The 57,671-nt window shown below is 33.6% G+C and carries 57 protein-coding genes, 1 tRNA gene and 1 pseudogene (1 of these 59 running past the window's edge); 27 read left to right on the top strand and 32 right to left on the bottom strand.

What is annotated here, in order from left to right; translation table 11 throughout:
• The 3 genes in view from ACYQ5R_RS08790 to ACYQ5R_RS08780 are tightly spaced (each overlapping or abutting the next) and all read left to right on the top strand, a layout consistent with a single transcriptional unit that may run on beyond the window.
• Nucleotides 1-527 carry the final stretch of a cryptochrome/deoxyribodipyrimidine photo-lyase family protein gene (locus ACYQ5R_RS08790; RefSeq protein WP_460190563.1) on the top strand. It extends 964 nt beyond the left edge of the window, so the window shows 527 of its 1,491 coding nt (coding positions 965-1,491); its start codon lies off the left edge, out of view; it ends in the stop codon at nucleotides 525-527.
• Nucleotides 527-949: a hypothetical protein gene (locus ACYQ5R_RS08785; protein ID WP_460190562.1), complete on the top strand. Its 423-nt coding sequence runs from the start codon at nucleotides 527-529 to the stop codon at nucleotides 947-949. The genes ACYQ5R_RS08790 and ACYQ5R_RS08785 overlap by 1 nt, the downstream gene beginning before the upstream one ends.
• Nucleotides 939-1,205 (top strand): TIGR03643 family protein, encoded by a 267-nt coding sequence (locus tag ACYQ5R_RS08780; RefSeq protein ID WP_460190561.1) that lies wholly within the window; start codon nucleotides 939-941, stop codon nucleotides 1,203-1,205. Before ACYQ5R_RS08785 ends, ACYQ5R_RS08780 begins: the two co-directional genes overlap by 11 nt.
• A gap of 2 nt (nucleotides 1,206-1,207) precedes the next feature.
• On the opposite strand, the gene ACYQ5R_RS08775 is transcribed toward ACYQ5R_RS08780, so the two are convergent.
• The gene (locus tag ACYQ5R_RS08775) at nucleotides 1,208-1,951 is read right to left on the bottom strand and encodes an XRE family transcriptional regulator (RefSeq protein WP_460190560.1); all 744 of its coding nucleotides are present in this window, start codon (nucleotides 1,949-1,951) and stop codon (nucleotides 1,208-1,210) included.
• A 75-nt stretch (nucleotides 1,952-2,026) separates the two neighbouring features.
• On the opposite strand from ACYQ5R_RS08775, the gene dinB reads away from it, so the two are divergent.
• Together dinB and ACYQ5R_RS08765 are read left to right on the top strand one after the other, a co-directional pair.
• Nucleotides 2,027-3,241: a DNA polymerase IV gene (gene dinB, locus ACYQ5R_RS08770; RefSeq protein ID WP_460190559.1), complete on the top strand. Its 1,215-nt coding sequence runs from the start codon at nucleotides 2,027-2,029 to the stop codon at nucleotides 3,239-3,241.
• 8 nt (nucleotides 3,242-3,249) lie between these two features.
• Complete coding sequence (locus ACYQ5R_RS08765) at nucleotides 3,250-6,261, top strand: DNA polymerase III subunit alpha (protein ID WP_460190558.1); 3,012 nt, start codon at nucleotides 3,250-3,252, stop codon at nucleotides 6,259-6,261.
• 14 nt (nucleotides 6,262-6,275) lie between these two features.
• On the opposite strand, the gene ACYQ5R_RS08760 is transcribed toward ACYQ5R_RS08765, so the two are convergent.
• From ACYQ5R_RS08760 to ACYQ5R_RS08745, 4 genes are all read right to left on the bottom strand, one after another.
• Nucleotides 6,276-6,707 carry a GNAT family N-acetyltransferase gene (locus ACYQ5R_RS08760; protein ID WP_460190557.1) on the bottom strand — a complete coding sequence of 144 codons (432 nt, stop codon included), beginning with the start codon at nucleotides 6,705-6,707 and terminating at the stop codon, nucleotides 6,276-6,278.
• Between the two features lie 106 nt (nucleotides 6,708-6,813).
• A complete protein-coding gene (gene arsB / locus ACYQ5R_RS08755; RefSeq protein WP_460190556.1) occupies nucleotides 6,814-7,848 on the bottom strand; it encodes an ACR3 family arsenite efflux transporter in 1,035 nt (344 codons plus the stop codon).
• Nucleotides 7,849-7,854: 6 nt separating this feature from the next.
• The gene (locus ACYQ5R_RS08750) at nucleotides 7,855-8,463 is read right to left on the bottom strand and encodes an arsenate-mycothiol transferase ArsC (RefSeq protein WP_460190555.1); all 609 of its coding nucleotides are present in this window, start codon (nucleotides 8,461-8,463) and stop codon (nucleotides 7,855-7,857) included.
• An 84-nt stretch (nucleotides 8,464-8,547) separates the two neighbouring features.
• Nucleotides 8,548-9,033, bottom strand: a complete 486-nt coding sequence (locus ACYQ5R_RS08745) for a GyrI-like domain-containing protein (protein ID WP_460190554.1) — start codon at nucleotides 9,031-9,033, stop codon at nucleotides 8,548-8,550.
• Nucleotides 9,034-9,143: 110 nt separating this feature from the next.
• Between ACYQ5R_RS08745 and ACYQ5R_RS08740 the strand changes: the two genes are divergently transcribed.
• Nucleotides 9,144-9,575 (top strand): hypothetical protein, encoded by a 432-nt coding sequence (locus ACYQ5R_RS08740; protein ID WP_460190553.1) that lies wholly within the window; start codon nucleotides 9,144-9,146, stop codon nucleotides 9,573-9,575.
• 24 nt (nucleotides 9,576-9,599) lie between these two features.
• On the opposite strand, the gene ACYQ5R_RS08735 is transcribed toward ACYQ5R_RS08740, so the two are convergent.
• The 5 genes and pseudogenes from ACYQ5R_RS08735 to ACYQ5R_RS08715 all read right to left on the bottom strand — a co-directional run bounded on the left by ACYQ5R_RS08735 (nucleotide 9,600) and on the right by ACYQ5R_RS08715 (nucleotide 14,673).
• Nucleotides 9,600-10,367 carry a sulfite exporter TauE/SafE family protein gene (locus ACYQ5R_RS08735; RefSeq protein WP_460190552.1) on the bottom strand — a complete coding sequence of 256 codons (768 nt, stop codon included), beginning with the start codon at nucleotides 10,365-10,367 and terminating at the stop codon, nucleotides 9,600-9,602.
• Entirely contained in the window at nucleotides 10,368-12,341 is a 1,974-nt protein-coding gene (locus ACYQ5R_RS08730) for an alpha-ketoacid dehydrogenase subunit alpha/beta (RefSeq protein ID WP_460190996.1), read from the bottom strand. It abuts the gene before it with no gap.
• A gap of 137 nt (nucleotides 12,342-12,478) precedes the next feature.
• A complete protein-coding gene (locus ACYQ5R_RS08725; protein ID WP_460190551.1) occupies nucleotides 12,479-13,090 on the bottom strand; it encodes a carbonic anhydrase family protein in 612 nt (203 codons plus the stop codon).
• Nucleotides 13,091-13,103: 13 nt separating this feature from the next.
• A pseudogene (locus ACYQ5R_RS08720) lies at nucleotides 13,104-14,342 on the bottom strand (SulP family inorganic anion transporter).
• 73 nt (nucleotides 14,343-14,415) lie between these two features.
• A complete protein-coding gene (locus ACYQ5R_RS08715; RefSeq protein ID WP_460190550.1) occupies nucleotides 14,416-14,673 on the bottom strand; it encodes a hypothetical protein in 258 nt (85 codons plus the stop codon).
• 416 nt (nucleotides 14,674-15,089) lie between these two features.
• On the opposite strand from ACYQ5R_RS08715, the gene ACYQ5R_RS08710 reads away from it, so the two are divergent.
• The 6 genes from ACYQ5R_RS08710 (at nucleotide 15,090) to ACYQ5R_RS08685 (ending at nucleotide 19,482) form a co-directional block, all read left to right on the top strand.
• A complete protein-coding gene (locus ACYQ5R_RS08710) occupies nucleotides 15,090-15,890 on the top strand; it encodes a Cof-type HAD-IIB family hydrolase (protein ID WP_460190549.1) in 801 nt (266 codons plus the stop codon).
• A gap of 1 nt (nucleotide 15,891) precedes the next feature.
• On the top strand, nucleotides 15,892-16,050 hold the full coding sequence (locus ACYQ5R_RS08705) for a hypothetical protein (RefSeq protein ID WP_460190548.1): 159 nt from the start codon (nucleotides 15,892-15,894) through the stop codon (nucleotides 16,048-16,050).
• Nucleotides 16,051-16,053: 3 nt separating this feature from the next.
• On the top strand, nucleotides 16,054-16,914 hold the full coding sequence (gene rlmF / locus ACYQ5R_RS08700; RefSeq protein WP_460190547.1) for a 23S rRNA (adenine(1618)-N(6))-methyltransferase RlmF: 861 nt from the start codon (nucleotides 16,054-16,056) through the stop codon (nucleotides 16,912-16,914).
• Between the two features lie 135 nt (nucleotides 16,915-17,049).
• Nucleotides 17,050-17,454 (top strand): DUF1573 domain-containing protein, encoded by a 405-nt coding sequence (locus tag ACYQ5R_RS08695; protein ID WP_460190546.1) that lies wholly within the window; start codon nucleotides 17,050-17,052, stop codon nucleotides 17,452-17,454.
• A 66-nt stretch (nucleotides 17,455-17,520) separates the two neighbouring features.
• Nucleotides 17,521-18,558 carry a helix-turn-helix domain-containing protein gene (locus ACYQ5R_RS08690; protein WP_460190545.1) on the top strand — a complete coding sequence of 346 codons (1,038 nt, stop codon included), beginning with the start codon at nucleotides 17,521-17,523 and terminating at the stop codon, nucleotides 18,556-18,558.
• Nucleotides 18,559-18,741: 183 nt separating this feature from the next.
• Nucleotides 18,742-19,482 (top strand): hypothetical protein, encoded by a 741-nt coding sequence (locus tag ACYQ5R_RS08685; protein WP_460190544.1) that lies wholly within the window; start codon nucleotides 18,742-18,744, stop codon nucleotides 19,480-19,482.
• A gap of 98 nt (nucleotides 19,483-19,580) precedes the next feature.
• On the opposite strand, the gene ACYQ5R_RS08680 is transcribed toward ACYQ5R_RS08685, so the two are convergent.
• The gene (locus tag ACYQ5R_RS08680) at nucleotides 19,581-19,817 is read right to left on the bottom strand and encodes a group III truncated hemoglobin (RefSeq protein WP_460190543.1); all 237 of its coding nucleotides are present in this window, start codon (nucleotides 19,815-19,817) and stop codon (nucleotides 19,581-19,583) included.
• Nucleotides 19,818-20,011: 194 nt separating this feature from the next.
• Here ACYQ5R_RS08680 and ACYQ5R_RS08675 point away from each other — a divergent pair, with 194 nt between their 5' ends.
• Nucleotides 20,012-20,383: a VOC family protein gene (locus ACYQ5R_RS08675; protein ID WP_460190542.1), complete on the top strand. Its 372-nt coding sequence runs from the start codon at nucleotides 20,012-20,014 to the stop codon at nucleotides 20,381-20,383.
• On the opposite strand, the gene ACYQ5R_RS08670 is transcribed toward ACYQ5R_RS08675, so the two are convergent.
• The 4 genes from ACYQ5R_RS08670 to ACYQ5R_RS08655 form a co-directional block, all read right to left on the bottom strand.
• A complete protein-coding gene (locus ACYQ5R_RS08670) occupies nucleotides 20,384-21,127 on the bottom strand; it encodes a LytR/AlgR family response regulator transcription factor (protein ID WP_460190541.1) in 744 nt (247 codons plus the stop codon). It lies immediately after the preceding gene.
• Between the two features lies 1 nt (nucleotide 21,128).
• Nucleotides 21,129-23,900 carry a sensor histidine kinase gene (locus ACYQ5R_RS08665; RefSeq protein WP_460190540.1) on the bottom strand — a complete coding sequence of 924 codons (2,772 nt, stop codon included), beginning with the start codon at nucleotides 23,898-23,900 and terminating at the stop codon, nucleotides 21,129-21,131.
• Between the two features lie 202 nt (nucleotides 23,901-24,102).
• Nucleotides 24,103-25,176 (bottom strand): hypothetical protein, encoded by a 1,074-nt coding sequence (locus ACYQ5R_RS08660; protein ID WP_460190539.1) that lies wholly within the window; start codon nucleotides 25,174-25,176, stop codon nucleotides 24,103-24,105.
• 158 nt (nucleotides 25,177-25,334) lie between these two features.
• Nucleotides 25,335-26,483 (bottom strand): cysteine desulfurase family protein, encoded by a 1,149-nt coding sequence (locus ACYQ5R_RS08655; RefSeq protein WP_460190538.1) that lies wholly within the window; start codon nucleotides 26,481-26,483, stop codon nucleotides 25,335-25,337.
• A gap of 84 nt (nucleotides 26,484-26,567) precedes the next feature.
• Here ACYQ5R_RS08655 and ACYQ5R_RS08650 point away from each other — a divergent pair, with 84 nt between their 5' ends.
• Nucleotides 26,568-27,074, top strand: a complete 507-nt coding sequence (locus ACYQ5R_RS08650) for a hypothetical protein (protein ID WP_460190537.1) — start codon at nucleotides 26,568-26,570, stop codon at nucleotides 27,072-27,074.
• Here the strand turns inward: ACYQ5R_RS08650 and ACYQ5R_RS08645 are convergent.
• Entirely contained in the window at nucleotides 27,071-27,613 is a 543-nt protein-coding gene (locus ACYQ5R_RS08645) for a Smr/MutS family protein (protein WP_460190536.1), read from the bottom strand. The two genes, ACYQ5R_RS08650 and ACYQ5R_RS08645, sit on opposite strands and share 4 nt — an antisense overlap.
• A 76-nt stretch (nucleotides 27,614-27,689) precedes the next feature.
• On the opposite strand from ACYQ5R_RS08645, the gene ACYQ5R_RS08640 reads away from it, so the two are divergent.
• From ACYQ5R_RS08640 to ACYQ5R_RS08630, 3 genes are all read left to right on the top strand, one after another.
• Complete coding sequence (locus ACYQ5R_RS08640) at nucleotides 27,690-28,142, top strand: arsenate-mycothiol transferase ArsC (protein ID WP_460190535.1); 453 nt, start codon at nucleotides 27,690-27,692, stop codon at nucleotides 28,140-28,142.
• Between the two features lie 227 nt (nucleotides 28,143-28,369).
• Nucleotides 28,370-28,639 carry a CD225/dispanin family protein gene (locus ACYQ5R_RS08635; protein ID WP_460190534.1) on the top strand — a complete coding sequence of 90 codons (270 nt, stop codon included), beginning with the start codon at nucleotides 28,370-28,372 and terminating at the stop codon, nucleotides 28,637-28,639.
• Between the two features lie 28 nt (nucleotides 28,640-28,667).
• Nucleotides 28,668-29,036, top strand: coding sequence for a DUF2752 domain-containing protein (locus ACYQ5R_RS08630; protein WP_460190533.1), 369 nt, complete (start codon nucleotides 28,668-28,670; stop codon nucleotides 29,034-29,036).
• Here ACYQ5R_RS08630 and ppk2 (ACYQ5R_RS08625) read toward each other — a convergent pair.
• From ppk2 (ACYQ5R_RS08625) to ACYQ5R_RS08585, 9 genes are all read right to left on the bottom strand, one after another.
• Entirely contained in the window at nucleotides 29,033-29,821 is a 789-nt protein-coding gene (gene ppk2 / locus ACYQ5R_RS08625; RefSeq protein ID WP_460190532.1) for a polyphosphate kinase 2, read from the bottom strand. The two genes, ACYQ5R_RS08630 and ppk2 (ACYQ5R_RS08625), sit on opposite strands and share 4 nt — an antisense overlap.
• On the bottom strand, nucleotides 29,821-30,693 hold the full coding sequence (gene ppk2, locus ACYQ5R_RS08620) for a polyphosphate kinase 2 (RefSeq protein ID WP_460190531.1): 873 nt from the start codon (nucleotides 30,691-30,693) through the stop codon (nucleotides 29,821-29,823). The genes ppk2 (ACYQ5R_RS08625) and ppk2 (ACYQ5R_RS08620) overlap by 1 nt, the downstream gene beginning before the upstream one ends.
• Nucleotides 30,694-30,998: 305 nt before the next feature.
• Nucleotides 30,999-31,541, bottom strand: coding sequence for a hypothetical protein (locus tag ACYQ5R_RS08615; RefSeq protein WP_460190530.1), 543 nt, complete (start codon nucleotides 31,539-31,541; stop codon nucleotides 30,999-31,001).
• A 113-nt stretch (nucleotides 31,542-31,654) separates the two neighbouring features.
• Complete coding sequence (locus ACYQ5R_RS08610) at nucleotides 31,655-33,139, bottom strand: alpha/beta hydrolase (protein ID WP_460190529.1); 1,485 nt, start codon at nucleotides 33,137-33,139, stop codon at nucleotides 31,655-31,657.
• Nucleotides 33,140-33,301: 162 nt separating this feature from the next.
• Nucleotides 33,302-34,546, bottom strand: a complete 1,245-nt coding sequence (locus tag ACYQ5R_RS08605; RefSeq protein WP_460190528.1) for an aminotransferase class I/II-fold pyridoxal phosphate-dependent enzyme — start codon at nucleotides 34,544-34,546, stop codon at nucleotides 33,302-33,304.
• Between the two features lie 127 nt (nucleotides 34,547-34,673).
• A complete protein-coding gene (locus tag ACYQ5R_RS08600) occupies nucleotides 34,674-35,711 on the bottom strand; it encodes a PLP-dependent cysteine synthase family protein (protein ID WP_460190527.1) in 1,038 nt (345 codons plus the stop codon).
• 51 nt (nucleotides 35,712-35,762) lie between these two features.
• Entirely contained in the window at nucleotides 35,763-37,820 is a 2,058-nt protein-coding gene (locus tag ACYQ5R_RS08595) for a S9 family peptidase (protein WP_460190526.1), read from the bottom strand.
• 110 nt (nucleotides 37,821-37,930) lie between these two features.
• Nucleotides 37,931-39,043, bottom strand: coding sequence for a YncE family protein (locus ACYQ5R_RS08590; protein WP_460190525.1), 1,113 nt, complete (start codon nucleotides 39,041-39,043; stop codon nucleotides 37,931-37,933).
• 17 nt (nucleotides 39,044-39,060) lie between these two features.
• On the bottom strand, nucleotides 39,061-40,488 hold the full coding sequence (locus ACYQ5R_RS08585; RefSeq protein ID WP_460190524.1) for an ATP-dependent DNA helicase: 1,428 nt from the start codon (nucleotides 40,486-40,488) through the stop codon (nucleotides 39,061-39,063).
• Between the two features lie 107 nt (nucleotides 40,489-40,595).
• Between ACYQ5R_RS08585 and ACYQ5R_RS08580 the strand changes: the two genes are divergently transcribed.
• The 3 genes from ACYQ5R_RS08580 to ACYQ5R_RS08570 are packed head-to-tail and all read left to right on the top strand — an operon-like array spanning nucleotide 40,596 to nucleotide 42,690.
• On the top strand, nucleotides 40,596-41,324 hold the full coding sequence (locus ACYQ5R_RS08580) for a hypothetical protein (RefSeq protein WP_460190523.1): 729 nt from the start codon (nucleotides 40,596-40,598) through the stop codon (nucleotides 41,322-41,324).
• Nucleotides 41,285-42,148: a DUF3822 family protein gene (locus ACYQ5R_RS08575; protein WP_460190995.1), complete on the top strand. Its 864-nt coding sequence runs from the start codon at nucleotides 41,285-41,287 to the stop codon at nucleotides 42,146-42,148. Before ACYQ5R_RS08580 ends, ACYQ5R_RS08575 begins: the two co-directional genes overlap by 40 nt.
• Nucleotides 42,139-42,690, top strand: coding sequence for an RsmD family RNA methyltransferase (locus ACYQ5R_RS08570; RefSeq protein ID WP_460190522.1), 552 nt, complete (start codon nucleotides 42,139-42,141; stop codon nucleotides 42,688-42,690). Before ACYQ5R_RS08575 ends, ACYQ5R_RS08570 begins: the two co-directional genes overlap by 10 nt.
• A gap of 1 nt (nucleotide 42,691) precedes the next feature.
• On the opposite strand, the gene ACYQ5R_RS08565 is transcribed toward ACYQ5R_RS08570, so the two are convergent.
• The 5 genes from ACYQ5R_RS08565 to ACYQ5R_RS08545 form a co-directional block, all read right to left on the bottom strand.
• On the bottom strand, nucleotides 42,692-43,645 hold the full coding sequence (locus tag ACYQ5R_RS08565; protein ID WP_460190521.1) for an AAA family ATPase: 954 nt from the start codon (nucleotides 43,643-43,645) through the stop codon (nucleotides 42,692-42,694).
• 3 nt (nucleotides 43,646-43,648) lie between these two features.
• Nucleotides 43,649-45,028: a peptidylprolyl isomerase gene (locus ACYQ5R_RS08560; protein ID WP_460190520.1), complete on the bottom strand. Its 1,380-nt coding sequence runs from the start codon at nucleotides 45,026-45,028 to the stop codon at nucleotides 43,649-43,651.
• Nucleotides 45,015-45,866 carry a peptidyl-prolyl cis-trans isomerase gene (locus ACYQ5R_RS08555; protein WP_460190519.1) on the bottom strand — a complete coding sequence of 284 codons (852 nt, stop codon included), beginning with the start codon at nucleotides 45,864-45,866 and terminating at the stop codon, nucleotides 45,015-45,017. Before ACYQ5R_RS08555 ends, ACYQ5R_RS08560 begins: the two co-directional genes overlap by 14 nt.
• Entirely contained in the window at nucleotides 45,867-47,726 is a 1,860-nt protein-coding gene (locus tag ACYQ5R_RS08550) for a peptidylprolyl isomerase (RefSeq protein WP_460190518.1), read from the bottom strand.
• Nucleotides 47,727-47,832: 106 nt separating this feature from the next.
• The gene (locus ACYQ5R_RS08545) at nucleotides 47,833-48,114 is read right to left on the bottom strand and encodes a DUF493 family protein (protein ID WP_460190517.1); all 282 of its coding nucleotides are present in this window, start codon (nucleotides 48,112-48,114) and stop codon (nucleotides 47,833-47,835) included.
• A gap of 120 nt (nucleotides 48,115-48,234) precedes the next feature.
• Between ACYQ5R_RS08545 and ACYQ5R_RS08540 the strand changes: the two genes are divergently transcribed.
• The 5 genes from ACYQ5R_RS08540 to ACYQ5R_RS08520 all read left to right on the top strand — a co-directional run bounded on the left by ACYQ5R_RS08540 (nucleotide 48,235) and on the right by ACYQ5R_RS08520 (nucleotide 52,736).
• Nucleotides 48,235-48,768, top strand: coding sequence for an AAA family ATPase (locus ACYQ5R_RS08540; protein ID WP_460190516.1), 534 nt, complete (start codon nucleotides 48,235-48,237; stop codon nucleotides 48,766-48,768).
• A 5-nt stretch (nucleotides 48,769-48,773) separates the two neighbouring features.
• The gene (locus ACYQ5R_RS08535; RefSeq protein WP_460190515.1) at nucleotides 48,774-50,669 is read left to right on the top strand and encodes a RecQ family ATP-dependent DNA helicase; all 1,896 of its coding nucleotides are present in this window, start codon (nucleotides 48,774-48,776) and stop codon (nucleotides 50,667-50,669) included.
• Nucleotide 50,670: 1 nt separating this feature from the next.
• Nucleotides 50,671-51,618 (top strand): methionyl-tRNA formyltransferase, encoded by a 948-nt coding sequence (gene fmt, locus ACYQ5R_RS08530; RefSeq protein WP_460190514.1) that lies wholly within the window; start codon nucleotides 50,671-50,673, stop codon nucleotides 51,616-51,618.
• 190 nt (nucleotides 51,619-51,808) lie between these two features.
• On the top strand, nucleotides 51,809-52,081 hold the full coding sequence (locus tag ACYQ5R_RS08525; RefSeq protein WP_460190513.1) for an HU family DNA-binding protein: 273 nt from the start codon (nucleotides 51,809-51,811) through the stop codon (nucleotides 52,079-52,081).
• A gap of 100 nt (nucleotides 52,082-52,181) precedes the next feature.
• On the top strand, nucleotides 52,182-52,736 hold the full coding sequence (locus ACYQ5R_RS08520) for a YqgE/AlgH family protein (protein ID WP_460190512.1): 555 nt from the start codon (nucleotides 52,182-52,184) through the stop codon (nucleotides 52,734-52,736).
• Here ACYQ5R_RS08520 and ACYQ5R_RS08515 read toward each other — a convergent pair.
• Nucleotides 52,728-53,555 (bottom strand): aminotransferase class IV, encoded by an 828-nt coding sequence (locus ACYQ5R_RS08515; RefSeq protein ID WP_460190511.1) that lies wholly within the window; start codon nucleotides 53,553-53,555, stop codon nucleotides 52,728-52,730. The genes ACYQ5R_RS08520 and ACYQ5R_RS08515 overlap by 9 nt on opposite strands.
• 80 nt (nucleotides 53,556-53,635) lie before the next feature.
• A complete protein-coding gene (locus ACYQ5R_RS08510) occupies nucleotides 53,636-54,019 on the bottom strand; it encodes an START-like domain-containing protein (RefSeq protein WP_460190510.1) in 384 nt (127 codons plus the stop codon).
• A gap of 129 nt (nucleotides 54,020-54,148) precedes the next feature.
• Here ACYQ5R_RS08510 and ACYQ5R_RS08505 point away from each other — a divergent pair.
• Together ACYQ5R_RS08505 and ACYQ5R_RS08500 are read left to right on the top strand one after the other, a co-directional pair.
• Nucleotides 54,149-54,222, top strand: a tRNA-Met gene (locus tag ACYQ5R_RS08505).
• A 989-nt stretch (nucleotides 54,223-55,211) separates the two neighbouring features.
• A partial coding sequence (locus tag ACYQ5R_RS08500) for a PKD domain-containing protein (RefSeq protein ID WP_460190509.1) occupies nucleotides 55,212-57,671 on the top strand: 2,460 nt, incomplete at its 3' end.

Below are 57,671 nucleotides of genomic sequence, written 5' to 3'. Positions count from 1 at the left end.
TCGATGCAGCCATGCGTTGTCTTATCGAAACTGGGTATATTAATTTTAGAATGCGCGCAATGCTCATATCATTTTTTACCCATATTTTGTGGCAACCTTGGCAAGCAGCTACACACCATTTATCAAGAAACTTTTTAGACTTTGAGCCTGGTATTCACTTTCCCCAACTACAAATGCAAGCAGGTGAAACTGGAATCAATAATTTAAGAATATACAATCCTATTAAAAATGGAAAAGATCATGATCCTGATGTAATTTTTATAAAAAAATGGGTTCCGGAAATTGCTCATTTACCAATTGCATTTGTACACGAACCATATTTAATGACTGCCTTAGATCAAAAATTCAACAATTGTATTTTGGGAGAAGATTACCCATTACCCATTGTAGATATAAACGATAATAGAAAAAAGGCTCTTACGATATTATGGAACTTTAAAAAAGATCCTGATGTGAAAAAAGAAAATATCCGAATCCTAAAAAAACATACCATAAAAAATAGAGGTCGAATGCTAAAAAATAACTGATGATTTTTAATACAACATATCACAATGAAGAATTTCAAGAGCTCTCAAATGAACTCTTGGGAAAACGATTTTCGCTAATTCAAAAAATTATGATGAATGGTGTTGGTTCTGGGAGATTTATAATACAGGAGTTAAGTGAAAAATTACGCCCTCAGCAAATCCAATTTTCAGAACTTAACTACGCCAATCTAGAACTGCGTCCAAACGGGATACTCGTTCATTTTACAAATAGGCTGGAACGATATGCTTGGATTATTCCTTACTATAAACTTGTGGTATTTAGTGATGTATTTTTTAGCATACATGCAGATGGTCATTTTATCAAAATTAGAAAAAACAAAAACTACGAAGAAAACAAAAGCTTTGTTCATAAAATGTTATATTTCAAAAATAAGGTTGTAAATCAATTATATGACAGATAGAACCATTGACCGAATAATAGAAATGGCTTGGGAAGATCGCACAACATTTGACGCTATTGAATTTCAATTTGGATTAAAAGAGCAATCTGTAATTGAATTAATGCGAAAACAACTAAAACCAAAGAGTTTTAAACGATGGCGTAAACGTGTTCAAGGGCGTGCTACAAAACACAGTGCCAAAAGAGCTTTTGTTAAAGGGCGGTTTAAATGTTCGCGTCAAAACACAATTTCCAATAATAAAATCTCTAAGCGTTAGCACTACTCCAACTTTAACTTAATTGCATTTATTTCGTCATACAATGTTTGTAAGGTTAAGCCTTGAATTAAGTTGGCTCCAAAACTAATTTTTGAATGGTATTCCCAAAGCTCTAGAATACCTGTAGCATTTATTTTTACTGGTGGATATTCAGGGTTTAAAGAAATTAATTCTACTTGGTTCCCTAGAGACTTTACCACCTTTTTTAAACGTATACTCTCTTCTTCTACTACCACATACACTTGGTGGTTTACCACCGCATCATATGAATCTACAGCCTTTGCCAACACCCAATCTCCAGCATTTACCAAAGGTATCATACTATCTCCTGTAATTTGAAAGCCTCTAAAAGATGCATTGCGATATTCTGGTAATGGAAATCCAAATGCAGGTAAACTATTCATGTATTCAGCATCCCCAATATTTTGGCCATAACCAGCGGCTGCTTTTTCATTGACCATTAAAATGTTTTCATGCCCATCTTGATCTACAGTAATGGCTTTTGGCATTACAGAAATTTGATTTGGATTTAAATACATTTTAGTACTCTCTCCAAATAACCAAAGCGGATTAATATTAAAATCTCTAAGCAAACGCATAGTAACATTTCCAGAAATGCGAGTTTTACCGCGTTCGATATCTGCAGTTGAAAACGACAATCCCAATTGCTCTCCAAATGCAACTTGTGTTAAATTTAATTGCTCGCGTACTTGCTTAAAACGTTTAGCCTCAATAGTTGTATCCATATTTCAAAGATAGTATTTTTTTGGATATATTCCAAATTATTGGAATAATTCCTTTTTATATTGTAATTTTGTACTGTGATAAGAAACATTTTACATATGGACCTCGACACTTTTTTTGTGTCATGTGAGCGCTTACTTGACAGCAGACTCAATGGAAAGCCTATTCTAGTGGGCGGCACAGGAGATCGAGGTGTTGTTTCTGCTGCTAGTTACGAGGCGCGCCCGTTTGGTGTACATTCGGGAATGCCCATGAAAATGGCACGTATTTTATGTCCTGAAGCAATTATAATTAAGGGCAATGCAGGCACGTATACAAAGTTCTCAAAAATGGTGACAGAAATTTTAAAAGAACGCGTACCATTACTTGAAAAAGCGAGTGTTGATGAGTTTTATGCAGACTTAACCGGTATGGATCAGTTTTTTGGAGCTTACAAATACGCCTCAGAATTACGACACATCGTCACCAAAGAAACGGGACTTCCAATTTCTTTTGGTATGTCTGTAAATAAAACTGTTTCTAAAGTTGCTACCAATGAGGCCAAACCCAACAATCAAATTAAAATAGATATTGGCCTTGAAAAGCCATTTTTAGCGCCGTTATCTGTAAAGAAAATTCCAATGATTGGAGACAAAACGTTTCAAAGACTATGCAACCTTGGTATGAAACAAGTGTATAACATACAGCAAATACCAATGGAGGTAATGGAAAATGTATTTGGCAAAAATGGCATTGTAATGTGGAAAAAAGCCAATGGCATAGATAATAGTCCCATAATTGCTTACCACGAACGTAAATCTATTTCTAACGAACGAACTTTTGGGAGTGATACTACCGATATGACAAAGCTAAAAACCAGTCTTTCTGCAATGGCTGAGAATTTAGCATACCAATTGCGTAGGGGTAATAAAGTAACATCGTGCATTACAGTAAAAATCCGCTATTCTGATTTTAACACCTACACCAAACAAACTAAAATTCCGTATACATCTGCAGATCACATATTAATTCCAAAAACCTTAGAGCTATTTCACAGCCTGTACAACAAACGTCTTTTAATTCGATTAGTTGGTGTGCGTTTTAGTCATTTAACTGGAGGTAGCTATCAAATATCTCTATTTGAAGATACTAGTAAAACTGCCAATTTATATCAGGCGATAGATACTATTCGGAATCGATTTGGTGGAAGAACTGTTATGCGCGCAAGCACTCTAGGTGCTAGAAGCATTGGTAATGATGGTAATCCTTTTAATGGAGAACCTCCTATTGTATTAGCACATAGAACTCAGTAATAATAGCTATGCTGCTAAACAATCACACATACTATTCTTTGAGATATGGCACTTTTTCTGAAAAAGAATTGCTCAAACAAGCACAAGCTTTAGACTATAAAAAACTTGTACTCACAGATATTAACAATACCTCTGCTTGCTTAAATTTTATTCGTTTAGCACCCAGCTACGGCATTGCTCCTATTATTGGAATTGATTTTAGAAATGGTACTCAACAAGAGTTTGTTGGTATTGCCAAAAACAATGAAGGCTTTTTTGAACTCAATCAGTTCTTATCTAAGTACAGTCATGAGAAAAGTGAAATACCACAAATAGCTCCGGATTTTAAAAATGTATTTGTTATCTATCCGTTTAAAAAAATACAACAACTTCAAAAAAAAAACTTTAAAACTCATGAGTTTATTGGTATACAGTGGCAAGAACTTTCTAAACTTCAGTTTACAAACTACAAGAACTGTACAGAGAAACTTGTTGTACTACAACCTGTAACCTTTAGAAACAAACGCGATTTTAACCTACACCGCATTCTCAGAGCCATAGACAATAATATGCTGCTGAGTAAATTACCAATATCTGAACAGGCCAATCCAGATGAAATAATGCCAGCTAGAAACATACTTACCACTCATTTTAAAGACCATGAGTTTATTGTGCAAAACACAGAACAACTCATTGCTAAATGTGGTATTTATTTTAACTTTTCAAATGAAAGAAAACCACAAAACAAGCAAACCTATACAGGCAATCCAAAAGAAGACACAAAGCTGCTAAAAAAACTCTGTAAAAAAGGATTGACATACCGCTATACCAAGACAACACCTGCCATTATATCGCGATTAAAAAAAGAGTTGCAACTCATCGAGCAAATGGGTTTTGTTCCTTTTTTTCTTATCAATTGGGATATCATACAATACGCTAAACAAAATGGATATTACCACGTTGGCCGTGGCAGTGGGGCAAATAGTATTGTAGCATACTTACTCGAAATTACAGATGTAGACCCGATAGATTTAGATTTGTATTTCGAGCGTTTTATGAACTTATATCGAGCCAATCCACCAGATTTTGATATTGACTTTTCTTGGAGAGATCGCGAAGATGTAACACGCTATATTTTTGAACGGTTTGGGCAACAAGGGCAAGTTGCACTATTAGCCACATATAATACTTTTAGGTACAGTGGTGCCGTACGAGAGATTGGCAAGGTATTCGGACTTCCAAAACATGAAATTGATGTACTGAGCAATGGTAAATTTGATTATAAAAAGTTAGACCTCCTGTCGCAACTCACACATCGATATGCTTATTATATGTACGGAATTCCGAATCACCTAAGCATTCATGCAGGTGGAATTCTAATTGCTGAAAAGCCCATTCATTACTTTTCGGCAACTAATTTACCTCCCAAAGGTTTCCCAACTACACAATTTGATATGGTTATTGCAGAAGATGTAGGTTTGTATAAATACGACATCTTAGGGCAACGAGGGCTTGGAAAAATTAAAGAAGCTGTTGCAATTGTTAAATACAATCAACCTACCGCTAAACTAGTTGACATTCATAATGTAAAAACTTTTATTCACGACAGTCGCATCAATACTATGGTAAGTAAAGCACAATGTATAGGTTGTTTTTACGTAGAATCGCCAGCAATGCGTATGTTATTAAAAAAACTCGAAGTAAACACCTATTTAGGGCTTGTTGCTGCAAGTTCTATCATCAGACCTGGAGTTGCTAAAAGTGGTATGATGCGTGAATATATACTTCGTCATAAAAACCCTGAACGTAGAAAACAGGCACATCCTGCTCTATGGGATCTTATGAAAGACACCTATGGAGTTATGGTATATCAAGAAGATGTAATTAAAGTTGCTCATTACTTTGCTGGACTAGATTTAGGTGAAGCTGATGTATTACGCAGAGGAATGAGCGGTAAATTTAGATCGCGTTCAGAGTTTCAAAAAGTAAAAGACAAGTTTTTCAACAACTGTCATACAAAAGGATACGACTCAAAAGAAGTCTTAGAGATATGGCGACAAATAGAAAGCTTTGCTGGCTACGCCTTTGCTAAAGGACACTCTGCGAGTTATGCCGTAGAAAGCTATCAAAGTTTGTATTTAAAATGCTATTATCCACTAGAATATATGGTAGCTACCATAAACAATGGCGGCGGATTTTACAGACCAGAATTCTACTTACATGAAGCACGTATGCGTGGAGGCACTATACATCCACCACATATAAATATAAGTAAGCATGAAACTATTATAAAAGGAAATGACATCTATTTAGGTTTTCATTTTTTGCATGGATTAGAGCGCAAACTCATACGACAGATTGTTCAGAATAGAACTGTAGATGGAATTTTTAAGGATTTAGATGATTTTATGGAGCGTATTACTATTGGCATTGAACATTTAGATGTGTTGATACGAATAAATGCCTTTAGACACACAGGTATTAGCAAACGAAATTTACTTTGGCAAGCGCATTTAAAACTCAATAAAAATAGTGCAACCATACAGAAGCTCTTATTCACTCCTCCCAAAAAAACATTTAAAATTCCAGAGTTACCAGTAGATACTCTAGAAAATACTTTTGATGAAATTGAACTCTTGGGATTTCCATTAACTCCGCCGTTTCATTTACTTAAGAATCCATCAAAACAACCTTTATTAGCTAAAGATATACCACGGTTTAAAAACAAATATATTAGCCTTTACGGTTATTTAGTTACAGTTAAAAACACACGTACTCATAATGAAAAACGTATGTATTTTGGTACGTTTATAGATGCTGAAGGTAATTGGATTGACACGGTACATTTTCCTCCAGTAGCTAAACGCTATCCTTTTAGAGGGAAAGGTGTTTACGCACTATATGGTAAAGTTGTAGAAGAATTTGATTTTCTATCAATTGAGGTACAACGCATGAAAAAATTAGATTATGTAGAAGATGTAAGGTATAAAGTAAAATCTACTGAAATGGTTCCTATCAATCATGATTATTATCTCCAATAACTTAAGTTTCTTTTTCATTTAGAAAATTTTAAACGCAATACAGTTTCATCACTTTGTTTATGATGATAGGTAAACATTAACTGAAAACCATATTTATTGTAGAAATCTCTGCCTATTTCATTTTTTTCAAAAACCTCCACCTCCAATTCGTTATGTAATTTTACAACATGGTCTGCTAACTGCATACCAATTCCTTTTCTTTGAGCAGATGGCAAGATAAAAAGTCCTGCGATTTCATTATTTACCATACTAATAAATCCAACAATGTCTCCATTATCTTCATATACCCAAGTTTCTGAATTTGGTAAATATCGCACTCTCATTTCTTCTCGAACCAATACAACAAAGTCTGCTTTTAAAAAAGAATGTGCCTGTACAGAAGCTGTTTCCCAAACATTCATAAGTGCATCTATATCTTCAGGTGTATGTTTACGAATCTCTCCCACAACGATTTATAAATGTTTGGTTAATTATAGATTAAATATAACCAATAATTTGCAAAACAAAAAGCCAACACAATTGTGCTGGCCTCTTCTATTTTCTAATATTTTTTTAGTAGTATTTCTTTTTAAGCCAAAAAGCAACCCTAACAAGTAGTATTAACGCCGGTACTTCTACTAAGGGACCTATCACTCCTGCAAAGGCTTGCCCGCTATTTAAACCAAATACAGCAATAGCTACTGCAATAGCTAATTCAAAATTATTACCTGCGGCAGTAAAAGAAATTGCGGCATTTTTATCGTAGTCTGCCCCCATTGCCTTGGAAAAGAAAAATCCAATTATGAACATAACAGTAAAATACACTAGCAATGGAATTGCAATGATTACTACATCTTTTGGAATTTCAACTATCAATTCTCCTTTTAAAGAGAACATTACTATAATAGTAAATAATAAGGCTATTAGTGTTAAAGGCGAAATTGTTGGAATAAACTTCTTGGTATACCATTCTCCTCCTTTTAATGGTACCAAAATCAATCTACTCAACAAACCTAATAAAAAAGGAATTCCTAAATAAATAGCAACACTTTCTGCAATTGTAGCAATAGATATATCTACAATGGCTCCTTCAAAACCAAGCATTGGAGGTAATTTGGTAATAAACAACCAAGCGTAAAAACTATAAGCAAAAACCTGAAAAATACTATTTAACGCCACCAATCCTGCTCCATATTCTGCACTACCTTCGGCCAAATCATTCCAAACAAGCACCATAGCAATACATCTGGCTAATCCTATTAAAATCAAACCAACCATGTATTCTGGATAATCTTGAAGGAAAACAACTGCTAGAATAAACATCAATACCGGACCAATAATCCAGTTGAGAATTAATGAGATAGAAAGTATCTTAACATTTTTAAAAACTTTTGGTAGTAAGGCATAATCAACTTTTGCTAAAGGTGGATACATCATTAAAATTAATCCAATTGCAATCGGAATATTCGTAGTGCCACTACTCATACTATCTATTAACTCAGGAAAAGATGGTACAAAATAACCAACACCAACACCTATGGCCATAGCTAAGAAAATCCACAATGTTAAATAACTATCTAAAAAACTAAGTTTCTTTTTAGCGCTCATATCTGTTTACTTTACTTGTGAAAATACAAAATATAACTCAGTAGCTATCTGAACACTGCGCTCTAAATACACTTTGCTCTGTTGAGGAGTACCATCAGATACCTTCGGATCTTCAAAAGTAATTGCAATACGCTTATCACAACCAGCTACAAAAGGACAACCTCCGTCTGCTTGCGAGCAGGTCATTATTGCAGCGAATTTTGAGGTCGGATTAAATGCATTGTCATATCGCTTAGAAAATCCAATAATTGGATGCGCGTTTTCGGCATACTTAATGGCATAAACTGGATTCTCTAGCTCACTTAACGCTGCAATTTCAAATCCTTGCTTACTCAAGGTTTCCGCAACCTTCGGAAATAAAGCAGTTGCTTCTGTTCCTCCAGAATAACAGGTAACACCCTTTATATTAAAATGTGCAGCCATAACTTGCGCCCAAACTTGAGATAAATGACTTCTTCGCGAATTATGTGTACAAATAAAGTTAATATCAATTGGTACATTATTATTCTTTTTTTCTTGAATATAATTTACCAACGGTTGCAATACTTCCTTTCTTTCGTTACTGACTTTAGCAACATCTAAATGTGAAATTGTGTCTTTAATTGTTTGGAACATTATCTATTAATTATTTTATCATCGCAAAAATACGATAATATAATCACATAACAATCGATACTCTCTGAAGACTAACTTATTTAACTATTTCTTAATGATTGGAATCCAAACTTCCTCCTCAGAATCTGGATGATTGTTCTTGTATTTCTCACCCATGACTTGAAAATGTTCTCTTGTACCATCTAAAACATATGCCGATGCAGGTAACCATTTGGTAAAAATATAGAACATGGTATTCGAAATTTCAGAGGGAGTACCTTTATGCAAAAATACAGCATACGTGCCTCCTAGTATTTCTAATTCTTCCATGCCTGAAGGAATTTCTTCAACAGTACAAACCTCTTTCGCCGCCCAATGCGTATACTTTGTTTGTGGAGTGAAGTTATGAAAAGCGGTAGGTGAATCATATTGTTGAATTGCAAAAAAATCATTTGAAACAGCATTGGTTATCAACCTATGATAGGGCATAAAAGAAGCCCAAAGTTGTGGAATAGTTACTTCACTCAACGAAGCATACATAGATTTTCCGATAAAGTTTTTGGCTGAAATATTCTCTATTCTTAGGTACATAAATTGGATTCAATTGGAATGTGAAAATAACAGATTCAACATCCCCATCAAAAATCACTTGTATTTTTTTTATTAACTTGAAATCATCAATAACTTAAACTTTCTATAAAATGACCACTACCTCAAAACCAACTGTTGGATTCTGGATTATCGGAATTGTAGCACTTCTTTGGAATGCCATGGGTGTAAATGCCTATCTACAACAAGCCTATAATACAGAGGCTTTTCGTTCTCAATATTCTGAGGAACAATTAGAGATAATAGCTAATCTGCCAACTTGGTACACTGCCCTATTTGCTGTTGCTGTTTTTGGCTCTACTCTAGGATGCATTACTATGCTATTACGAAAAAAAGTTACCAACCTTCTTTTTCAAATAGGCTTAATTGCAGTATTGGCTCAAACAGGATTTAATCTTTTTGCAAATGAAGGAAGAGTCTATTACGGCGCCTCCGACTATTCTATGCTTATAAGTATTCCGCTTGTAGCATTATTTTTAGTTTGGTACGCTAAACGGGCCACAGGCAAAGGATATATAAAATAATAGAAGCCGCTTTATGCGGCTTTTTTATGATCTAAATAATAAGACCAATCCAGCCAAAATAGTCACTACTAAAATAAATTTTCGATAACCACTATCGGTAATTCTCTTAACAATTGTAACTCCTGTAAAAAATCCTGCAACAACACCAGGAATTAAAGTCGTGTTTAATACAAAAGTCTCATAATCTATAGTCTCCCAAACATAAATATGAAAGGGAACTTTAAACACATTGATGATGAAAAACAACCATGCAGCAGTACCTATAAATTCATTCTTTGGAAATCTTATAGCCAAAAAATAAATATTTGCAATGGGTCCTGCCAAATTGCCTATCATGGTAGTAAAACCAGCTAGAAAACCCATACTACTACCAAATACCTTATTTGTTGGAACAATGGGTTTTGAGCGTCGTTCAAATATCAACATGATACCCACAGAAACAATAATAATAACTGCCATTAACTTCTTAAAAATAAATTCAGAAATATCATTTCCTACCCACACACCTACTAAAACACCAATCATCATCCATGGTATTAACTTAAATACAATAGGCCACCTAACATGACGCTTATAATAAATAACCGCTAAAATATCTGCTGATATTAACATAGGAAGCAAAATACCAGTTGAAGCCTTTTCTCCAAAAACAAAGGCTAATATGACTACTATGATTACTCCAAAACCTTTAATACCGGCCTTACCCATTCCCAAAATAAATATGGCTGTATAAATTGCTAACCATTTTAATGGTGTTAATTCAAACGACGCAATGATGTCAAGATAGCTCATTTAGTATGCTAATAATTTATTCAACGTTTCTTCTAATCTATTTTTAGCTAAATACTGCTTTTCTAAATCGCTTGCGAAGGGAATTGGTGTATCTAAACTTGCACAACGCATTACTGGTGCATCTAAAAATTCAAAACATTGCTCATTTATTAAGGCTGCAATATCTGATGCTACCCCTCCAAATAAGGAATCTTCTTGTAAAACCAATGCACGACCTGTTTTCTTTACAGAAGTAATAATAGTTTCTTTATCTAATGGCTGTAAGGTTCTTAGATCAATAATATCTATGTCTGTATTCGTTTTCTTTTGGATTTCCAATGCCCAATGTACGCCTAAACCATACGTAATAATACTAGCTTTCTTACCATTAACAACTGTTGCTGCTTTACCAAAAGGTATATGATAGGTATTTACTGGCACCTCTTGCCTTACTGATCTATACAAGGCCTTATGTTCAAAGAACAGTACAGGGTTCGGATCTTCTATTGCGGTCAATAATAAACCTTTAGCATCTTCTGGAAAAGCAGGATATACCACTTTTAAACCAGGAGTTTTGGTAAACCAAGCTTCATTTGTTTGACTATGAAAAGGTCCAGCACCAACTTGACCACCACATGGCATACGCAACACTAAATTAGCAGTTTGCCCCCATCGATAATGAGATTTTGCTAATAAATTTACTACTGGATTAAAACCAGAAGAAACAAAATCGGCAAATTGTAATTCTACAATACTTCTGATACCATTAACTGCCAAACCATAAGCAACCTCTACAATACCTGATTCACAAATTGGAGTGTTTCTAATACGTTCTTTTCCGAAACGGTCTACAAATCCTTCTGTAATTTTAAATACACCACCATATTCTGCAATATCTTGCCCCATAATAACTAAGTCATCATGTTTTTCAAAAGCTGCACCCAAACCATCTGAAATTGCATCAACAAATCTTCGCTCCGATGTTTCTTTAACTGGTAATTCTAAACGAATCTCATCAACTGCATAAACATCGCTTAATTCTTTGCTCAAATTAGCCTCGATGGTGGGTTCATTAAATGCCAATTCTAAATTAACCTTTATTTCTTCTGAAATCTCTTCTCTAATTTTTTCATCTCGTGCATCTGATAAAACTCCCTGTTTTTTAAGGAATCTTTCAAAATTTACTACTGGATCTTTTTCTGCCCATTGCTCCATCAATTCTTTGGGTACATACTTGGTGCCACTCGCCTCTTCATGCCCCCGCATTCTAAAAGTTTTAAACTCCAGAAGTATAGGTCTTGGATGCTCTCTAACTTCAGCTGCTATTGCGCTCACTTTAGCATATACTTCCAAAATATTATTGCCATCAATAATATGGCTTTCCATAGTGTACCCCGCTCCTTTTGCTGCAATATCTTGATGTGCAAATTGCTCACTTACAGGTGTAGATAAACCATAGCCATTATTTTCAATGCAAAATAGCACTGGTAAATTCCAAACAGAAGCAATGTTAAGCGCTTCATGAAAATCGCCTTCGCTTGTCCCTCCTTCACCTGAAAACACTGCTGTTAAGTTTCCATTTTCCTTTAAAAGATTTCCCAATGCAATTCCGTTAGCAACACCCAATTGCGGGCCTAAATGAGAAATCATTCCAACAATATTATATTCTTGTGTTCCGAAATGAAATGAACGATCTCGTCCGTTAGTAAAACCATTTGTTTTACCTTGCCATTGCGAAAAAAGTCTATTTAAGGGGATATTTCTTGAAGTAAAAACTCCTAAATTTCGGTGCATCGGCAAGATATACTCATCGCTATTTATGGCATTTGTAACACCAACTGCAATTGCCTCTTGGCCGATACCTGAAAACCATTTTGAGATTTTACCTTGGCGCAAAAGCACCAACATTTTTTCTTCAATCATTCGAGGTTTTAATAATTGTCTATATAAAGACAATAGTTTTTCTGATTGAATTTGAGAGTTTGTATAGTTAATCAAAGCTGCTTTTTTGTTGGATAAATATAGTACAATTTGCGACGTACTTTACACAGTCTTGTATTAGTAATTAACAATTATAAACAACAAAAAAGCCCTAGATTTAACTAGGGCTTAGAGGGTATGATAGGAAACAATTATAACCAAGTAACTTTTCCGCTTTCTACATGGTAGATAGCACCAACAATTTTAATTTCTCCGTTTGCTTCCATCTCTGCTAGAATTGGACTGTCTTTACGCATATTTTCAATTGAGAGGTTTACGTTTGTTACAGACACCGTTTCAATTGCTTCTGGTGTAAAATCATCAACTGTAGGTCTTACAACTTCTACTGCAGGTTGAATTTTACTTAATAAGGCAGTAATGTTACCTAACTCGACTCCTTTACAAGCAGCAGTTACAGCTCCACATTTTGAATGCCCTAAAACTACAATAGCCTTAGAACCTGCTACTTTACATGCATATTCTATAGAACCTAATACATCTTCATTCACTATATTTCCGGCAACACGTGCACTAAAAATATCTCCAATACCTTGATCTAAAACAGTTTCTACTGGTACGCGAGAATCAATACAACTCAATACAGCAGCATATGGATATTGACCACCACTTGTATCATTCACTTGCTCTAATAAATCTCTATTAATTGGAGTGTTAGCTAAAAACCGTTCGTTCCCATCTTTTAACATTTGAATTACCATATCAGCGTTTAACTGATCTTGACTTTCTTTAGTTTGTGCTTTCATATTTTATTTGTTATTATTTTAAGTGTTCTTTTTTAATTTGTATCAATGCATCTTCAAAGTGTTCGAAGATATGATTTTCTGGAATTAAATCCGTTATAATGTCTATACGTTCTTACATATACATAGACTGCTCTAACATTCCTATCAAAAATAAATTTTTCCCTTCCTGTGTTAATAATTGAACTAAATCTTCCATAGAATACAGTCCAGACTCGTTCATATATTGCATTCGACCACTCCTAATTATAATATCGGTAGCTTCGTCAGGAATTTTATTTGCAAGTTCTTGAATATCACTTATAGAACCAAAAAATAACGGTCCTTTTATATATTTTATATAAATATTCTTTTTTAAATTATTGGGAATTGATGTATCATCATCGGCTCCCCTATCCACAACAAGCTCTAATTCAGAACATTTTGCGGTTAAATCACCGATTTTCTTTATAAACATCAAAGAGGAAATAACTAAACCAATTCCTACAGCATAAACCAAGTTCTAAACCGATGATAATACCAAAGCAATTAGCATGATAGCTACTTCTGGTTTTGACATATATGGTATTGCTCTTAAACCTTTATAATCCATTACACCAATGCCCACTGTAACTAATATTCCAGCTAAAACTGCTGCTGTAATTTTAGAAGCAATAGGACCTAATGCTAATAATATTTTTAATAGTAAAACTCCTGCAGTTATAACAGACAAACGGTTTTTTCCAACTACTTTTATGTTAACGACTGTACGAATTATTGCTCCTGCACCAGGTATTCCTCCAAAAATAGCTCCTACACTATTACCTATACCTTGGCCTATCAATTCTTGGTTTGGTTTATGTTTGGTTGTGGTCATATTATCTGCAACAACGGAGGTTAAAAGTGAATTTATTACACCTAATAGTGCCAACGTTAACACAGTAAAAATATAAGGAGAAATTGCTCCCAAATTAAATTCTGTAAAAATGGTCATATTAGTTAAGGGTATACCACTTGGAATTTCTTCAATAGGTCTATAATCTAGATTAAAACCAATTGCAATACCTGTCACAAGGAACAGGGCAATCAAAGAACTGGGGATCGCGCTAGTAATACGTTTAAACCCATAAATAATAAAAATTGTACCGTACAATCCTGCACTTGGCTCCAAACCTGAACTAACACCAAATGCAAGTGCCATTGGTAATACTTCAATACCTGCAGTAATTCCAACTAATAAATCATTTTTAAAATGTTTGAAATCGAATAATACCATACTAATTTGAATAAAAATTAGTAATAAACACACAAAGTGGCACCTTGGCTAAACCAATAGTTCAAATTGGGGGTTATACTAAATTCTCTGGAGGAGGTAACTGTATCCTAATTGTGGCTTTTAGATTTGAGGAACGTATCTCAAACATGGACTGTTGAAAGTTGACAGATTCTTTATTTAATTGAAGTTCATTCGTTTGATGGAATTCATCTTGAAACTCAAATTCTTTTTCTATTTCTAAATCCCAAGCAGTTTTAGACATTCCTTCAACATTTAATTCTATAGAAACAGTATTATAAATTGTTTCTGAAAAAACAACGGTAGCGGCCATAGAGCATATTAAAAACAATATGCACTATCAGCATTCTTGATATGATCGTTGATTTTAAATAATGCCTCTTACACATAATAAAAACTGCGCTTTGATAAAAGAATCGATTACTAAGAAAAATATAAATTGATTTTAAGAGGTATAATTATGTTAATCCTTAAATAATATTGCAATTCAATGTGATCATTTTAAAAATCATTTAAAATAGATACATTTACTTTAAATTCTGATTCAACAAAACACTTATAATCAGAAGAATACCATTTACAATATTCGTTTTAATTTGGATTGTTTCAATTTTTTCTCAGAAAAATACAGATCAATTTGCTACAAAAGACGAAACAATAAATACATTTTATATAAAGAAATAGTACAATACTTTAGAACACTTTACCTTTGCAAAAAAAATCTTTAATATGAGTATACAGCTTATATGTTCTGATATTGATGGAACATTACTGAATAAAGATCGCGAGTTGGCGTCAGAAACTATTGCTGAAGTTAAACGTTTAAAAAAAATACCATTTATTTTAATTTCTTCTAGAATGCCCAAAGCTATGACTCATTTACAAAAAGAGTTTGACAACCTACACTTACCGCTAATTGCATACAATGGAGGTTTGATCATAGATAATGGTACTGTTATAGAAAGCACCGAAATAGAGGTTACAGAAATAAAGAGTTTATATGAGCAGCTAAAACAAACAAGTCTGCATTTAAGCTTGTACCATAATAACGAATGGTTTGTGCCAACCATGGATTTTTGGGCGAATAGAGAGTCCAATAATACCAAAGTGAAGCCAACTATTCAAGATATTGAAATTACTATTGAGCAGTGGGAAGAACAAGGCAAAGGAGCTCATAAAATAATGGTGATGGGAGATGCACTAGAATTAGACGCCATTGTAAACTTTATTGAATCAACCTTCTCTGAAACTTTAATAGGATATCGCTCTAAGGATACATATTTAGAAATAGCACATAAATCTATCTCTAAAAAGACAGCCATAGAAACTTTGTTGGCGAGTCATTACCCTAAATTAACTCTAGAAAATGTGCTTGCTTTTGGTGATAATTACAACGATATTGAAATGCTAAAATCTGTTGGTGTTGGTGTTGCTGTAGGAAATGCAGTTCAGAATGTTCTTGATATTGCTGATATCGTAACCGATGGCAACAAAGAAAATGGTGTTGCTAATTATTTGAAAAACCTTTAAAATGCCAAAGGCGGGAAAAGAAAAAAATACAAAAAATAAGGCAAAGCATTCTAAGTTAATGACTCGAAAGAAAAACAAGCTTAGAAAAGATAAAGAGGCTGCAATTGCTCGCAAAAAAGAATTGATGCGTAAATTCAATGAACAGCAAAAAGATTCTTAATAAATGGCATTACATCAAAATAACAAACATAAAAATGGCTATGATTTAGATGCTCTTATTTTAGAAGATCCTGGTTTAGAACAATGGGTATTTACGAATACATTCGGCACTAAAACAATTGATTTTTCAAATCCAAAAGCTGTTCGATTATTAAATAAATCTCTATTAAAAGCTCATTACAACATAGATTTCTGGGAGTTTTCAGAAGAACATCTCACTCCACCTATACCCGGACGTGTTGAGTATATTCATAGACTTAAAGACTTGCTTTTAAGCACTAATACAAAAGTTACCTCTCCGGTTTTAGATATTGGTACAGGTGCTTCTTTAATTTATCCTTTATTGGGAACTTCAACTTACAAGTGGACGTTTGTTGGCACTGATATTTCTAGAGATTCTTTAAAAAGTGCACAGTTACTAATAGAAAAGAACAACTTATCTGAATCTATACTATTAAGACATCAAACAGACCCTCAAAAAATTGTTGAAGGTGTTATTAAAAAAGGAGACCAATTTACAGCTACCATTTGCAATCCACCTTTTTTTAAATCTGAAAAAGATGCCCAAACTGCAAATTCGAGAAAAAACAAAAATTTGGGGCTTACATTAGATACTAGAAATTTTGGTGGTAATGCCAGTGAGCTTTGGTATAAAGGCGGAGAAAAGGCATTTTTACATAACTATATCTATCAAAGCGCACAGTTTAAAAATCAATGTATTTGGTTTACTTCTTTGGTTTCAAATAAAGAGAATTTAAAATCATTAAAAACATCTTTAAAAAAATTGCAAGCAAAGAGCATTGAGATCATTCCTATGATTCAAGGTAATAAGACTAGTAGAATTCTTGCTTGGACCTTTATTTAAAAAGTAATCCTCAGTTTATTTTTAAAGTAATAATCAAATTCAATCGGGGTCTAGTACCTTTTTCAACTCCCCTATTTTAATATTTCAACGGCAGTTTTTAGAAGTTTGGGCATTATTAACCTAAAACAAAATAATATGAAACACGTATTAATGCTTATTGCACTTGTAATATCTAGTACAGCAATTGCACAAATAGGAACTGAAATGGGAATATTGACTTTTGATCAAGAAATTCTAGATTATGGACTGGTTGCACAAAATGACAATGGTGAACGTACCTTTACTTTCAAAAATACTGGAGATACTCCCGTAATAATTAATAAAGTAAAGGGGAGCTGTGGATGTACAGTTACCAAACTTAAAACTAAAACTATTTTACCTGGTGAACAATCTAAAATTACTGTGACATATGATACCAATAGACTAGGCCGATTTACAAAAACAGTTACTATTTATTCAAACGCTAAAGAACCGCAAAAAGTCATAAAAATTAAGGGAACAATTATGACAGAAGCACAAATTGCAGCTGTTAACAATTAACATGATATACCGGTGCTTAGGCATCGGTATAAATTTTAACTTATATTTGTTACAAACCAAACTAGAATGCCCCGTATCAGTTTTATTTTAGTTCTTCTGTGCTTTTCAACCATTTCATTCGCTCAATTTAAATTTAGCGGTCAAGCCAACACAGAACAGCATTACGAAAAGGCATTTTTGGTATTAATAGACGATTACACAAAAACACATGTTTTACTCACGGAGCAAATTGTTCAAGAAACTACTATTGATAAAGATGGTTATTTCGAATTTACAGGGGATTTTTTACCCGAGCAAAATCGATTTTATAAAATATATCTCGATCAATGTAACGATAGCATTACCAATAGCAACCACCTATTAAACTATTGTGATCACAGCAGCTCTATTATATTTATTGCAAACAATACGAATAGTATTCACTTCCCTATTAACGATTTGAATCAGATGTTTTGCGATATTTCTGACGGACAGATGCAGAATACTGCAATTCAAAAAATAGATTCATTACAAGAAGTATTATTGAATGATATACAATTTTTAAAGAGTGATTTTCAGCGTAAGATTCGGTATTCAGAATATGTAAAACAACTACAAAGCTTTAGTGAAACATTTAATGAACCATTAGCAGAACTTTATGCTTTTCACTTATATGCCAATAGCGCATCATTCTCTTATGATGCCTATTTAAATGATACAAAAGAGTCAAATTACTATCAACAACTCTTTAATAAACTTGAAGACCTCTACCCAAATACGTTGTATACAGAACGATTTAAAAATGAAAGCGTGCTTTCATTAGAATCAGTTTCCTCGAGAAACTTATGGGTTTTATCGATTATTTTGATAATTGCACTTAGCATTTCTTTATACTTTAATTTTAGAAATATTAAGAAACAGAAACAAAAGAATGCCATTACGTTAGATGTACTTTCAAGTCAAGAGAAAAAGGTTGTATCCTTAATTCTAGAGGGCAAAACAAACAAAGAAATTGCCAACACATTGTTTATTAGTATTAGCACAGTAAAGACGCATATAAATAATTGCTATTCAAAACTACAAGTAAGTACAAGAAAAGAATTGAAATTACTACTAAAAAAATAGATTACTGTTAATCAAGTGTTTAGCATTATTTTACTATATTTACATCACTATTGAAAATTGCTACACTTTCCCCCTTTTTTCATCAATAGCCAACCCAACAATTTGACCAACCTCAATAATTAAATCCCAGTTATTAATAAGGAATAATAACCACTTTTATACTAACTGTAACATTTAATTATTATGAAAAACAAAATTTTAGTAAGCATACTGTTAATTTCGACTATGCTTTTAAGTACAACAAGTATAGCTCAAGAGAGCCATACAGATTATGCTATGGTTGTTTTGGTGCATATAGATGTAAAAATTGGCATGGAAAAAGCTTTTGAAAAGGCAGTAATAGAACACAATTCTAAATACCACAATGAGGCTCCAAATAAAGGGTGGCTCAATCAATTGATGAGCGGAGAAAATGCTGGTACATACGCTTGGGTAATGGGACCATGCACTTTTACTGATCTTAGTAATATGAATCCACCTGAGGCTCATGAAAAGCACTGGGATGAGAAGGTAGTTCCAATGATTAAGAAATACGGTTCTCAAGAATATTGGAGATTTAATAAAGAACTTTCTTACATGTCTGATCTAGAAGCTGAGAATGGATTTTCAGAAATCTGGTTTGTTGATTTAGAAAGAGGTGACTATTATCGCTTCAAATCATTAATGAGTATGATTGTTGAAGCTTTTGAAAAGCAAGGCGATGGAAGTGTAAGAGTTTACGACAATCAGTTTAATTCAAACAATGGTCGTGATGTTGCCTTAGTTTTTGATATGAAAAACTTGGCTCAAATAGATGAAAACAATAGTATTAAGGGAACATATGAAGAAATTCATGGAGATGGTTCGTGGGATACGATGCTTGATGAATGGACTGAGATTACACTTAGCATTGACAGTCAGTTATGGCGCAGTGTAAAAGAATAATCCCAAGCCAATTTTACTAAACTGTCAGTTCGGATAATATCAGTAGATAAATGGAGTAAAGGTTTGTTGAGTTACTGAGTTTGTTCGAACTGACTATTTTATGCAAATACTGTTTTTAAAAAAATTGACATCGCAACAGAATTTGCGCGCTGTTTTGCCAATTCGGCCTTCTCTCCAACAAATAAATCATTTACAGTAGCTTCAAATATTTGCAACCAAGCATCAAAATGAGCTTTTTCTAAGGGTGACTTTTTATCAAGGGTAACATGCATTTTCATCGGATTTCCCTTATAACTCTGTTTATGAAAAAATAAGGTTTCCCAAAAGTCATACATTTTTGGTAAGTGCTTTTCCCAGTCAATTTAAGCAACGGTATTAAACAAATAATCTAAATCTGAATGCTCTTGTAATCTATCATAAAATGTATTTACAAGTAACTTAATATCTTCTCTACACTCAATATCCTTTATCAGGCAAAAATAGTTGATAATTAGCTATATTTGAGGGAATCACAAAAAAATATAAGACTATGAAATTAGGAGCATTTTCTATGAGTTTAGCAGTTAAAGATTTACAAACATCAAAAATATTTTACGAGATTTTGGGTTTTGAAGTTTTTGGAGGAAACGAAGAAATGAATTACCTCATCATGAAAAACGGAAATGCCTTAATTGGACTCTTTCAAGGCATGTTTGAAAATAACATAATTACATTTAATCCTGGATGGGATGAAAACGCTCAAACTCTTGATAGTTATAATGATGTTCGTGAAATTCAGCAACATTTAAAAGTCAACGGAATTGAATTTAATTCTGAAGCAGACACCTCAACTAAAGGCCCTACAAGTTTTGTAATAACTGATCCAGATGGCAATGTAATTTTAGTTGATCAGCACATTTAGTTATTTTAAACTACTTAGCGCTTCAACTACTTCTGCTCTTTTTCTTACAGAAACAGGAACTGTATCTCGATTTTGAAGTTGTAAATATCCACCATCTGATTTAATATAAGCTTTTACAAAATTTAGATTTACTAAGTGCCTTTGATGTACTCTTAAAAACCCATTACTCTTAAGCATATCTGCATAATACTTTAGAGTTTTTGTAACCAAAATGTTAGTTCTATTGGTCAAAAAGAATTGCGTGTAATTATTATCGCTTTGGCATCTAATTATATCATCAATATTAATTACACTAATTTGATCTAAAGTATGTAATGATATTCGTTTTGGTTTAGAATCAGCAGAACCAACATGTGTTTTTAAAATAGACAACCTTTCGGCGTCTGGTATTATTTGAGCCTTCGCTTTTTTAATAGCCTCATCCAACGAATCAAGACTATAAGGTTTTAACAGATAATCTATTGCGGCAAACTTAAATGCTCTAATAGCATGTGCATCGCTAGCAGTTACAAAAATAATTTTAGATGCTAGATTCGGAACAATTTCTAAAATATCGAACCCAGTACCATCACCCAACATAATATCTAAAAACAAAAAGTCTGGTGTATACTTTTGCAATAATTTTGCCGCCTCTACTACACCATTTGCTGTACCAATAACTTCAATTTCTTTATAAGATTCTAAATCTTTTTGCAGCATTTTTAAAGCTGCTGGCATATCGTCTACAAGAATGGCAGTATACATATTAGAAATTTGTTTTATATGGCATATTGAATGAAACTTTAGTTCCTACAATATCTCCAGTTTCAGACTTTAATTCTTCCATTTCAAATTTATGATGTACAAAATTTGCCTTTATGCGTTCGCGTGTTACCTTAATGGCGATAGACTTATGTCCGTTTGCCTTTTTATATTTCTGAGATCTTATATACCCAATTCCATTATCTGTTATGGTGCATTTTAATCTATCATTATCTAAGATAATTTGCAGCTCAATTTGGCCTTTACTGGATAACTTAGAAATACCATGTTGTATTGCATTTTCTATAAAAGGTTGTAACAACATAGGCGCAATCATTGTTTCTTCTGAATCAATTCTACTATCTAAATGTATATTATAGTCAAATGATTTTGCACTTAAATGTTGCTCTAACTTTAAGTAATAACCCAAAATATCCAATTCTTGTTGTAAAGTAATTTCTGAAACCCTTGAATGCTCCAGAACACCTCTCAATAACCCAGCAAAATCAAATATGGTTTGTTGCATTACCTTATAATCTGACTGCGCATTGGCTTTGATATCATTTAAAACGTTAAATATAAAATGTGGATTCATTTGTAATTGAAGCGCCTGTTGTTCAAGTTTAAGTAGTTTATTATTTAATGCTAAATCTTTTCTTTCTTGATTTAATTTTCTCTGTCTTCTACCAAAAAATACTACTAAAGTTATTACAATAATTAATATTAGAACCAACATAGCTACAAACTGAAACCAAAACGTTTGATACGCATAAGGTTTTTTAATCAACTTTAAATACGCAATTGAACTTTCTTGTTCATAAATTTTGGATTTGATTTTTAAAGTATATGTACCTAAAGCTAATGAAGGAATTACCACACTCTGTTGTTTTGACCAATCACTCCAAGATTGATTATCTAATTGATAGCTATAACTAATTTGAGACGGATTATTAACTGAAATGGTTTGATAAGAAACTTCTAAACTATTCTGTTCAGGTGTTAATCTAACAATTTGAGAACTGTCTAAAACTACCTCTTGATGATCTATCTTTATTTGATTTATGGTTAAGTCTGGGGTTTCACTAATCTCTTGCTTGTTGTTTGGAACGTATTCCATAAGACCATCTATAGTACCAAACAACATACCATTATTGAAAGGAGTAATCGCATTCTGCATGGTCTCAACTCCAATAAAACCTTCAGCTCTACCAAAATATTCAATACTTTCTACAACCTTAGGAGAAGACAATACTGCGGCCATTGCACCATTTTGAGTACCCACCCAAAGTGTGTTTTTAGCATCGGCATACAATTGATAGACGTTTGGCCATTTCATTGTTTTACCTCCTAATTTTCTGAATTTTACAGAAGAGATACTGCTTACCCAAACACCATCTCCTTGAGTCCCTAAATAAATATGGTCGTTGGTAATAGTTAAAGTACTTAAAGATACAACAGTAGATAGCGGTTGTCCTAAATGATGGACTATATTGTTTTCTATATATCCCAAATATTTTTTAGCCGTTATGTACCAAAGTCTGCCATAACTATCGAACTGCATATCTGATATACTCACATCGTATAGGCCATCTTTTTCCGTATAATGCGCCAATTTTTGAATCCTCAAACTGTCTATTTCAAAAGAGGCAATTCCTTCTGTTATAGAACCAACCCACAATTCATTTACATTAGTTCTTAGCTGTTGTACATTTTGCAACAATGTAATTGTATCCAGTATTTCATTCTCATAAAGCATATAAACGCCCGTATCCGTACCTGAAAAAAGTAACGAATCTTTTTTAGCGAAGGCATAACTGTTTTCATTAAAGTTAGGAATACGCCTTAGATTATTTAATGAATCTTTTAATACTAGACCACCACTTGAAGTTGCAATATATACCTCTTGATCAAACGGTTGAGCTGCCGTAATACTTTGTCCTTTTAAGTATTGCACAAAATTATTAGAGTGTAGTTTTAATAATCCCTTTGAAGTTGCTAACCACCATTGTTCGTTTTTATCCTTAAAAATATTATTGATATCAACTTTAGACCCTAATTGCAACTTTGAAATTTGAAGAATAGACAAATCTGGACTTAAACGTAATATGTCGTTGCTTTTTACTACCACATAATTACCAACGCCACTATCGTAATAAATAGATTGTAACCCTTTCAACTCCCTGTTGTAAAGAGGTTCAAATTTTAATTTATTAAAAACAGTAATAGTCTGCCTTCCTCTTATGGTAACATTTTTATCTGCTAAAACTATTTGTATTCCTTTGGCTTTTGAAACTTGATGGATTACCAATTTTTGTTGCTGCCACTTAAATTTAAACGTACCCTTATTAGAGGTTGCCCAATACCAATTTCCGTCAAATACCAAATCACTAACATTGGCAATATCTAAGTTAGGGTCTAACACCTGTAGTGTTAGGGTAAGGTCTTTTAAAACTCGAATTCCTTTTTGCGATGCCACAAGAACTCTATCTTTTACTTTACAAACCTTATTTAATGGTAAAGAAGCATAAAATAACTTTTCAGAATTATGCTGTGCGATAAGACCTCTTCTAGAAGCAATCCATAATGTATCGCTTTCAAATTGAATATCTGTAATATAATTATCTACGCCATCTGCAACCTCTGAAAATACTTCAAACTGCAATCCATTAAATCGTGCTACACCACCACCATTGGTACCAACCCATAAATAACCCATTTTGTCTTGAGTAATCGTTGTAACTTCGTGTTGAGGTAAACCTTGCTTCTTATCAAACATAGAAATCTGATAATGTTGAGACCATACAATGTTTACAAAACAAAGCATGCACAAAGCAATGAATATGGTTAGGAATTTATTCATGTTAGTTTTACAAATATAACTTTTAATTGAATTTTTTGTTTTTGAACACAAAAAAAGACAGAAAAGAGTCCTATTTGGTATCTCTTTCCTGTCAACCCACCATTATTAACTTCGCTCACTATAAAGTATCGTACAATCTAATGTTATCAATACTTGGCTTCATATATTCGTTTGGATACGCTAAATTCATTATCGGTTCTAACACACATATTACTGTTGCTTTTCCTTTAATTATTAAGGTATCATTTTTTTCAGTTTGATACCATCTAAACTTTTCTAATGGTATCCCTAAAGCTTCTAATTCTGCAGAGATTTCATCGTGATTCTTCATCCAAGTAATTAATTCTTTGCGTGTATTAAAAGAAGGTACTTCTTCATCTCCAAAGAAATCTATATCCCATCGAACTGGCACATTAAACTTATAGCTATACACATCACCCAAATAGCGTTCAGAACTATTGTTCATTGCTGATAACCAATCAATATCAGCTTCTGGATATCTTGTAGAAAATTGTTTTGCCATGTCTACTCTGCCGGGAGACTGTGCTGTAGGATAAAAAGCATAGAATGTTTTTGCCATATACTTTGGTGCATATTCACTCCCAAAAACCACTGCGTTTTCTGAAGCTATTACTTTTGGTGTTATATGAATTGAGAATACATCTTTAAGCGAGCTTAATAATTCTTTATTTGTTCCAATACCTGAACTATGCAAAATTAGATTTGCATCTGAAACTAGCACATTTTTTAATACAGGTAATGTTCCATCTTGCATTGCCTCATGCAAAGTATAATTAGTTATTTGTTCACCTTTAACTGTGGTTTCTAAACTCATTTGGTTTAACTTGGTTTTATTTACAATATGTACATTGCTAAAAGGCATACTGTTGTAATTCATATTCAACCAAAGAATGATTTCTTGCAAAGAGAAGGCAGATTCCACAATCTCCACTTTTTCATTTTCGAAATAAGTTTTAGCATCATTGTAAAAAGTACTTGAACCTTTATCAAAACCTGCTAAAAAAACTACGGTTCTTTCTGTATTAGAAATTGGTACCTCACTTTTTTTGGTCACCTCTACTACAGATGCAGTATCTAAAGAAGATGTTTGAATTTCTGGGGTTGATTCTTTGCTGCATGCTATCATTCCGAAAGCTAATGCAATTGCTGTAATGCTGATTGAAGTTTTCATGATTTATAGATTTTAAGGATTTATACCTCAAAGCTACAATCAAGCTGCAATAAAATTTGGCTTGTTTTAGAATTCGTAGGAGTTCAATTAGAATTCGTAGGAACAAAAAAAAGAGTGTCTTTTGAGCACTCTTTTTTTGAATTTAATTCGTTCACAACTTAAGCAGAAACTTTAGCTAAAATATCTTTTAATGCTTTCATTACAATATCTATTTCTTCTTTGGTATTGTATTTACTAAAAGAAAAGCGCAATGATGTTTTCATAGCCTCTTCTGGTGATAGAATTGCATTTAAAACATGTGATCCTTTTGCACTTCCACTTTGGCATGCACTTCCACCTGAGGTTGCAATTCCTTGAATATCCAGACTAAATAGCAATACACTTGTATTTACCGGAAATCGAACATTTAAAATAGAATAGTTATTTCTAGAAGTATCTAATGCAGTTCCATTAAAAGCAACACCTCCTATTTGCTTTTGTAACTGCTGCGCAAAATAGTCTTTAATAGCTTGAACGTATGCAATGTCTTCATCGAGGTTGGTGTATACCAATTCTAATGCCTTATCCATACCAACTATACCGTGTACATTCTCTGTGCCCGCTCTAGCACCTCGCTCTTGAGAACCACCTGTTAACAATGGCTTAATACCAAATCCTTTTCTAAAATATGCGAAACCAACACCTTTTGGTCCGTGGAATTTATGCGCACTCGCTACCACAAAATCAATTGGTGTTTCTTTTAAATCTACATGATAGTGCCCTATTGCTTGAACGGCATCTGAATGAAATAAAGCATTGTACTTTTGGCATAAAGCAGAAACAGCCTTCACATCTAAAATATTACCTATTTCATTATTTACATACATTAAACTAACCAACGTTTTCTCTGCACTATCAGCTAATAAAGATTCTAAATGCTCTATATCTATGCAACCGTCATCCGTAAGATTCACATACTCAATTTTTGTATCAAACGCTTCTTCTAAAACCTCAACTGTATGCAATACCGCATGATGTTCTATTCTAGCAGTTACAATTCGTTTAACACCTAAATTTTCTACTGCATTTCGCAAAATCATATTGTCAGCTTCACTTCCACCAGCTGTAAAAACAATCTCACTTGGGCTTGCATTAAACAGTTTGGCAATATTTCTCCTACAGCGTTCAATCATTGATTTTGCAGAGCGCCCAAATTGATGTGTAGATGAAGGATTACCATATGTTTTATGCATTGCATCGCTCATGGCATCTATAACTTCAGGTGCCATAGCTGTTGTTGCAGCATTGTCTAAATAGATTCTGTTCATGGCGCAAAAGTAATTAAAATTTATCGAAAGTATTTACGTTACTAATAGCAAAAGCCCTATTTTTGTTCTGCTAAAAATGATTGAATGAAAAAATTTTTTGCTGCATTATTTTGCATACTTTTTGTAGCTTGTGACGATGGTGATTTTGATTTACCAGCGTTTGATTTTGGTGAAACAATTTACAATTGTAATGTAACAAATGGCGATTATGTTTTGTTTAGAATTGCAACTGCTGAGGCTTTAATTCTAACTATAGATGACCAGTATTTTAGAGAAGAAGTTACAACAGAGCCTCGACAAATTCCTATTACAGAACAAAATGTAATTTATCGTACATTTAATGGAGAGGTTACTCCAGATTATTTTTGCCAAACGGTCCCTCCTGTAAATCCTACTGTATCTGCAAATTGGGTTGGTATTTCTGGTAGCGAAAATTACATTCTTATAGAAACCGTAGAAGAATTAGATAATGCTGGCACCTTAATTGGTTACAGACATTCAATAAGCTTTGAAAATTTGAAATTACAGAGTGGAAATAATTTTATCGTTTATGAAGAAGAAGTATTTGGAGACTTTTTGATCTTAATTTAGACATTCTGCAATATATATACTTCGGTAGCACCCATTCCATATTTTTGATAAGAAGCTTGTTGTATTTGCACGGGATATCTATTGAGTAGGTAATGTAATTCAGATTTTAATACTCCTTCACCTACTCCATGAATAAATACAATTCTTGGTATCCTTTTTCGAATAGCAAACTCTAATTGTCTTTTTGCAGTGTCTATCTGTAAACTCAACATATCATAATTATCAAGACCACGTGTATTTTTGGTCAACTTTTCGATATGTAAATCAACTTCCATTGGCGGTACAGGTTCTTTTCTATTTCTTCTAACTGTTGATCGCTTTATAGCACTTGATTCTTTTTCATTTAAAGAAAAAAGAACTCTTGAATTTTTAGCTAATTCCGCTTGTTCTTGGTTTACTAGCACCAATTCATTTTTGGTAAACTGCATTTCAAAACCATCTTCTGTCTCAATCGTTACATAATTTCCATTAGTTGATAAAACCACCCCTCTTATGGCTTCATCAATTACCAACACCTTCGCTCCTTTTAAAAATGTCATCTTAGTAACTTTTTCTTAATTATTCCTTGCAGTTTCTATAATACAAGCTATTGTATTTTGCACGAAAATAGCTTTTATGAATTTAACAGAAGGTATTAGCACAAAGAATTTCTTTGAAAATGCTTACAAGGAGGTATCGATTTCAGACGAAAGAAAATCTGTTTTAATTTCAATTGCCCATTTTATTACCAAGGAACGATTAGACTTAAAAAAAGTACGAGTTAATTTTATTTGTACTCACAATTCTGGGCGTAGTCAAATGGCACAAATTTGGGCACATTATGCAGTGCAATATTTTAATCTAAAACGTATTAAAAGTTACTCTGGAGGAACTGAACCTAAACGCATGCATAAAAACGCCATAATGGCATTACAACTTGCTGGCTTTAAATTTAAACTACTTACGTTTTCTCACGAAAACCCCATTTACGAAGTAAGCTTTGTAGATGGCAAAAAGACCATTACTTGTTTTTCTAAAGCTTTTAGCGATCCTATTAATAAAAAACCATTTGTTGCTATTACCTGTTGACCGTCTGCAGAAGAGCAGTGCCCAAACATTCCAGATGCCTTAGTACGTTTTCATTTAAATTATGAAGACCCTAAATCTTATGATCACACAGCAATTATGGAGTCAAAATATTTGGAAATCAGTAAAGAAATTGCAGCAGAAATGAGCTTCCTTTTTGGTAAAGTTGTGAGTCTGTTATAATTGTTTAAATTAGCGTTCATAAAATTTATAATCAAACTCAACTTATTATGGAACAACAAAGACCAAAAAATTATTTAGTAGAATCTATTTTAGTAACCATCTTTTGCTGCTTACCTCTTGGTGTAGTGGGAATTGTTTTTGCTTCACAAGTAAACTCGAAGTTCGATAGCGGAGATATTGATGGCGCTAATAGAGCTTCGCAAGATGCAAAAAAGTGGATGAAATGGGGATTGATTAGTGGTATTATAGTTGCCGTTGCTTACCTAGTATTTATTTTTGGTTTAGGTGGATTAGCAATGATGGGAGGTGACTTCTAATAAAACACGGTATAAAATATTAATTGGATTGTCTGTACTTACAGTATTGGCAATCCTTTTTTATTTCTTCAACCCAGAGGAAGTACTTTTTCCTAAGTGCCCATTATATGCTACAACAGGTATCTATTGCCCCGGTTGTGGCAGCCAAAGAGCATTGCACGATTTACTGCATTTAGATATTGCAGGAGTTTGGCATCACAACCCGCTTTTTATTATTGGAGGTCTCTTTATACTCTATTATTGGGTTGTAGTTGTTCTAAACAAATGTACAAAAGTCCATTACTACAATTATATATACCATCCCAAAACACCTTGGATTGTTTTAATAATTGTTCTTTTATTTTGGCTCTTAAGAAATCTACCTTGGACTCCTTTTACAAGTTTGGCACCTCACTAAACAGGCAACTCTTTATCGTACGGAATAGATTTTAAGATGTGCTGAATTACATTTATTCGCGCTGAAGTTTTACGATTGGCACGAATAATTTTAAACTTATGCCCTCCATTTTCAGCATTTTCAAACATCTTGTCTTTATAAAACGTATAATCATCCCACAGTTCTTGAGCACGCTCGTCTACCGCGGTCATTTTCCATTGTTTTAACGGATTTGCTTTTATTTCTCTAAATCGTTTTGCTTGCTCTCTTTTGGAAATAGACATATAAATTTTTACCAAGCGTGTACCTGATTCCATAATCATACGCTCGAAGTCATTTACTTGACTCATAAAAATTTCATGTTCTTTCTGGGTACAGAATCCATTTACAGGTTCTACTACTGCTCTATTATACCACGATCTATCAAAAAATACTATTTCTCCTTCTTTAGGAAATTGGCTCACATAGCGCTGAAAATACCATTGCGTACGTTCTTCTTGTGTTGGTTTGGGTAAGGCCACAATTCTAAAATGTCTTGGATTGATACGTTCTGTAGCTCTTCGAATCGCGCCACCTTTACCAGCGGCATCTCTACCTTCAAATAAGATAATAATGCGTTCGTTATTTTGTATTGCCCACGTTTGGAGCCTAATTAACTCAACTTGGAGTTTCTTTAGTTTTTTCTCGTATTCTAAGTAGCGAAGCGTTCGCCCTATATTTACTTGTTCTCTCGAAAAAAGAGACACCAAACCTTTCTTGCTGTTTAAACGTTCTACTTGATCTTCTGATAATTCTCTCTTCTCCATTATGAATCAATTTGTATGTTAGAACGGAAATAACGCATTACTACATTTGGGTCTGGATACAAGGTAACAGCTGCGTCATCTTTACCTTGGTAATCAAACTGCGATAATACATAGCGCATACTCTCTAAACGCGCCTCTTTTTTATTATTGGCTTTTACGGTAATCCACGGACTGTAAGTAGTGTGTGTATGACTAAACATTTGGTTTTTGTACTTGGTATAAACATCCCACATTTCTTGTCCTTTCTCATCTACTGGAGAGAATTTCCAACGTTTTAAAGGGGTTGCTAAACGTGCATCAAATCGACGTTGTTGTTCTTCTTTAGAAATCGAAAACCAAAACTTAATAATGTAAATACCATCTTCATACAGCATGTGTTCAAACTCGGGCACCTGCGCCATAAATTGCTTGTACTGTTTGTCTGTACAGAAACCCATTACCGGTTCTACTACTGCTCTATTGTACCAAGACCTATCAAAAAATACAATTTCACCAGGATTTGGCAATTCTTTAATATACCGCTCAAAATACCATTGCCCTCGCTCAATTTCAGTTGGCTTGGTTAAGGCAACAGTTCGCATGGTACGCGGATTTAAATGTTCTGAAAACCTGCGGATATTGCCTCCTTTACCAGCAGCATCTCTACCTTCAAAAATAATGGCTACACGCTTTTTATTTTTATAAATCCAACGCTGCAACTTAACCAACTCAATTTGTAGGTTACGTAATTCTTCGTTGTATTCTACCGTTTTTAAAGCCTGTGAGATATCTATTTTCTCATGCGCAGCAATTGGAATTAGTTCTTTTGCCTGTTGCAAATTCTCTAATTGTTCTGCTGTAAATAAAGGTTTTTCTTGTGATAAATCCGTCATAAAACAAATATACCAAATGTATTTGTACTAATTTTTATATTTAATTTGGAATTACTCTAGTTAATTGATTTTATGGGTTATAAACATTCTGTTCTATTTTATATATTTTTGATATAAATTACTTCCAACTTTATCTCCTAAAGCATCTAAGTTCTCACAAATCAATTCTGCAATATAACTGGGTTTTGAACCGTCAAAATCAAAAGTATCTATTTGAGAGATTGTCTAATTACTCTAACATTAATAATCTTTCAAAATTAATACCTTTAGAAATATAGATAAAATCACTAAATTCAAAATAACGTTTATTTAATCAATTTTAAAACCTCCAAAAGTCTCGGTATCTTATCTGTTTGCGTCTCTGTCCAAAAAGTATAATTATCAATTTCGCTATCATCATAACTATTGAGCTTTATAGTCAACCTACTCCTCTTTTCATACACAAAATATGAAAGGGTCATTTCGTTTGCTTTAAAAATAAATTCAGAAGATTTATCTTTGAATTTCAAATCTAAATTAGGAATGACATTTTGCTCGATAAACTCAATAAACTCATTAATTTCTTCAATACCAATCCAAGCAGTTTTAAAAAGATCTGGGTTTTTAATTCTCATATCTAGCTGCAATGCATTGGTCTTTTCATTGGTTTTAATGTTTATTACTTCAACGGGATAGAATTGCACTGTTTCTCCTATTCCAGACTTAAATTCTGCAACGGTTGTCCAATCTTTATTAATTCGAGTAAATTGTGCTTTATCAATAAATTTTCTTGTTGAAGATTCGATATTCTGTCCACAAACTGTAGTAATTATTAAAAAAAATAAAATTGATATTATATGATTTTTCATAATGAAGTGTTTAGTATCTATTTCAATAACAAATGTAAAATTAGTTCGATAATAAAGTTAGTTTTTTATTTTAATCCTATAATGGAATTATTAAATTTGTTAAAGGCTGTTCTTTATTCTGTTCTAAATTGCGGGCTTTTAATTTGTTTAAAACATTCCGGATTTGGTTTCTTAGTAGGGTTGTTAAAAAAAACATTGGCAGCCTGCATAGCACAGGGGTTACTCCAATTGGTGGTTGGACCATGTTTCCAACCTTTAAAAATGAGATGGTGGGAATTTGTCAGGTTCTGAGTCATTTGTTCAGCCCATTTAACAGGTGTTGCTTCATCATATTCTCCACTAATCAAAAGTACAGGAATATCGCTACTAATAGCCCTGTTTTCAATTTCAGATACTTTTTTAACACCCCAAATTTTACAAATTTCGTTATCAAAAACCGCTGGTGATAAACCCCTAACCTCTGGATATTTATTTGTTTCAACAATAATTTTTTCTTGAGAGTTGAATGGATTTTCTTCTGCACACCATACCGATAGGCGCATTCCTTTTCCTATACCCTCTCCAGGTTCTTGGAATAAATATTGTAATTGCTTCTTAATTGAAGACAGATCGTTATTGAGTATTTTATTTATTTCAAGAGGAATATTAGGTACACCTCCGGTTGAAGCAGAAGAAAATACCTCTATCAAGTCTTTTCCTTTAAGGTAAAAAGTTTCTAATTGACCACTATTTGGATTTTCAACTTTTACCTCAAGTGGATTATTTGTTTTTTCTTTTAGATAGTTGAGGAATCGACTTTTAATATTCGGATAGGCATTATTACAGGCAATATCTGCTTCACAATCTGAAAGTAATTTATCTAGAGACTCTAGAAGATTACTTACGCTTTCTTCATCATAATTAACTTCTAATGGAAGTGGTGAATCCATTACTACACCTCGAATTTTATCAGGATAATCTCTCATTAAAACCTGCCCAATTTTAGTACTGTAAGACATTGTAAGCAAGTTATATTCTTCAATGCCCAGTACATGTATTAAGTCATTAATATCGGCTGCAATTTGGTTGGTTGTATAATAGTTTAGATCAATTCCTTTTTTACGTAATCTTTCATTGCACTCTTTGGCTGCCTTTTGAAAAAGAGCATCAGTTTTCGCAGTATCAAAATTTGGAAGATTAGATTCATATACTGCATTTGCCCATTCAGGGCAGTCTAGACTGGGTTTTGCATATTGCGTGCCTCTTTGCTCAAATAAAATAAAATCTCTATCATCAAGATACTTGTAGTATTTCATATATTTTGATACACGCATAGAAGTATAACCAGGACCACCAACAGTATATAAGATTGGGTCTGAGTTTGGTTTTTTACTTCGGCTTTTGAAAATATATACAGGTAATTTTATCTTTTTACCGCTTGGGTTTTCTCTGTTTTCAAGTACTTCCAAATATCCAAAAGTATAGTTTTGACCTTCTGGAATTTTATGAGTAGTCTCTTTAGACTCAGTAAATGTTGGTGTAAAATGAATTTTGTTTTGACTATAGCAATTAATAGAAATCAAAATAACCATAGTAATTTTAATAAATTCTCTTGTCATTTTCTGTATTTATTTAATTGTATACAATATTAAAAGCTATAACTGAATTTCTGAGTTTGGAATTATAGGTTGTTGGTTCAATTTTTTTAAAAATACGAAAACATGGGCAATAAAAAAAGCCACTACGCTGTAGTGGCTTTTCGTCATTATATAGTCTAACTGCTACACCATGGTAGCTCCAATTTTCTTATACACCCCGCCTTCTAGCTTTTCTCTTATGGCTGAGAACGCAGTAATGGTTTCTTCTACATCTTCTAAGGTATGGGTTGCTGTAGGTATTAAACGCAACAAGATCATTCCTTTAGGTATTACCGGATATACTACAATAGAACAGAATACTTTATAGTTTTCTCTTAAATCGTGTACCAAAGCCATAGCTTCAGGTATATCTCCTTGCAAATACACTGGTGTTACACAGGTATTGGTAGTACCAATATTAAATCCTTTTTCTTTTAATCCAGATTGCAATGCATTTACATTTTCCCACAATTTGTCTTTTAACTCAGGCATGGTTCTAATCATGTCTAAACGCTTTAACGCACCTTTTACCATTGGCATAGGCAACGATTTAGCAAACATTTGCGAACGCATGTTGTATTGTAAGTATTGAATAATGTCTTTATCTCCTGCAAAGAAGGCTCCAATACCTGCCATAGATTTTGCAAAGGTTGCAAAGTACACATCAATCTCGTCTTGTACTCCTTGCTCATAGCCTGTACCTCTACCGCCTTCGCCTAACGTACCGAAACCATGAGCATCATCTACCAATAAACGGAAGTTGTATTTCTTTTTAAGTGCAGCAATTTCTTTTAATTTACCTTGCTCACCACGCATACCAAATACACCTTCTGAAATCAATAAGATACCTCCTCCAGTTTTTTCAGCCATTTTAGCAGCACGTTGCAAGTTTTTTTCCATGCTCTCTACGTCGTTGTGTTTGTATACAAAACGTTTACCAGCATGCAAACGTACACCATCTATAATACACGCGTGTGTATCTACATCGTATACAATAATATCATTCTTAGAAACCAAAGCGTCTATTGCAGACACCATACCTTGGTACCCAAAGTTTACTAAATAAGAGGCTTCTTTACCTACAAATTCTGCACATTCTCTTTCTAACTGCTCGTGGTATTTAGTGTGCCCAGACATCATTCTAGCACCCATTGGGTATGCCATACCGTATTCTGCAGCTGCCTCAGCATCTACCTTTTTTACTTCTGGTTGATTCGCTAAACCTAGGTAGTCATTAATACTCCAAGTAAGTACTTTTTGACCATTGAATAGCATTCTGTTAGAAATTTCTCCTTCTAATTTTGGGAATACAAAGTAACCTTCTGCTTGCTCCGCCCACTTCCCAAGAGGCCCTTTGTCCTCATAAATTCTTTCAAATAAATCTTTCATGGGTATTTTTTAACGAAACCAATAGGCTCCGATTTTTGCACCTGCAAATTAACTGCTTTTTACGCAGTTATCAAAATAAAAAAGGTGTCGTAATACGACACCCTATTAAAGTTATTTTTGAGAACAATTACTTAACAAACTCAACTGCAGCTTGTTCTTGCTTTTGACTATCAAAGAACCCTTGTTCACGCATCCACTCATCGCTATATACTTTACTCATATATCGCGAACCGTGATCTGGGAATATTACCACTACTCTACTGCTTTTATCAAACTCTCCTTTAGCAGCATATTGCATAACAGCTTGCATAGCAGCACCGCTTGTATAACCCGCAAAAATAGCTTCTGTTAAAGCAATCTCTCTTGCACGGTGTGCGCTATCTTCGTCTGATACTTTTTCGAACTTGTCTATAATATCAAAATCTGTTGCTGTTGGAATTAAGTTTTTACCTAAACCTTCTATACGGTATGGGTAAATCTCGTTTGAATCGAACTCTCCAGTTTCGTGAAATTTCTTTAAAATAGAACCAAAAGCATCTACTCCTAAAATCTGAATTGATGGATTTTGCTCTTTTAAGAAACGTGCTGTACCAGAGATTGTACCTCCTGTACCACTTGCTGCTACTAAGTGTGTGATTTTACCTTCTGTTTGTTTCCAAATCTCTGGACCCGTTGTGTGATAATGCGCATCAATATTTAATTGGTTAAAATATTGATTGATATATACAGAGTTTGCCGTTTCTGAATGCAAACGCTTTGCAACTTGGTAATACGATCTAGGATCATCTGCACTCACATGCGCTGGACAAACATATACCTTAGCGCCCAATGCTTTTAGCATGTCTATCTTATCTGGTGAAGATTTAGAGCTTACTGCTAAAATACACTCATATCCTTTCGAAATACTTACCATGGCTAAACTAAATCCTGTATTACCAGAGGTAGTTTCAATAATTGTGTTACCTGGTTTTAAGATTCCTTGCTTTTCAGCTTGTTCAATAATATAAAGGGCAATGCGGTCTTTAGTAGAATGTCCTGGATTATATCCTTCAAACTTTGCTAGGAATTCACCATCTAAATCTTTGGTGATATTGTTTAGTTTGATCATTGGGGTTTCACCAATTAGCTCTAGCACATTTTGGTGGATACTTGAATGTCTTTTCATGAATTAATAATAAATTAACACCGAGGGCAAATTTACAATTTTTTTTTTAATCTAATTACCTGATTCTAAATCAAGTAAAAATGCGAATTCACGCGAAACGTCCTTTAGTCCGTCAAATCTTCCAGACGCTCCACCGTGGCCTACCTTCATATCTATATGCATTAAAACTTTGTTTGTATTGGTATTTTGATCGCGCAGTTTTGCTACCCATTTAGCAGGTTCAAAATACTGTACTTGCGAATCGTGAAAACCAGTTGTAACCAATAAATTTGGGTAGGTTTTATCTGTTACATTATCGTATGGCGAATACGATTTAATATACTCGTAATATTCTTTATTGTTTGGGTTACCCCACTCGTCATATTCTCCTGTTGTTAGCGGAATACTCTCGTCTAACATGGTTGTTACTACATCTACAAATGGTACTGCAGCTATAACTCCATTAAAGAGTTCTGGGTTCATGTTTATAACAGCGCCCATTAACAAACCTCCTGCAGAACCACCAATACCATATAAGTGCTTTGCTGATGTGTATTTTTGAGCAATAACATGCTTGGCACAATCAACAAAATCGTTAAAGGTGTTTTTTTTGTGCAACATCTTACCATACTCATACCAATCTCTTCCTAAATACTCTCCTCCTCTAATATGAGCAATAGCATATACAAACCCTCGGTCAAGTAAGCTCAATCTAGTAGTGCTAAAACCATCGTTTATAGTATAGCCATAAGAACCATATGCGTACAATACAAAAGGTGTACTTTCGTTAAGCACTGTGTCTTTATGATGCACCAAAGAAACGGCTACCTTTTTACCATCTCTTGCTGCTGCCCAAATTCGTTTGCTTGTGTAATTCTCTTTTTTAAAGACACCTCCCAAAACTTCTTGTTCTTTTTTAACTTCTTTAGATTGATCATTCATATTAAAATCAATCACAGAATTTGGAGTTGTCATAGAATTGTAACTGTAACGAATGATCTCTGTATCGAAATCTGGATTTGAGTGTACGCCTGCGGTATATGTTTCTTCAGAAAATGGCAAGTAGTAATCTTCTGTACCATCCCATCTAATAATTCGAATTTTATTGAGTCCGTTTGAACGTTCTTCTAATACCAAGTGATCTTTAAAAATAGACATGTCTTCTAACAACACCTCTGCTCTATGGTCTATTAAATCAACCCAATGCTCTTTTGAAGTTTGCTGCAGCCCCGTTTTCATTAATTTAAAATTGGTAGCCTTGTCTTTGTTGGTCAATACGTAAAAATGATCTTGGTAATGCGCAATGCTATACTCTAAATCGCGCTCTCTAGGTTGAAAAACAGTAAAGTCTTTAAGCGGCGTATCTGCATTTAAAATTTGATATTCGGTAGATACAGTATTGTACGACCCAATAATTATGTACTGTTGCGATTTACTCTTGTACACAAATGTTCCAAAAGTTTCATCGGCCTCATGAAACACCTCCACATCTTCTTGAGGGTTTGTACCTAAAATATGACGATAGATTTTATAATTACGTAAGGTCTCTGGATCTTGTTTGGTATAGAAAACTGTTTTATTGTCATTTGCCCAAGCTGCACTACCAGTGGTGTTTTCAATTTTATCAGGATACTTTTCACCTGTTTCAACATTCTTAAACTGTAGTGTATACAACCTTCTACTTACCGAGTCTACACCATATGCAACAAGCTGATTGTTAGGGCTAATAGAAATTCCCTTTAAACTGTAATAGTCAAATCCTTTGGCCATGGCATCTACATCAAACAGAACTTGTTCTTCAGCATCCATGCTACCCTTAAAACGACTATAGATAGGGTATTGTGCGCCTTTTTTATAACGCGTTCTATAGAAATAGCCATTCTTTTTATAGGGCACAGACACGTCATCTTCTTTTACACGTGCCTTCATTTCTTGAAACAAGGTGTCTTGCAGCTCTTTCGTATGGGCCGTCATAGCCTCGTAATAAGCATTTTCTTGATTCAAATAATCAACCACTTCTGTATTTTCGCGCTCATTCAACCAATAGTAAGGATCAACTCTAACATCGTTATGTTTGATGAGTTCTTTTGGTTTTTGAACAGCATTAGGTGGCGTTATGTGTTGACTCATATAAAAAAATTAGGCTGCAAAAATACGGGATATCATTGATTTAATAGACTAATTAAATGCTAAAATGTTACGCCGGAAGAAATAGTTATCAACCGTTTATTTGCAGAAAATTATTTGTTTTTAAGCCATTCTATCTTTTTATATGCAGATTGCGTTTCAGATAATTTTAATTGTAAATTATAAAACCCATTTTCTACTTGTAATTTATTCAAACTAGAAAGACTATCCATTTGCTTGTGTACCATTTTACCATCTAGTGTATAGAGTCTAACTTCTTGAATTACTGAACTATTTATTTGATTTATTTTACCTTCTTTAAAGGCTGTAGTAAAAGATTGAACCACTTCAGTATTATCTGGTATTTGATCACGATAAAACTCAAACAACGCTGGTTTTATATGCACAGAGAAACTTCCAACCTTTTTCTTTACCTGTTCTCTAGAAATGTAATAAGTAGCCCCCTCTTTGTGCGTTATGCCCTCTATTTGATTTCCTAAGCCAATTACAGATGCCAAATCAATCTTCACAAAATCTGTTGCATTTATATCTGAAAAAATTATTAAAAACGGACTCAAAGCTTCGCCATAGCCACACAGAACAATTTCTCCAGTTTCTATATTTTTAGTAGCTCCAGTAATTAAACCGCCAACATTATGTGCAAAGAGTTTTTTAGCTGGATGTTTCTTTTCTTGATTCAGCACCTTATAAACTTTAGATTGCCCATCTCCTCTATTCTTAGAGAATACTGTTAAGCCATAATCTGTTGTTGCAAGTGCTTCAGCATCAAAATTATTTTTTGAACTTGGGAAAAACGATGTTTGATCTTCAAATTCAAATTTTATAGTAGCGGCATTTATCTTATTGTCATCTTTTAACTTAGCCCGTTTAATTCGATAAATTCGCAGGTTCTCGCGAGCACCGGCATTATTACCCATATCTGCTATATACGCATACTCTTCATCAAAATCTAATGATTCCCAATCCACATTTTTAGCTTCATCAATTTCTATAGTTCGAAGAACTTCTCCCGTAGCAGTATCTATTGCATAAAGTTCGGACTTACCACCCGAGTCATTGATGGTATATAGTTGACTATCTACATAAATTAATCCCGAGGTTTCTCTAACCTTCGCTGAAAGGGTTGTGATTTCTTTAATAAACTCTTGTGCATTTACACAATTGAAATACAATAGCGTCATCAGGAATAATATCCATTTTTTCATAGCATAAATTTAGTGATTTACCCCTCAAAAAAATCTTCAGGAAAACCAATTAAATACAATTTTTCTTTGGCACGAGTTAACGCCGTATACAACCAGCGCAAATATTCTTTTGAGATACCGTTTGGCAAATAGGGCTGCTCTATAAATATGGTTTTCCACTGTCCACCTTGTGATTTATGACAAGTTATAGCATACGAAAATTTTACTTGTAAGGCATTGAAATATTTATTCTTTTTTATGGATAACAACCGCTTATAACTCGATTTTTCATTGGCAAAATCTTTAGCCACTTCTTGATACAATCTGTTGGAATCTTGATAACTCAACGAAGGTGTTTCTGAAGTAAGGGTATCTAACAACAATACCGTATCAAAAGGTCTTTGCTGCGCATAATCAATCATTCTGACAGTAACTTCTGCAAATCGGAATCCATATAACTCTTTAATAGTTCGAATGTGCATAATCTCGCATATATCGCCATTGGCAATAAAACCTGCTTCTGAAGAACTAGGCAACCAAAAATAATTGTTCTTAACAATCATTACATAATCTCCAGTAGAAACATCACTTTCTTGCCCTCTAATCTTTGTTCTAATCTGTTGGTTATAAAGATTTGCTCGTTTATTAGATCGTACAACTATTGCAGTATCTTCTACTCCATTACTATCGTAAGCAGTAGTAATAGCATCTTCAATATCATAACCATCTTGCAATCTGATGATATCAGGAAAGTTTAAATTAAACTGAAATTGACTGTTTGGCTCAAACTGTAATTGTTCTCGTAACATAGTGGCATTCACTAAAATTCCAGAATCTTCATGCTGACGCATTACCTCACTTAATTCGAGGCTTTCAATTGTTTTGTTATATTGAAACGAGAGGACATCAGCATCTAAGGCAGGGCTTATATCTAACTTTACCGGTGGTAATTGTGCGGTATCTCCAATCAAAATTAATTTACAACCAGCACCTTGATAAACGTATTGCATTAAATCGTGTAACAACGAACCATTTTCAAAAAGCTTTGAAGATGTATTCGCATCAGAAATCATAGAAGCCTCATCAACAATAAAAAAAGTATCTGTGTGCTTATTGGCTTGCAATACAAAATTTACACCGCCATTCTTACTTTTTCTTGGGTGGTAAATTTTCTTGTGTATGGTATAGGCTTGCCTGCCAGCGTAACTAGATATTACTTTTGCCGCTCTTCCCGTTGGGGCCAACATTACAGATTTTTTACCTGTATGCCATAAATTCTTAACCACAGTACTTATAGAGGTTGTTTTACCTGTACCCGCATACCCTTTTAACAAAAACAATTTGTTTTTTTCTTTGTCAAAAATAAATTCTGAAAGCTTTAATAGGAGGACATTTTGTGTACTTGTTGGCTCGTGAGGAAAGGCTTTTAAAAGTAATTTATAAAATTCTGGTGCGGTTTTTGTCATCCTAAAAAATTAGAAAATCAAAGATACAAATTACTTTAGGGCTAAAAGTTTTTAGCCTCCAAAAAAATTTGTAGATTTGCGAAAATCATTTAAAAAATAGTCATCAGATGTTTAAAATTTTAATACTGTTTTTTGTAGGTATAGCAGTGTGTTATTTCCTTGCAAAAGCAATCCTTAAATTTATTCCAAAGAAGGTTCGTCCTGTAATTTCATTACTTCTTTATGGTGTGGCCATTTTGTTAGCTTACACTATTTATGGAAAAGTAATGGAGCCAATCCATTTTAAGCAAGAAAAAGAAGCAAAGTATACACAAGTCATCAATCGTTTAAAAGTAATTAGAGATGCACAAGCAGATCACAAAACTGTAACAGGTACTTTTGCTAAAACTTTAGATGATTTAGTACAATTTATTGATACAGCTAACTTTGCTGTAACTGAGTCTAAAAACGAAGTAAGATCGGTGAACAAAGGTGGTGGTATTACTGTAGAAGAAGAGTTTTTAGTAATTGACACTATTGGTACTGAGCCAGTAGTTAACAAATACGCTTCCAGAAATTATAAAGATCTTAAAAAAGTACCGGGTACAGATGCTGAATTCGAATTAAAATTAGGTGAAGTACAAAAATCGCATGGTGATATGAGACCTGTTTATGAGGTAAAAGTGGCGAAGACTATTGTTTTAGATGGTATGAATCCTGATTTAGTGCGTTTAGAAAAAGCTACTGAAAACAACGACCAAGTAAAAGGTGCTTTTATTAGAGTTGGTTCTTTAGAAGAAGTTAGTGATAGTGGTAACTGGCCGCCATCGTACGACATTCACGACAAAAAAGAATAGTTATAAAAAAACTTACGACAGATAGTCATTTAATAGTATCCATTCAACTACGGTTGAATGGATTTTCTTTTTGTGTTAAAGACAGTATTAGCAATAAAATTATTGCCCTTGAAACTGTTGAAAACACGGAGGCATTGAGTACACCACAATTACAATTAGATTTTTTAAAAGAGCAATTAGAAAGTCACGTCATTTTTAAAAATGCATTTAAAAAATTGGTGGTACTTCATTCTAATGCTTTAAATAGTCTAGTACCAAAAGTATTGTTTAAAAAAGATAATATTGCAGAATACTTACAATTTAATGTTAAGTTATTGACCAATGAGTTTGTAACGCATGACCCCATTGAGTACACCGAAATTGTAAATGTATACATACCATTTGTGCACCTTAACAATTACTTGTTCGATGTATTCGGAAGTTTTGACTATAAACATACCGGCACTGCCTTAATAGAGCTTTTAGCACCATTACAGAAGCACGAAAGCAAAACGAAGGTGTTTGTACACATAGAAGGTAAGCAGTTTCAAATGGTAGTTTATAAAGCTGGAGAATTAGAACTACACAATAGTTTTAGCTTTAATAACAAAGAAGATTTTGTATACTATATCCTCTTTGTTTTTGAGCAATTAAACTTAAATCCAGATAGCGTTGCTTTAGAATTATTAGGCGATATAGAAAAAGATAGTGAACTTTATGAGCTATTATTTCACTATGTAAGACATGTTTCGTTTTTCGAACAAGACTTAAGTGCATTAAGCAGTGGTATAACCATAAATGGTCATGAAAGTCCAACATTAATTCATACGGTTTCATGCGCATAATTTCAGGTACACAAAAAGGACGAAGAATAACGGCACCAAAAAATTTGCCAGTGCGTCCAACAACAGATATGGCCAAAGAGGCTTTGTTTAATATTTTGAACAATCATTACTATTTTGATAGCATATCTGTAATGGATTTATTTGCTGGAACGGGCAATATAAGTTTTGAATTTGGATCAAGAGGTTGCACAGATATTACGGCTGTAGATGCACATTATGCATGTGTTAAGTTTATAGATCAAACAGCAAAGCAGTTTGATTTTGACATTATGGCTTTAAAAAATAATGCTTATACGTTCTTAGAGAAAACTGCACAAAAAGCACATGTAATTTTTGCAGACCCACCTTATGATTTTACGAAAGATCAATTTCTACAAATTGCAAATACTGTATTTGATAGAGAATTATTACTAGAAGGTGGAATGCTAATAATTGAACATTCTCAACACACTGACTTAAGTGAACATTCTAATTACAGTCATTCAAAAAAATACGGTGGAAATAGGTTCTCGTTCTTCGAACATGAAGATGAGGAAGAATAACCTACAATAAGCTATTTATAATATCTTTTTCTGAAATACCTTCAGCCTCGGCCTTGTAGTTTTTAACTACCCTATGATTCAATATTGGGTAAGCAACAGCTTTAACATCCTCTATATCTGGCGAAAATTTACCATTAATGGCTGCATGTGTTTTGGCAGCAATTATTAAATTTTGAGAAGCTCTCGGACCTGCGCCCCAATCGACATAGTTTTTAACCAGTTCTGTAGCATCTTTACTTTTTGGTCTTGTTTTAGACACCAATCGTACCGCATACTCTATTACATTATCTGCAACTGGAATACGGCGAATTAATTGATGGATTGCTAAAATCTCATCAGCAGAAAAAAGTGCTTTTACATCCTCATTCTTATCTGTGGTAGTTTGCTTTACAACAGCTACCTCTTCTTCAAAAGTAGGATACGTTAATTGTATTGAAAACATAAACCTATCTAACTGCGCTTCTGGCAATGGATAAGTACCTTCTTGCTCAATAGGGTTTTGGGTAGCCAGAACAAAAAATGGCAAATCTAAAGCTCGATGCTGCCCCGCTATGGTAACAGAACGTTCTTGCATAGCTTCTAACAAAGCTGATTGCGTTTTAGGTGGTGTACGGTTAATCTCGTCTGCTAAAATTACATTTGAGAAAATAGGTCCCTTTATAAACTTAAAATTTTTAGATTCGTCTAATACTTCACTACCTAAAATATCTGAAGGCATTAAATCTGGTGTAAACTGTATGCGTTTAAAATCTAAACCTACAGCCTGCGCTATGGTATGCACCAATAAGGTCTTTGCTAAACCAGGTACACCAATTAATAAGGCATGACCACCTGAAAAAATAGCATACAATACATGGTCTACAGTAGCATCTTGTCCGATAATTACTTTAGCAATTTCAGCTCTAAGAGCTTTGTATTTTTCACCCAGCGATTGTATTGCAGCTACGTCTGACATGTATTAGTTTTCTTTCTTAGTCCAGTTACGAGAGAATTCACAATCTTTAAACTCATCGTTTATTTTGATATAGGTGTCATCTAACTTATCGTCTGCCCAATCTTCGATTGCTTCTTCTTGTTTTTTCTGTAATGCTAATTGCTGTATTTTAACGTAATCCTTTACAAAATCTGCAGTATGTGACTCTGTACGGCTTTTAACCAACATGATTTTAAACATCTTTTCTCCTTCACGAGTTTCATCATAAAAAGGTTCTGTTAATTCATCTTGCTTTACATTGGCGATACGTTGGTATAAGGTTGGGTCCATACGTGTTAATTCAAATTTAGAATCTCCTGTTTGCCCATTAATAATAATACCTTTATTGTCCTTAGTAATTTCTTCTTCTGAAAATTGTTTAACGGCCTCTTCAAAAGTTATAGAATCTTTTAAGATATCTGCTCTAACTTTTTCTAAAGTACGCTTTGCTTCATTTAATTTTTCCGAATCTATATTTGGTTGAATTAAAATATGGCGCACATCAATTTCTTGTCCTTTGATTTTCTCAACTTTTACAATGTGATATCCAAAATCAGATTTAAAAGGCTCAGAAATTTGACCTTCATCTAAACTAAAAGCAACTTCTTTAAACTCTTTTACAAAACCACTTTCTCTTGTAATGGTAAAGAAACCACCTTCACCTGGTCCTTGAGATGAAACAGAAGGGTCATCTGAATTTAGAATTGCCTTCATTTTCATACTAGCTCCACCTTCTATCTCATTTTTAAGCTTGATTAATTTATCTTTTACTCGCTTTATTTCCTCCTCTGTAGGTTCAGCATAAACTACAATTTGTGAGATTTCTACTTCTGCACCAAATTCTGGTAATACATCAGCATCTTTTAAGTTATTGTAATATGTACGAACTTCATCAGGAGTAACATCTACCTCTTCAGTAATACTTGCTCTTTCTTGTTGAATTAACAATTGTTCTTTTTGAATACCAGCTAATTCTTTACGTAAATCATCTTCGTCATTAAAACCATAGAATTCTACCACTTTATCCATACTACCCAATTGTTGTGTAAACATAGCAATAGAACGTTCTACCTGACCTTCTACTTGACTATCATCTACCACTATACTATCTATTACAGCATGATGCGACAACAATTTTTGCAACATAATTTCTTCTAACATTTCGCAATCAGAAATTTTAATTTTTCCTTCACTACGTTGCTCTACTTCTAATTTGAACTTTTCAACATCAGAATCTAACACTATATTTTTACCAATTACTACAATAACTCCGTCTACTTTTGCACGTTGAGCAACTACCGATAATAAGCTCAAACATAAGCATACAGCTAACAATCCTCTCTTCATCATTTTAATATCTTTCAAAATATTGGTTTTTAATGGCGTCATTTAATAAATCTACTTCTATATCTTGCAGTAATTGAAACTTTCTTTTCTGCAGAATAATCTGTTTTATGGTTGGTGAAACGTAACTTAAAGGCGCTATTTCATTGCGTTTTAACACATTTTTTACCGATATCAAATATAGGCCTATTGAATCTTCTTTTTTAATAAACTTCGATTTTTTTAACAGCTCGTTTTTAGGCATATCTCTTAAAACAGGAATGCGCTCATTTAACTGCGAATACTGTACCCATACTGAGTCGTTAAAATGATATGAAACAAATTCTAACGACTTGTCTTCTAACTCAGTAAGATCTTCTTCTTTTTGAGATCTAAATTGTTTGATCAAATCTCTTTCGTCAGCTCTATTTAAATTGGTTTGAAGGTATTTAAACTGAACCAACTCTTCATTCAATCTGAAATTAGCTTTGTTTTCTTCGTAAAATCCTTCTAACTGTTCTTTTGTTATAAGCGTATCTACTTTTTCTAATACCAAAGCCTCCTTATAAGAATTGATATAAAGTGTATTACGATAATCACTTACTAATTTTTCGAAAGATACAGACTTGTCTGTTAAATTAATCTCTGCTTGATGCAATAACAGCTGTTGAGTAGCCCAAGTATTTATATAATTACTGACAAACTTTGCGCTATCCAATTTACTCAGATTATCGGGTAAAGCCTCTTCTAGTTCAGATTTATATAAAATTGTGGTATGAACTTTAGCAATAGGAGTATCTGTAGTAGTTTTAGGAGAAGGTAAAAATTCGCAACTCCAAAATACAAATACACAAAAACTGTATAAATACCAATGTTTCATTTATTGCGCAATCAATTCTTTTAAAGCCTTATCGTTAACCGATACATCATATAAATTTCTCAACTCTGTAACCCAGTCTTTCTCTAACTTATCTTGATAATCACTAATAACCTGACCTCTAACTTCATCTAGCGTTTGCTGTCTTGATTCGTTAATTTCATCAATTTTGACAATTATAAACTTCTTTTCGAACTCTATAATTTTAGAAATCCCCAATTGGTAATCAAAGTCTTCCGGAATGTTAAAAGAATCTGAATTAAAAGTACCAGATTTCACCAACACTGCTGCGGCATTCTCATCTGAATAACTATTTTTCAAACTGTCTACAGCTACATTTTTTAACAATTGTTTACGAGCAATTTTTGCTAGTTTTTTAGTATTACACGTTATTACAGCACCTTTAAATGATTTTTTTGAAATATATTTTGAGGTATGCGTGTTGTAATAACTTTCTAATGCAATACTATCTTTACCTGCATCCCAAACTTTTTGTTGCAACAATTCAAACAGTAACAATCCTTCCTTATATTCATTAAAAGTGAAGGCAAAATTTGGATTAGTTTCTTCTAAATGTGCTTTGTAATATTTGATAACCTCAGCATTTAAATAGGTATTAAAAAGTTCTCTATTGTATGCTCTTCCTCTTAAGTAATCATTAAAGTTTTGAGCAGTCAATGTTGTATCTTCCAAATTAACCAACACATCGTTTAATTGTTTTTCAGATAAAACAGCAGCACCTGCAAACTGATCGAGCAAATCCGTATCTACTGTAAGGTTGTATTGCTTTTTTAATTTATTTACTATCGAGTTGTTCACTATATCAGCACGCTCTCCTCTTTTTACTTTATTTACTATACTCTCTTTCGTTTCATCAAAACTTCCAATTGGATATTTTTTAATCAATTTAACAATATGCCAGCCATAATTAGTTTTAAATGGCTTAGAATAAGAACCTTCAACTTCTAGAGCAAAAGCTTCCTTCTCAAATTCAGGTACCATTCTACCAGAACCAAACTTACCAAGACTTCCTTCTTTCTGAGCAGAATAGGTATCTTCAGATTGCGTCTTCGCTAAATATTCAAAAGACTCACCACCTTCTAACTGCACATAGATTTCTTTAATTTTTGTTTCGCTTGGTAAACTGTCTCCGCGAATCATAATGTGAGATGCCTCTATTTGACCTCTAGCTTTGCGCTTATCAATGACCTTTAATATATGGTAACCAAAACGTGTTTTAAAAGGTTCTGAAACCTCTCCAACCTCTGTTTTATAAGCCGAGGATTCAAATGGGTAAACCATACTAAATGCTGTGAAATAACCTAAATTTCCGTTATTTCTTTGTACAGAAGGATCTTGCGAATATTGTTTTGCAATACTATCAAAAGAAGCTCCATCGCGAATCTTTTCTAAGGCCTCTGAAATTCTTTTGTAGGGTATAACGGTGTCCGTTGGATTTTTAGGGTCAAATTGAACCAAAATATGACTAGCATTCACCTCGTATAAACTTCTATCGTAGGCCTCTTTTACCAAACTATCTAAAGTCGATTCGTCTTTCAAATAAGGCTCCATTAATTGCTGTTTATACCCTTTTAACTCATTGACATAACTAGGTAAAGTATCTAAACCAAGATCTCTTGCCTGTTGTACTTTAAGCTTGTAATTTAAAAACAACTCGAAATAACTCTCAACATCTTTTTGAGAGTCATCTGATAAAACATCTAAATTCTTGTTATACACACGCATGAATTCGTCGATATAAACAGGTTGCTCTTCAATAGAAAACAAGACTGTTTTGTCTTGCTGTGCGCTTAGGGTAATCGAAGAAATTAAAAGAAATAAAAAGCTAAGTTTTTGCGTCATTTTATATATTTTTTTAAAACCAAACAAAAATAAACAAACATCTGAAACCTGATAACAATCAAGTGCGCAATTTATTGTTTATTTCAACAATGGATTGTTAAAAAAACTATAAAGCAATTACCCCTTCTATAGTACCGACCTCCTTATACTTTTTAATAATAGCATCGGCAGATGGCATATTTAATAAAATGGAAACACTTTTATATTTTCCCGTTTTAGATTCTTTGGTATTAATAACTGCTCCTCCCAAATTAAAAATATCTTTAATTTGTTCTTCCTTTTCTTTTGATGCAGGCACGATAAACTTAAACAAATACTTTGTTGGAAATGTTGTAGTTTCAATTAATGTTGTTCTTAACTTTTCGAAAAAATCTTCAGAAGACTGCATAATTTATAATTTGAGAAAATAAACTCTTATCTATTCCTATTTATTAGATGCAAAAATACAGTTATATTTACTCATTGTTAGAATAATGTAATTGATTTTTGAACGATTGAACTAAATTGTATGCAGCAAAAAAAAATTGTAATAACCGGTGGTCCGGGTACAGGAAAAACAACTGTAATAAACGAACTGATTGATAGAGGTTATTCATGCAAAACAGAAATTTCTAGACAAGTTACTTTAGCCGCTCGAGAAGAAGGCATTGAACAATTATTTTTAACAGACCCACTGCTTTTTAGTGAAAAGCTGTTAGAGGGCAGAGCAGCTCAATATTTAGAAGCAGATAAAACAGAAGATTCTTTAGTTTTTTTTGACCGCGGCCTACCAGATGTTCATGCATATATGAATTTTACGAATACCGAATATCCGCCTCTTTATGAAACTACCTGCAAGGCACACCCTTATACAAAAGTGTTTATTATGCCTCCCTGGAAAGAAATTTACACTTGTGACAATGAGCGATATGAAGATTACAAAACGTCGGTAGCATTGTATAAATATCTAAAAAAGGGGTATGAAGAATTAGGATATCATTTAATTGAAGTACCAACCGGTACGGTAGAATTTAGAACAGATTTTATTTTGAAATCACTTTAGTTTAAATGCAGACCGCATTAGACATATTGCAACGCTATTGGGGTTATTCATCTTTTCGAAAACCACAAGAAAGCATTATAAATAAGGTATTAGAACAAAAAGATACTGTAGTTTTATTACCTACAGGTGCAGGTAAGTCTCTGTGTTTTCAAATTCCTAGTTTGGTTGTTAAAGGTGTTTGTATTGTTATATCTCCATTAATTGCTTTAATGAACGATCAAGTTAAATCTTTAAAGCAAAAAGGAATTAAAGCTATTGCATTGACTTCAAAGATGCATCAAAAAGAACTTATTGAAGCATTTGATAATCTCAAATTTGGTAATTACAAGTTTTTATATGTTTCTCCAGAAAAACTGCAGAATAACCTCATATTAGAAAAGATTAGAGAACTACCTGTAAATTTTATTGCTGTAGACGAAGCGCATTGTATTTCTGAATGGGGACATGATTTTAGACCATCGTATTTACAATTAAGATCTTTACGTTCGTATTTACCCGATGTACCAATCATCGCTCTAACTGCAACTGCAACCAAACCTGTTTTAAAAGATATTGTTAAACATCTTGAATTACAAAACCCAACTATTTTTAAAAAATCTTTTTTTAGAAAGAACATCGCGTATCGATTTATAGATACGGTTGATAAGATTAACAATACAATACAAATTCTCAGTAACTTAAATGGTACTTGTATAATATACACCCAAACCAGACGTGCCACTGTTGACCTCAGCAACCAATTAAATCAGTTACATTTTAAAACAACCTATTATCATGGTGGATTAACTTTTGATCAAAAATTGAAGCACTACAACAGTTGGCTTCAAGAACAAACACCTATAATAGTTGCAACCAATGCTTTTGGTATGGGTATTGATAAAGGAAATGTTCGTATTATCATTCATTATGACATTCCGAATAGTATTGAAAATTATTTACAAGAATCTGGCAGAGCTGGTAGAGATCAACAGCAATCCTTTGCTTACTTGCTAAAAAATACAAGTGCAATTAAAGAACTTGAAAATAAACAGCGAAAAAATATAGCAACAGTAGAATTTATTAAAAAGGTATACTACAACTTAAACCAACATTATCAGATAGCCTATGGCGAATTAGTTGAGATACCATTTGAATTCAACTTAAGTGATTTTTGTAGAAAATACGACCTACCTATATTACCAACATTCAATGCAATCTCAGCTTTAGAAAGTCATCATATAATTCTATTAGATGAACGAATCAGTAGGAAATCTACGGTACAAATTAGTATATCACAGCAACAACTTTTAGAGTATTGTAATTTGAATCGAGTGCATGGCGCTACCTTACAATTATTGTTACGAACTTACGGAGGTATATTTGAAATGGCCAAAGTGATTAATGAGACTTATATAAGTAAGACTTTAGGCATTACTACCCTTACGCTCTATGAGCAATTAGAAAGTATGCATAAAAGTGGAATCCTGCTTTTTTACAAAGCAAACAATAATGCTCAGATTCGTTTTTTAATTCCAAGAGAAGACAACCGAACTGTAAATGTTATAGCCAACTCTATCAAAACGCGAAACAAAAGAAGGTTGCAAAAGTTAAATGATTTAATTGCGTTTGTCAACAACAACAGTGTTTGTCGCAACAAACAACTACTATCATATTTTGATGAAGCTATTAAAGAAGACTGCGGTACGTGCGATGTTTGCATAAAACAAAATAAAACACCTGTAAATCAAAAAGAAATTGCGGAGGCTATAGCGCATTATTTAACAGCCCAAGGCGCTTGTAGTTCCAAAGAAATGATTCATCAATTAAATTACGATAAAGATGCTGTATTAACAGTATTAAAAATTCTTTTAGAGAACGGTATAATTAAGGTAACTTTGCACAACACCTACGAGTTAGCATAACATGAAGAAAGATTTACGCATTGTTTTTATGGGAACCCCAGATTTTGCTGTGGGAATTTTAAATAAATTAGTGAGCACGGGGGCTAATATAGTTGGTGTTATTACGGCGCCGGATAAACATGCCGGTAGAGGTCGGAAATTGAATCAATCTGCAGTAAAGAAATTTGCCGTAGCAAACAACCTACCAGTTTTACAACCCACCAATTTAAAATCAGAAGATTTTTTAAACGAACTAGAAGCGCTAAAAGCTAATTTACAAATTGTTGTGGCCTTTAGAATGTTGCCTAAAGTTGTTTGGCAAATGCCTTCTGAGGGTACTTTTAATTTACATGCTTCGCTGTTGCCTGATTATAGAGGTGCTGCTCCAATACATTGGGCAATTATTAATGGCGAAGAAAAAACAGGAGTTACGACTTTCTTTATCGATGAAAAAATTGATACAGGTGCTGTTATATTAAAATCTGAGACTTTTATAAATCCTGATGAAACTGTTGGTCAACTTCACGATAGACTTATGCACTTAGGTGCAGACTTGGTAGTTCAAACAGTTGCATCTATATCAGAAGGAAAAGCGCAAACAACTATTCAACCAGACAAAGCACCTAAAGAAGCACCAAAGCTTTTCCCTGACAATTGTAGAATTGATTGGAGTGAATCATTAGATACTATATATAATAAAGTGCGAGGATTAAATCCGTTTCCAACAGCGTGGACAGAACTGCATAATAACAACGAAATTATTCAAGTAAAACTATACGATGTAATGAAAGAGACGTCTGAGCATTCATTCTCATTTGGCGATGTAATTACTACCAAGAAAGAAATAAAAGTTGCGGTTAAAAATGGATACTTGCATATTAAAAGAATTAAGTTAGCTGGTAAACGCACTATGAATAGTAGTGATTTATTAAATGGATTTAAATTTGAACAAGGTTCAAAAATGGTCTGAAAACCCTTATTCATCAAGGGATTGTCATTTTTTTATAAAATAAAAGTGAGGTTATTAACATTTGAGGGTGTTTTATTAACAAAACACTGTTTTTTATACCCCCAAACTTGCGTGCGGCCTTATTCCTACTATATTTGTTAGGCTTTAACTAGCAAATTAATGTTTAACCAAATAATTTAAATTAAGAATTATGAACAAATCAGATTTAATTGACGCAATGGCAGCTGACGCTGGAATTTCAAAAGCGGCGGCAAAAGCAGCATTAGACTCACTAACTGATAACGTAACAAAAACTTTAAAAGGTGGTGGTAAAGTATCTCTAGTAGGATGGGGAACTTGGTCAGTATCTAAAAGAGCTGCAAGATCTGGTAGAAACCCGCAAACAGGAGCAACAATTCAAATTGCTGCTAAAAATGTAGTAAAATTTAAAGCTGGTGCAGGTTTCAGTGATGCTGTAAACTAAAAGAAATAAGAACCAAACTTATTTTAAATAGACCTCCTTAAATTAAGGAGGTTTTTTTATTCAAATTATTTTACTACATTTAATTCAAAATTGCATACTAATGCTAGAGTTAAAACCACTTAAGGGAAGATTACTTATAGCAGAGCCTTCAATTCTCAATGATCGTTCTTTTAATAGAAGTGTCGTTTTACTTACCGAACACAACGATTCTGGATCTATAGGATTTATTATGAACAAACCAACTAAGTATACTATGAATGACTTAGTACCAGATGTAGATTGCGATTTTGTCGTTTATAATGGAGGTCCCGTATCTAAAGAGAATTTGTACTTTATTCATACAGCTCCAGAATTGATACCAAACAGTATTGAAATTGATAACGGTATTTATTGGGGTGGTAATTTTGAATCTGTTTCAAAACTTCTTTTAAATAAAGAACTAACTACGAACGATATTCGATTTTTCTTAGGATATTCTGGATGGGAACCCGAACAATTAAAAGATGAACTTACCGAAGATTCTTGGAAGGTTATGGAAAACAGTTATACCAACATCTTATCTGCTAACGGATCTATGTGGCGAAACAAGTTATTAGAACTTGGTGGTTCGTATAAAATTTGGGCCAATGCACCTAAAAACCCAAGTTTAAATTAAGTAGCTGGTTTTTAGCAATTTACCTAACTTCTCTCCTACTTCTGTTCTATATGTTTTTTTTCTGTATTGAGTTACAGCTTGAATATCTATAATACTATTGGTAATAAATACTTCATCTGCCTTTTTTAATTCAAAAGGAGAAACAGCCCGTTCTTCTAGGGTATAATCAGGATGCTTTTCTAATATTTCAATAAGCTTTTTACGTACAATGCCTTTTAAACAACCTTCAGTAATGCTTGGTGTAACAATTCTATTTTCAAATATTAAAAAAACATTGCCATGAATGGCCTCAACCAAATGTTTCGATTCATTTAATAACAAACAAGTATCGTAACCGTTTTCTTGTGCAAAAACACTTGCTGTAACATTTAGTACTTTATTGGTTGTTTTAAGAGTAGACAACAAACCCGAATACACATAGAAATCTTTGTACAATTCAACCTCGTACGAATCTTTGGGAATAGAGCTCAATTCACCAACCTCAATTGCAAAGTCAATTCCATTGTTTTTAGGAGTGTATAGCCCCCCTTCTTTTCTACAAACAGTGATTCGTAAACGAGCATCTATTTCAAGGTTTGAAGCTTTGGCCGTTTTTAGTAATTCTTCTTCAAAATACTCTAAAGTAAAATGCATTGGAATGTCCATTCTAAGCATTCTTAAAGATGCCATTAATCTAAAGTAGTGATCTTCGGCAAATACCAATTTACCTCTAAAAAGTTTGACAGTTTCAAAAACAGCATCACCATATTTAAAGGCCCTGTTTTGCACTCCATAAACCGCTTGTTTATCTGTAAATAGCTGTCCGTTAATATTGATCATTACACTAAATTTTGGCGACAAAAATAACTAAAAAAGCTCTGATAAAATCAGAGCTTTGCACATAAATATATAAACTAAAATTAGGCGCCAATAAGATGTTTTAATTCTCCTATTTGATTTTCCCAAAACATTTTAGATTCATCTACTTCATCTTCTTCGGCAAAATCAGTAATTATAAGAGAGACATCCTTGGTCAATTCGTCTACTTGAATTTTAAATTCAAAATACGAATCATCATCTTCGGTTTCTAACCATTTAAATCGAATTCTTGTATCCGATCTTTTAGAAAGTACCTTAGCTTGTTCTTCTGAACCATCCCAAATAAAGGTAAACACTTCTCCTCTTGAATTTACATTGTCTGCAAACCACTCCGATAAGCCAGAAGCAGTTCCAAAGTAATTAAACAACATTTTTGGTGATGCACTAATTGGAAATTCTATTTGAACCTTTACTTTGTCTTCCATATATACGTTGATTAGAAAAGTTCGAATATATTGCTTTATTTACTGAAAAAAAAATTTTCTATTGCATTAAAAAATCTAATTTCAAGGCTTGTGAAAACTTAAATTTGTCTTATATTTGCATCCGCAATTGGCGAGGTAGCTCAGTTGGTTAGAGCGTCGGATTCATAACCCGGAGGTCAGCAGTTCAATTCTGCTTCTCGCTACAATATACTAAATCTAATAAACGAAGCAGTTTGGGGGTTCTCAAACTGCTTTTTTTATGAAATCATTAAATGAAATTCTTGCTTTTGAATACGAAAGTGAATACGATTTGAAGGCTAACCAATAGATCCCCAAAAGACAGCCAACAGCAAACAACAGCTAACCAACAGATGACTAACAGCTGACCAACAGACAACCAACAGACAACCAACAGACAACCAACAGCACACCAACAGACAGCCAACAGCTAACCAACAGCTATAAAATTACTATTGGTGGATTGATAGTAGCACAGTTAACTAATGGATATCATCAATTGCTGATAAATTCCAAATATTAAATAAGAGCAGTATACATATAAGATATACAATCCTTATAATTTTTATTTTCACTTTAATAACAATGCATATTCAAACAAAGGAAAGAATGTAATTGTCGTTGGTTTTAGTCAAATTTAAATTAATTCCTTCTGATAAAAAAATAAACTATTAAGTTTTAACAGCACCGTATCACCAACAACCAACCAACAGCTATAAAATTACTGTTGGTACATTGATACTATCATCACTAAATAATATCTAATTTATAGCCAAAAGATAATTTCAAATAACACTTGAAAAATCGTATCGAATAACCTACATTTGAGTATTAATAATTGGATCTCAAACTGAATACGTTTTTGAATACGATTTGGAATACGATTAGTGGAAAAAGCCTATAAAATAAGGGTTTGAACGACATTTTAATCCGTTCATAACCCGGAGGTCAGCAGTTCAATTCTGCCTCTTACTACAATAAAACGCTCCGTATATAAAGGAAGTTTTTATTATTTAAAACGTTCTCTAAAAAAATATGAAATAAAGGATTAAAATTCTCGATAAAAAACATTTGGCTTACCTCCATTTATGTAAACTTTATCAACAATAATCTATTTAATTCATATAAAATGATAACTTAGCTTTTTTTACTGCTGTGTTTTTATCAATTAGCCATGAGACAAACATTAATAAAACTCTCGTGCAGTATTTGCTTGTTGCTAACCCCAATAACCTCATCTGCAACCTCGTACCTTTTTTATAAATGGTTACCTAATTTATATATTAATTTCACAAACGATCGTAATTCTTCTCAACCTCCAACTGTCACTTTTTCTTTTAATAATGACAATACTTGCGAAGGTACTGACATTCAATTTACATCGAATGTGAGCGGAGAAAATGGTGCTATCACATATAGCTGGAATTTTGGAGATGGAGGTACCTCTACAGATGCCAATCCAATATATGCCTACAACAATGTTACAAATGGCTGCGGTACTCAAACATACACCGTTAGTCTCGTTGTAACAGATAATGATGGCCCACATACTGCAGTTACAAATACTGTTTCGGTAATTAGAAGTCCTAACTTAACCATTGAAGATGACGATAACCCGTTTGGTGAGCCTTTTAACAATTGTGCATCGGCCTCTCCTAATTTTGAAATTAATGTAGATGTAGGATCGTCAGATTCTAGTTGTATAGATACCTATATGGTAGATTGGGGCGATGGTTCTCCTACCGAAACATTTAACTCATTACCCACCACTCCAGTCAATCACATCTATACTCAAATCGGTCTATATTCTATGACTTGGACTGCTACCAGCGATGATGGCTGTATCACTGAGGTTACCACTATAGTTAAAAATGTATCAAATCCTTCAGGTGCCGTTGTGAGTCCGGGAAATACAAATAATTTATGTGCTCCTACTGAATTACTACAATTTACAATTACTAATTGGGGACAAAATTCAGATGACACTACTTATGATATAGATTTTGGTGATGGAACTACAATAAGTTTAAATCAAGCTACACTGCAAGCTTCGCCTTATTATGATGCTGGAGATCCGGAAAACTCTGCCGATTATCCTATTCCACATGCCTATTTGGCATCAAGTTGCGAGTCTGGATCTGGTTATACCATAGAATTAAATATTACCAATGCGTGTGATACCACTACCAGTCAATTAGTAGATATTACCGTATTAACAGGTGCAGATGCCGATTTTGATTGGACAGGTGATCAATGTGTAAACAATACTATTCTCTTTAGCAGTACTTCAGAACTTGGATACAATCCTAATTGTACGCAAAACGCTATTTATAATTGGGATTTTGGTGATGGCACCGTACTTACGGATGTTGGTGCAAATGAATCACATACCTATACAAATCCTGGTACTTACAATGTAACCATGTCTGTAGAAATGTATTGTGGTATTTCAGAAATAACGCGTCAGATCTGTATAGAAGATACTCCTGCACCTCTTTTTAATTTAAGTACTTTAGAAGGTTGTATTCCTTTAAATGTAAATGCAACTAACACTACTGTAGCAACTGCATGTAGTGCTACTTCCTATCTTTGGGATGTAACGTATACCGCTGCTAATTGTGAGACTGTTGAGAATTGGCAATTTGTAGGTGGAACAGATCAAACATCCGAAAATCCGCAATTTCAATTCTATAATGCTGGATTCTACGACATTACCTTAACCGCTACCAATAATTGTGGTACGGAAGTAAGCAGTAGTCAACGCATTTCAGTTAAAAGACCTCCTACTGCGAACATCAACCCAATTCCTAATTATTGTGGAGCGGTAACAATTAATCCAACTACAAATATAGAAATATGTACAGATGATCCTTCAGAGGTAACCTATAACTGGAGTTTCCCAGGAGGTACTCCTGCGAGTTCTAATAGTGAAAATCCAGGTTCAATAAACTATTCTACCCCTGGTAATCATACGGTAACATTAGAAGTTACAAATAGTTGTGGTACAGTAACTACGAACGAAACTTTCACGATTGTAGAACAACCTAATATTACTGTTCAACCTCTAGCAAATCAAACACTTTGTCAAAATGCAACTCCAACTGATTTAGTTGTAACAGCAACAGCCTCTACTGGAACTCTTACGTATCAGTGGTATGTTAATAGTGTTAATAATACCACCACAGGCGCTCCAATTGCGGGAGCTACGAACGCTACTTATACGCCTCCAACAAATGCAGTGGGTATCTTGTATTACTACGTGATTGTTTCTCAACAAGCAGAACCTTCCTGTAATCAAGTTTCAACAATTGCAGAAGTTGAAGTATTAACCGCTCCTATATTTACAGTACAACCCGATGACAGTGCAGTCTGCCTAAACGGAACTCCTAATATTTTAGAAGTAGCCTATACAAATGGAACTGGTACTCCAACCTATCAATGGTATAGCAATACGGTAGATAGTACAACTGGTGGAACTCTAATTCCGGGTGCTACTAACGCAACTTATAACCCACCAACTACATCCATTGGAACGCTTTATTATTACTGTGTGATTTCTTTCACTTCTGGGGGATGTTCACAAATATTTTCTGAAACAGCTCAAGTTGATGTTACTCCTGGGGTAAGCATAGAC

It is taken from the genome of Urechidicola sp. KH5, from assembly GCF_054661455.1.
This window is presented reverse-complemented; position numbering and strand designations above follow the sequence as displayed.

Bases quoted from the DNA above. Each gene is read 5' to 3' on its own strand.
- ACYQ5R_RS08670 (WP_460190541.1), bottom strand. From the start codon at position 21,127: ATGTATACTGCCATTCTTGTAGACGATATGCCAGCAGCTTTAAAAATG.
- ACYQ5R_RS08665 (WP_460190540.1), bottom strand. From the start codon at position 23,900: ATGTTTGATAAGAAGCAAGGTTTACCTCAACACGAAGTTACAACGATT.
- ACYQ5R_RS08540 (WP_460190516.1), top strand. From the start codon at position 48,235: ATGCAGCAAAAAAAAATTGTAATAACCGGTGGTCCGGGTACAGGAAAA.
- ACYQ5R_RS08695 (WP_460190546.1), top strand. From the start codon at position 17,050: ATGAAACACGTATTAATGCTTATTGCACTTGTAATATCTAGTACAGCA.
- ACYQ5R_RS08785 (WP_460190562.1), top strand. From the start codon at position 527: ATGATTTTTAATACAACATATCACAATGAAGAATTTCAAGAGCTCTCA.
- ACYQ5R_RS08635 (WP_460190534.1), top strand. From the start codon at position 28,370: ATGGAACAACAAAGACCAAAAAATTATTTAGTAGAATCTATTTTAGTA.
- ACYQ5R_RS08685 (WP_460190544.1), top strand. From the start codon at position 18,742: ATGAAAAACAAAATTTTAGTAAGCATACTGTTAATTTCGACTATGCTT.
- fmt (WP_460190514.1), top strand. From the start codon at position 50,671: ATGAAGAAAGATTTACGCATTGTTTTTATGGGAACCCCAGATTTTGCT.
- ppk2 (WP_460190532.1), bottom strand. From the start codon at position 29,821: ATGGAGAAGAGAGAATTATCAGAAGATCAAGTAGAACGTTTAAACAGC.
- ppk2 (WP_460190531.1), bottom strand. From the start codon at position 30,693: ATGACGGATTTATCACAAGAAAAACCTTTATTTACAGCAGAACAATTA.
- ACYQ5R_RS08750 (WP_460190555.1), bottom strand. From the start codon at position 8,463: ATGTTCCAAACAATTAAAGACACAATTTCACATTTAGATGTTGCTAAA.
- ACYQ5R_RS08570 (WP_460190522.1), top strand. From the start codon at position 42,139: ATGCGCATAATTTCAGGTACACAAAAAGGACGAAGAATAACGGCACCA.
- ACYQ5R_RS08735 (WP_460190552.1), bottom strand. From the start codon at position 10,367: ATGAGCTATCTTGACATCATTGCGTCGTTTGAATTAACACCATTAAAA.
- ACYQ5R_RS08510 (WP_460190510.1), bottom strand. From the start codon at position 54,019: ATGGAAGACAAAGTAAAGGTTCAAATAGAATTTCCAATTAGTGCATCA.
- ACYQ5R_RS08525 (WP_460190513.1), top strand. From the start codon at position 51,809: ATGAACAAATCAGATTTAATTGACGCAATGGCAGCTGACGCTGGAATT.
- ACYQ5R_RS08600 (WP_460190527.1), bottom strand. From the start codon at position 35,711: ATGAAAAGACATTCAAGTATCCACCAAAATGTGCTAGAGCTAATTGGT.
- ACYQ5R_RS08780 (WP_460190561.1), top strand. From the start codon at position 939: ATGACAGATAGAACCATTGACCGAATAATAGAAATGGCTTGGGAAGAT.
- ACYQ5R_RS08605 (WP_460190528.1), bottom strand. From the start codon at position 34,546: ATGAAAGATTTATTTGAAAGAATTTATGAGGACAAAGGGCCTCTTGGG.
- ACYQ5R_RS08555 (WP_460190519.1), bottom strand. From the start codon at position 45,866: ATGAAACATTGGTATTTATACAGTTTTTGTGTATTTGTATTTTGGAGT.
- ACYQ5R_RS08690 (WP_460190545.1), top strand. From the start codon at position 17,521: ATGCCCCGTATCAGTTTTATTTTAGTTCTTCTGTGCTTTTCAACCATT.
- rlmF (WP_460190547.1), top strand. From the start codon at position 16,054: ATGGCATTACATCAAAATAACAAACATAAAAATGGCTATGATTTAGAT.
- ACYQ5R_RS08765 (WP_460190558.1), top strand. From the start codon at position 3,250: ATGCTGCTAAACAATCACACATACTATTCTTTGAGATATGGCACTTTT.
- ACYQ5R_RS08565 (WP_460190521.1), bottom strand. From the start codon at position 43,645: ATGTCAGACGTAGCTGCAATACAATCGCTGGGTGAAAAATACAAAGCT.
- ACYQ5R_RS08710 (WP_460190549.1), top strand. From the start codon at position 15,090: ATGAGTATACAGCTTATATGTTCTGATATTGATGGAACATTACTGAAT.
- ACYQ5R_RS08715 (WP_460190550.1), bottom strand. From the start codon at position 14,673: ATGGCCGCTACCGTTGTTTTTTCAGAAACAATTTATAATACTGTTTCT.
- ACYQ5R_RS08545 (WP_460190517.1), bottom strand. From the start codon at position 48,114: ATGCAGTCTTCTGAAGATTTTTTCGAAAAGTTAAGAACAACATTAATT.
- ACYQ5R_RS08615 (WP_460190530.1), bottom strand. From the start codon at position 31,541: ATGAAAAATCATATAATATCAATTTTATTTTTTTTAATAATTACTACA.
- ACYQ5R_RS08550 (WP_460190518.1), bottom strand. From the start codon at position 47,726: ATGACGCAAAAACTTAGCTTTTTATTTCTTTTAATTTCTTCGATTACC.
- arsB (WP_460190556.1), bottom strand. From the start codon at position 7,848: ATGAGCGCTAAAAAGAAACTTAGTTTTTTAGATAGTTATTTAACATTG.
- ACYQ5R_RS08640 (WP_460190535.1), top strand. From the start codon at position 27,690: ATGAATTTAACAGAAGGTATTAGCACAAAGAATTTCTTTGAAAATGCT.
- ACYQ5R_RS08705 (WP_460190548.1), top strand. From the start codon at position 15,892: ATGCCAAAGGCGGGAAAAGAAAAAAATACAAAAAATAAGGCAAAGCAT.
- ACYQ5R_RS08645 (WP_460190536.1), bottom strand. From the start codon at position 27,613: ATGACATTTTTAAAAGGAGCGAAGGTGTTGGTAATTGATGAAGCCATA.
- ACYQ5R_RS08680 (WP_460190543.1), bottom strand. From the start codon at position 19,817: ATGTATGACTTTTGGGAAACCTTATTTTTTCATAAACAGAGTTATAAG.
- ACYQ5R_RS08585 (WP_460190524.1), bottom strand. From the start codon at position 40,488: ATGACAAAAACCGCACCAGAATTTTATAAATTACTTTTAAAAGCCTTT.
- ACYQ5R_RS08745 (WP_460190554.1), bottom strand. From the start codon at position 9,033: ATGTACCTAAGAATAGAGAATATTTCAGCCAAAAACTTTATCGGAAAA.
- ACYQ5R_RS08725 (WP_460190551.1), bottom strand. From the start codon at position 13,090: ATGAAAGCACAAACTAAAGAAAGTCAAGATCAGTTAAACGCTGATATG.
- ACYQ5R_RS08655 (WP_460190538.1), bottom strand. From the start codon at position 26,483: ATGAACAGAATCTATTTAGACAATGCTGCAACAACAGCTATGGCACCT.
- ACYQ5R_RS08650 (WP_460190537.1), top strand. From the start codon at position 26,568: ATGAAAAAATTTTTTGCTGCATTATTTTGCATACTTTTTGTAGCTTGT.
- ACYQ5R_RS08675 (WP_460190542.1), top strand. From the start codon at position 20,012: ATGAAATTAGGAGCATTTTCTATGAGTTTAGCAGTTAAAGATTTACAA.
- ACYQ5R_RS08775 (WP_460190560.1), bottom strand. From the start codon at position 1,951: ATGGATACAACTATTGAGGCTAAACGTTTTAAGCAAGTACGCGAGCAA.
- ACYQ5R_RS08660 (WP_460190539.1), bottom strand. From the start codon at position 25,176: ATGAAAACTTCAATCAGCATTACAGCAATTGCATTAGCTTTCGGAATG.
- ACYQ5R_RS08535 (WP_460190515.1), top strand. From the start codon at position 48,774: ATGCAGACCGCATTAGACATATTGCAACGCTATTGGGGTTATTCATCT.
- ACYQ5R_RS08595 (WP_460190526.1), bottom strand. From the start codon at position 37,820: ATGAGTCAACACATAACGCCACCTAATGCTGTTCAAAAACCAAAAGAA.
- ACYQ5R_RS08580 (WP_460190523.1), top strand. From the start codon at position 40,596: ATGTTTAAAATTTTAATACTGTTTTTTGTAGGTATAGCAGTGTGTTAT.
- ACYQ5R_RS08590 (WP_460190525.1), bottom strand. From the start codon at position 39,043: ATGAAAAAATGGATATTATTCCTGATGACGCTATTGTATTTCAATTGT.
- ACYQ5R_RS08520 (WP_460190512.1), top strand. From the start codon at position 52,182: ATGCTAGAGTTAAAACCACTTAAGGGAAGATTACTTATAGCAGAGCCT.
- ACYQ5R_RS08610 (WP_460190529.1), bottom strand. From the start codon at position 33,139: ATGACAAGAGAATTTATTAAAATTACTATGGTTATTTTGATTTCTATT.
- ACYQ5R_RS08740 (WP_460190553.1), top strand. From the start codon at position 9,144: ATGACCACTACCTCAAAACCAACTGTTGGATTCTGGATTATCGGAATT.
- ACYQ5R_RS08515 (WP_460190511.1), bottom strand. From the start codon at position 53,555: ATGATCAATATTAACGGACAGCTATTTACAGATAAACAAGCGGTTTAT.